This window comes from Xanthomonas cassavae CFBP 4642, from assembly GCF_000454545.1.
GTDB lineage: Bacteria > Pseudomonadota > Gammaproteobacteria > Xanthomonadales > Xanthomonadaceae > Xanthomonas > Xanthomonas cassavae.
In genome coordinates this window covers 4,579,626-4,633,753 of sequence record NZ_CM002139.1, presented here as the reverse complement: position 1 = coordinate 4,633,753, position 54,128 = coordinate 4,579,626, and the positions used below count along the sequence as shown (strand labels likewise).

The following is a 54,128-nucleotide window of genomic DNA, read 5'->3' as shown; positions in this document are numbered from 1 at the left end:
GCTCATCGACATGTAACGCAGTACCTGACGCGTCGGTTTACGCAGGTCACTGACGTGGTCCAACGTTGAGCTTCTTGCTCAACTCTGGCCCCGGAACTTTCATCTCGGTGCCGAGAGTTGGGTGCCGGCAGCGATGCTGTTGTGTGGCACTGACCTCCCGCTGACTTCTGCGCAATGCAGATCTACGGGCACAGCACCTTATGCGGACATCGGGGCACAACAAAAAACCCCGCGATGCGGGGTTCTTGTTTTCCTCAGCAAGCCAAGAGAGATGGCCTGAGATAGTTGCGGGCCTGGCCCTCAGTCGCCCAGTGTCAGAAGCGAAGCGTTGCCGCCTGCGGCCGTCGTATTGACGGTGACAACCTTCTCGGTGGCGAAACGGAGCAGGTAATGCGGGCCGCCGGCTTTCGGGCCGGTGCCTGACAGGCCCTGGCCGCCGAAGGGTTGCACGCCCACGACCGCACCGATCTGATTGCGGTTGACGTAGACATTACCGACCGCAACACGCGTGGTGATGCGATCAATGGTCTCGTCGATGCGCGAGTGCACGCCCAGGGTCAGTCCGTAACCGGTGGCATTGATCTGATCGATGACGGCGTCGAGTTGGTCGGCTTTCCAGCGGATGACATGCAGGACCGGCCCGAAAATTTCGCGCTGCAGCTGCGCAAGCGAGGTCAGCTCGTACGCGCGTGGTGCGAAAAAGCTGCCGTTGGCAGTGGCTGGATCCAGGATGGTGGTGCCGATCAGGCGAGCTTCGCGATCCATCCGTGCCGCATGATCGTCGAGGATCTTGAGCGCATCTGCGTCGATGACGGGACCAAAATCGGTGGACAGCAGTGCAGGATCGCCGATTTTCAGCTCTCCCATCGCGCCGGCCAGCATGGTCATGACCTTGTCGGCGATGTCGTCCTGCACGAACAGCACGCGGGCCGCCGAGCAGCGTTGGCCGGCTGACATGAAGGCGCTGGAGATCGCATCCTTGACGACCGCTTCCGGTAACGAGGACGAGTCGGCGATGAAGGCGTTCTGGCCACCGGTTTCGGCAATCAGCATGCCGATCGCCGCATCGCGCGCGGCGAGGGTGCGGTTGATGATGCGTGCGGTGTCGGTGGAGCCGGTGAAGGCCACACCCGCCACGCGCGGATCGTTGGTCAGTGCGGAACCGACCGTGGCGCCATCGCCGGGCAGGAATTGAACAGCCGCTTCCGGTACGCCAGCCTCGTGCAGCAGTTTGACCGCCGCAAAGCCGATCAGATTGGTCTGCTCGGCTGGCTTGGCGATGACGCTGTTGCCGGCAGCCAATGCGGCGGCGACCTGCCCGAGGAAGATGGCGAGCGGGAAGTTCCAGGGGCTGATGCAGACGAAGACACCGCGGCCATGCAGCTGCAGTTCGTTGGATTCGCCGGTTGGCCCGGGCAGACGCTCGGGTGCACCGAACTGGGCGCGTGCCTGGGCGGCGTAGTAACGCAGGAAGTCGACCGCCTCGCGTACCTCGGCTACGGCGTCGGGCAGGGTCTTGCCGGCCTCCCTGACGCAGATCGCCATGAACTCGGGCATGCGTGCTTCGAGCAGGTCGGCGGCATGCTCCAGGATGGTGGCGCGGCTGGCCGCCGGCGTACGGTTCCAGGCCGGCTGCGCGGCAGCGGCGGTTGCCAGAGAGGTCTGCACGGTGGCCGGATCGGCCGGCTGCCAGTGCCCGACCGTTTCGCGTCGGTCCGCCGGGTTGCGCACCGCCTCGCTCTGCGTGCTGATCACCGCGCCGGGCACCAGTGGACCGGCCTTCCACGGCTTGATGGCGGCATTGAGTTGCTCGGCTAGCTGCCGCAGATCGTTGTCGCTGGCGAGATTGGCGCCCATGGAGTTTTTCCTGTGTTGGTTCTGGCTGCGCAACAGGTCGGTCGGCAGCGGGATCTTGGGATGCGGGATCGAAGCAAACGACGACACCGCTTCGACCGGATCGCGGATCAACTCTTCGATGGCGACGTACTCATCGGTGATGCGATTGACGAAGCTGGAATTGGCACCGTTCTCGAGCAGGCGACGCACAAGATAGGGCAGCAGATCCTCATGCGAGCCGACCGGCGCATACACGCGGCACGGCAAACCCAGGCGATCGGCCGGAATCACTTCGGCGTACAGGTCATCGCCCATGCCGTGCAGCTTCTGGTGCTCATAGACCTTGCCACCGGAGATCGCACGCACGGCAGCGATGGTCTGCGCGTTGTGGGTGGCGAACATCGGATAGAGCGCGTCGTTGTGCGCGAACATGCGACGCGCACAGGCCAGATACGACACGTCGGTATTTTGCTTGCGAGTAAACACCGGGTAGCCGGGGTGACCTTCGATCTGCGCGCGCTTGATTTCCGCGTCCCAGTACGCACCTTTGACCAAGCGAACCGGAATGCGTCGCCCGACACGGCGTGCAAGATCGGCGAGAAAATCGATCGTGTACGGCGTGCGTTTTTGATACGCCTGCACGGCCAGGCCGTAGCCTTCCCAGCCGTCCAGCGAGGGATCGGAAAAGGTGGCTTCGATGATGTCCAGCGACAGTTCCAGACGGTCGGCTTCCTCGGCGTCGACGGTGTAGCCGATGCCATAGGACTTGGCCAGCTGCGCCAGCTCCAGCACGCCTGGAACCAGCTCGGCCATCACCCGCGCACGCTTGGCATGTTCGTAGCGCGGATACAGTGCCGACAGCTTGATCGAGATGCTGGGCGCTGCGAACACGTCGGTACCGACGAAGCTGCCGCTACGGCCGATCGCATGAATCGCATCGCGATACGCCTGCAGATAGCGCTGCGCATCCTTCATGGTGAGCGCGCCTTCGCCGAGCATGTCGAACGAATACCGATAGTCGGCATTGTCGCCTTTGCGCGAACGCGACAGCGCTTCACTGATGGTCCGGCCCATGACGAATTGATGGCCCATGATCTTCATGGCCTGGCGCACGGCCAGGCGAATCACCGGCTCGCCGACGCGGCCGATCAGGCGCTTGAACGCACCAGGCACATCGGCGCGGGTGAGGTCGTTGAGCTGCACCAGCCTGCCGGTGAGCATCAGGCCCCACGTAGAGGCGTTGACCAGCACCGAGTCGCTGCCGCCCATGTGCTTCTTCCAGTCCGCATCGCCCAGCTTGTCGCGGATCAGCTTGTCTGCGGTGTCCTGGTCGGGAATGCGCAGCAGCGCTTCGGCCACGCACATCAGCAACACGCCTTCCTCGCTGCCGAGGTCGTACTGGCGCATGAAGGCTTCGATTGCGCCCTGATCCTGCGCACGGGCGCGCACGCGGGTGACCAGGTCGGCGGCAAGCGCCTGCACCTTGGCCTGATCGGCGGCGGGCAGACGTGCCTGGTCGAGCAATGCGCGGACGTGCTCGGTTTCGTCCTTGAGCCAGGCGGCGGTGATCGCCGCACGCAATGCGCCGGGTGCGGCAGGCAGCTCGGGCGCCAGCAGCGGGCGCGCAACGGAGGGAGAGGCAAGCGGGTCGAGCTGAGCGTTCATGCGAAGGGTGCCTGGGAATCCTTGCTCATTCTAGAGATCCGTACCCCTGCGCACTTGTGTGGAAGCGGCAACTTTTCCGCCGTTTTGTGCACGTGGCCGGCGCAGGCCCAAAACAGACTCGATCCTTGCCGGCCGCAGCCGCGGGCATCGGCACATGCACCGGGAAGTGACTGATTTACGCGTGTTTTTAGCTGCACTGCAGCAATCGAATGATTGCCGGAAACGCTTGCCGCACGCGTCGGCGCGGGTCTACCGTCGGGCTGTTCCCGCAGTCCGCTGCGTGTCGCCAATGATCGAAGTACTGCCATTGATGTCCGAAGGGATCGGGACGCAATTGCGGTTGCGGCCTCCACGGGCATTGTCGGCCAGGCAGTTCGTGCTGTTGTTTGCGGTCCTGGCTGGAACGATGTGGTTGTTTGCGGGCCTGGGGTGGTGGACCGGCAATGCATACGCGCCGGTGTTCGCCCTGTTGCACAGTGGTGTGGTGGCGCTGGCGCTACGGCAGTTGTGGCGAAGTGGCGAGCGCGAAGAAGCGATCCGGGTAGGGGAGACCGTTGTCGAGGTGTTTCCATCCGGACATGCGCCACCAGCGTTTCAGGCACATCCGCATTGGGTGCGGTTATGCATGGAACGCGACGAGAGGGTGGTGCTGGTCAGCAGCGGCAGGCAGATCGAGATCGGAAGTTTTCTCGGGCCGGCCGAACGTGTGGAACTGGCAGATACCCTGAAACGCTTGCTCGCGGCCGCCAATGGCCGTCACCGATGACGTAAGGGTCTAGGCAATGACGCAACGCAGCAGCTTGAAGTGGATGTGCAAGGGGTGGGGACTGGCCTTGGCGACGCTGGCGAGCGCTCCGGCGGCCTTGGCGCAATCGGCCGACCCCAAGGAATGGCAGCTCAACATGGGGCGCGGGGTGACCCAGACCGCGCGCATGGCCTACGAGGCGCATATGGTGGCGCTGTGGGTCTGCGTGGTGATCGGCGCGCTGGTGTTCGGCGCGATGGGCTATGCCATCTTCAAGTTCCGCAAGTCCAAGGGCGCGGTGGCTGCACAGTTCAGCCACAACACGCGGGCCGAAGTGCTGTGGACGGTGATTCCGGTGCTGGTGCTGATTGCCATGGCCTGGCCAGCGACGGCCAAGCTGATTGCGATGTATGACACGCGCGAATCGGAAATGACGGTCAAGGTGACCGGCTACCAGTGGATGTGGAAATACGAATATCTGGGCCAGGGCGTGGAATTCACCAGCCGCCTGGCGCGCGAATCGGACCGCATCCGCCAGAGTGGCGAGCGCCCCACGGCCGCCTCGCAGCCGCATTACCTGCTGGATGTCGATAACCGCCTGGTGCTCCCGGTCAACACCAAGATCCGCTTCGTGATCACTGCCGACGATGTGATCCATGCCTGGTGGGTGCCCGCGCTGGGGTGGAAGCAGGATGCGATCCCCGGCATCGTCAACGAAGCCTGGACCAATATCGAACAGCCGGGCGTGTATCGCGGGCAATGCGCCGAGCTCTGCGGCAAGGACCATGGGTTCATGCCGATCGTGGTCGAAGCGCTGCCCAAGGCCGAATTCCAGCGCTGGCTGGCCTCGCGTCGTGGTGCTGCGCAGGCGGCGCCCGCAGGTGCGGCGCCGGCTCCCGCGGTACCCACTCCTGCAACGCCGGCGCCGGCGGGCGATGCAGCGCCTGAAACCGCACCCGCGACGCCGGCTGCCGCGCCGACCGCCGCTCTTTAACCGCACGCAACCGCACCGCTTCGCAGAGGTCGTTCCGTCATGGCGCATACCGCAGTCGATCACCACGGACACCACCAGCCCGGTTTCGTCGAGCGCTGGTTCTTTTCGACCAATCACAAGGACATCGGCACGCTGTACCTGCTGTTTTCCTTCGTGATGTTCATCATCGGCGCGGCGATGAGCGTGGTGATTCGCGCTGAACTGATGCAGCCCGGGCTGCAGTTCGTCAAGCCGGAATTCTTCAACCAGATGACCACCGTGCATGCGCTGGTGATGATCTTCGGCGGGGTGATGCCGGCCTTCGTCGGCCTGGCCAACTGGATGATTCCGCTGCAGATCGGCGCGCCGGACATGGCGTTACCACGCATGAACAACTGGTCGTTCTGGCTGCTGCCGGTGGCCTTCACCCTGCTGCTGCTGACGCTGTTTCTGCCCGGCGGCGCGCCTGCCGGGGGCTGGACGCTGTATCCGCCGTTGTCGCTGCAGGGCGGCTACAACGTGGCGTTCAGCGTGTTTGCAATCCACGTGGCCGGCGTCAGCTCGATCATGGGCGCGATCAACATCATCGCCACCGTGCTGAACATGCGCGCGCCGGGCATCGACCTGCTCAAGATGCCGATCTTCTGCTGGGCCTGGCTGATCACCGCCTTCCTACTGATCGCGGTGATGCCGGTGTTGGCCGGTGCGGTGACCATGCTGCTGACCGACAAGTTCTTCGGCACCAGCTTCTTCAATGCGGCCGGCGGCGGCGACCCGGTGATGTACCAGCACATCTTCTGGTTCTTCGGGCATCCGGAGGTCTACATCATGATCCTGCCAGCGTTCGGCGTGGTCAGCGAGATCATTCCGACCTTCAGCCGCAAGCCGCTGTTCGGCTATCAGGCGATGGTCTATGCGATCGCCGCGATCGCGTTCCTGAGCTTCATCGTGTGGGCGCACCACATGTTCACCGTGGGCATGCCGCTCGGCGGCGAAATCTACTTCATGTTCGCCACGATGCTGATCTCCATTCCGACCGGAGTGAAGGTGTTCAACTGGGTCAGCACGATGTGGAAGGGCTCGCTGACCTTCGAATCGCCGATGCTGTGGGCGGTGGCGTTCGTGATTCTCTTCAGCATCGGTGGATTTTCGGGCCTGATGCTGGCGATCGTGCCGGCCGACTTCCAGTATCACGACACCTACTTCGTGGTGGCGCATTTCCATTACGTGCTGGTCACCGGCGCGGTGTTCGCGCTGATTGCGGCGGTGTACTACTGGTGGCCGAAATGGACCGGGCGCATGTACAACGAGGCCTGGGCCAAGTTCCACTTCTGGTGGACGATGATCTTCGTCAACCTGCTGTTCTTCCCGCAGCATTTCCTCGGCCTGGCCGGCATGCCGCGGCGCATCCCCGATTACAACGTGGTGTTCGCCGATTGGAACCTGGTCAGCTCGATCGGTGCCTTCGGCATGTTCGCCACCCCGTTCCTGATGGCGGCGATCCTGTTCGCCTCGCTGCGCAGCGGCGCCCGTGCCGATGCGCGTGCGTGGGAAGGTGCCAAGGGGTTGGAGTGGACGGTGCCGTCACCGGCGCCTGCGCATACCTTCACCGTGCCGCCGGTGATCAAGCCTGGAGATCTTGCGCATGAAGACATCGGTCACTGAGTCTGCCTCGGAGCCGGCAGTGACGCGTCTGCTTTCTGCGGCCGAGCGGCAGGCGCAGCAGCGCCGCGCGGTGCGACGCACGGCGATCACGGTCGGCATCATCGCGTTGCTGATCTACGCCGGGTTCATCGCATCCGGAGTCATCGGGCGGTGAATGCACGCGCGCCCGCGCCTGCACCCACGGCTGGCTTGTTCAAGCTGCTTGCCGTGGTACTGGGCGTGTTCGTGCTGACGTTTTCCTTGGTGCCGCTGTATCGCATCGCTTGCGAGAAGGTCTTCGGGATTCGCATGGAGCGCGCGCCCGGCAACGCGCGGGCAGGCGCGGGCGCGCTCGCCGTGCCAGGCAAGCGCACGGTGCGGGTGGAGTTCGATGCCGGGGTCAATTCCAAATTGCCGTGGACCTTCCATCCCGAGCAGATGACGATGGATGTAGTGCCTGGCGAGCTCAATGAAGCGCTGTACTTCGCGCGCAACGACAGCGCGCGCGCAGTGGTCGGCAGCGCGGTCCCGTCGGTCGCGCCGGCGCGCGCATCGGGGTATTTCAACAAGACCGAATGCTTTTGCTTCACCGCGCAGACCTTGCAGGCCGGCGAGACGCGCGACATGCCGCTGCGTTTCATCGTCGATCCGGCGCTGCCGCCGGAAGTCACCACCATCACCTTGTCCTATACGTTCTACCGCAACGACGCGCTGACCTCTGAATTGCAGGGCGGAGGCGCCTCTGGTGCGCCACGCGCCGCACCGTAAATCCATCCACCCTTACCACGACACGGAAGCAACGCCATGGCCGATCACAGTCCCAACGCCGATGCGTATTTCGTCCCGAGCCAAAGCAAGTGGCCGTTCGTCGGCTCGATTGCGATGTTCGTGATGATGATCGGCGTGGCCAGCTGGCTCAACGACGCGGCGTGGGGGCGCTGGACGTTCTTCGCCGGTATGGCGATGTTGCTGGCGACCTTGTTCATGTGGTTTGGCGATGTCATTCGCGAGTCCAACGCCGGCAACTACAACCGCCAGGTGGACGGTTCGTTCCGCATGGGAATGGTGTGGTTTATTTTTTCCGAAGTGATGTTCTTCGGCGCCTTCTTCGGTGCGCTGTTTTATACGCGCGTGCTGACGCTGCCCTGGCTGGGCGGCGAGGGCGATGGCGTGATGACCAACGAATTGCTGTGGAACGGCTATTCGGCCGCCTGGCCGACCAATGGCCCGGGCACGATCGGTGGGCAGTTCCAAACCATTCCGGCCTGGGGCCTGCCGCTGATCAATACCTTGATCCTGCTCAGCTCCGGCGTGACCCTGACCATTGCCCACCACGCGCTGAAGGGCGGGCGCCGCGGCGCGCTGCTGCTGTGGCTGGGGCTGACGGTGCTGCTGGGCTGCGTGTTCTTGTTCCTGCAGGCGGAGGAGTACATCCACGCCTACACCGAGCTCAATCTCACCCTGGGCTCGGGCATCTACGGTTCCACCTTCTTCATGCTCACCGGTTTCCATGGCATGCACGTACTGCTGGGCACGATCATGCTGGCGGTGATGTGGCTACGCGCGGCCAAGGGCCACTTCACCCGCGATAACCACTTCGCCTTCGAAGCGGCCGCGTGGTACTGGCACTTCGTCGACGTGGTGTGGCTGGCGTTGTTCCTGTTCGTGTATGTTCTTTGAGGGCGGGGATTCGGGAGTGGTGATTCGGGATTCGCAAGAGCAGGCGCCTGCGCTTTTGCCAATCCCCCATGCCGAATCCCCAATCCCATCGGCCGCGTCAGCGGCCGATGCCATGCGGCTTGATCCAGCCGGTGTAGATGCCGATGATCACGATCGCGATCAGTGCGACCGATAAGCCGATGCGCCAGGTGAGTGCAGTGACGGTGCGTTTGGTCTGGCCACGGTCGGTGAGCAGGTAGTAGAGACCGGCCCCCAGGTTCCACAGAATCACGATCAGGAAGGCGACAATCAGCAGCGTCTTGAGCGAATCGTTCACAGCAGCCCCGGTGGTCGTCGGCATGGTTGTCGCATTGCACGCCTTTTTGCGCCGCTTGTCATGACGCGCAAGCACACGACGGTGCTGGGCTGGGCGTTGGCGGTGCTGGTGAGCGCGGGGTTTGCGTCGCTGGGGCAGTGGCAGCTGCAACGCATGCATAGCAAGGAGGCGCTGCTGGAACGCGCGGCGCATGTGCGGGAGGAGCCGTTGACCCTGGTGCAGGCACTGGCCAGCCCGCAGGCGCTGAGCTGGGTCAGTGGGCGCGTGCGCTTCCTGCCGCAACAGGTCCTACTGGATAACCAACTGCATGATGGGCGTGCCGGTGTGCGTGTGTATCAACTGGCCGCAGTGGAGGGGGCAGCGGGGACGCTGTTGGTCGATCTTGGCTGGCTGCCGTTGCCGGCGAATCGGCAGCTGCCCAGTATCGCGGCGCTCGACGGCGTGCGGGCGGTGCGGGGCCTGGTCAGTGCACCACCGTCGGCCGGTCTGGCGATCGGCCCTGCACTGGCGCCCACCGTCACTGCGGCCACCTGGCTGGCCACGCGGCTGGACCCGCAGGCCGTGTGCGAGGCCTTGGGCAGGCGCGACATTTCGTCGCAGGTGCTGCGTCTGGATCCGGCGTTGCCGATGGGCTACGTGCGCGATCTGGACGTGCTGCCGAATACGCTGCCGCCCGCGCGGCACTTGGGTTACGCGGTGCAATGGTTCGGGCTGGCGCTTGCGGTGCTGAGCACCGCCACGCTGCTGAGCTGGCGTGCGCGACGACGCAGGCGCGGGCACTGACGCCTGCGGCATGAGAAAATCGCCGCTATGACCACCTCTCCATCGGCCACACCGCACGCGGTCAAACGCGGCCGCAGAATGCTGATTGCCCTGGCGGTGCTGTTCTTCGGCTCGATGTTGCTGGCCGGCGTGCTGCGCTTCTCCGGCTGGCAGCCGGCATCGATGCGCAACAATGGCCAATTGCTCAATCCGCCTGCCGACCTGCGCGCGCTGACGCCCGTGCGCGCGGACTGGCAGCCGTATGCATGGGCACCTGGCGAGCGCGTATGGCGGATCGCATTGGCTCCGCCTGCAGGGTGTGCGCAGCAGTGCGTGGCATTGGCCGCGGAACTGGACAAGGTGTGGCAATTGCTGGGCCATCGCGCCGACAAGGTGGAGGTGCTGTGGATCGGTACGCCGCCGGCCGGGCTGCCGTCGATGCCGGCCTTGCGCGTGCTGCGCGACGACCTGCAGCTGCGCGGCGCGCTGCCGCATGCAGACGATGCGGCCGGCGTGCCGGTGTATGTGATCGACCCCAATGGCTTCGTAATCCTGCGCTATGCCCCGGGCTTCGACCCGGCCGGCCTGCGTTCGGATCTGGCCAAGCTGCTGAAACTGATGTGAGCCCGTTTCGATGAATCTGTTCGCGCCACCGGCACTATTTCGCCACTTCCACCGCATGGCCTGGCTGGCAGCGTTGTTCACTGCGAGCACGATCCTGTTCGGCTCGTTCGTGCGCCTGTCCGATGCCGGCATGAGCTGCCCGGACTGGCCGACCTGCTACGGCCGCGTGACCTGGCCGCAGACCACCGACGAAGCCAACACGCATGTGGCCAGCAAGATCCGGCCGCTGGAGTCGCACAAGGCCTGGCGCGAGCAGGTGCACCGCTTCCTGGCCGGGGCGCTGGGTGTGGAGGTGCTGGTGCTGACGCTGCTGGCCGCGCGCCGCCGTCGCATGGGCATTGCCCAGGTCGTCTCGGCCGCGGTACTGGTGGCGTTGTCGATCCCGCTGTACATGTCCGGGTGGCAGGGGGGGGCGATGGGCGTGGCGCTGGCGGGCGAAGCCATCCTGCTGTTGGCTGCGTTGCGCTGGAGCAATATCGATCTGGCGCGCGCGGCCGTGCTGACGCTGGCGGTGGTGATCTTCCAGGCGCTGCTGGGCATGTGGACGGTGACGCTGCTGCTCAAGCCCATCGTGGTGATGGGCCATCTGCTCGGCGGCATGCTGATGTTCTCGCTGCTGGTGTGGATGGCCTGGCGTGCCACGCACTTGCCGATCACGCTGGCCGACGCCTCGCGGTTGAAATGGTTGCTGCGGCTGGGCGTGGCGGTGCTGGGCCTGCAGATCGCGCTCGGTGGCTGGGTCAGCGCCAACTACGCCGCGCTGGCGTGCGGCGGCGGCAGCTGGTCTGCAGACAACTTCCCGCGTTGCGTCAGCCAGTGGTGGCCGCCGCACGACTTCCGCGAGGGTTTCACGCTGTGGCGCGGTATCGGCGTGGATTACGAAGGTGGCGTGCTCGATGGCGCGGCGCGTATCGCCATCCAGATGGCGCACCGGCTGTGGGCGATTGCGACCGCGCTGTACCTGTGGTGGCTGGCGTGGCGATTGTCGCGCCAGCCGGGCATGCGGGTATGGGCAAGCGCATTGGCGTTGCTGGTGGCCGTGCAGGTAGCGCTGGGCATGCTTAACGTCAAACTGGCGCTGCCGCTGGAAGTCTCGGTGCTGCATAACGGTGGCGCAGTGGCACTGTTGTTCGTGCTGGTCTCCCTGCTGGCGCGGTTGCGCGCGCCGGAGTGAGCATGGCCGTCAGCGCACGCGATTACTGGGATCTGACCAAACCCAAGGTGGTGGCATTGATCGTGTTCACCGCGCTGGTGGGCATGTTCCTGGCCATTCCCGGCATGCCGTCCTGGGTGCAGGTGCGCACCGGCGTGCTGGGCTTTCTGGGCATCTGGCTGGCGGCCTCGGCAGCGGCGGCGATCAATCAATTGCTCGATGCCAAGATCGACGCGCAGATGGCACGCACCTCGTGGCGTCCGCTGGTGGTGGGCAAGGTGCGGCCGTGGCAGGTGCTGGTGTTCGCCGGCGCGCTGATCGTGATCTCCATGACCCTGCTGGTGATGTGGGTGAACGTGATCACCGCAGTGCTGACCTTCGCCTCGCTGATTGGCTACGCGGTGATCTACACCGTCTACCTGAAACGCGCGACCTCGCAGAACATCGTGATCGGCGGTCTGGCCGGCGCCACGCCGCCGATGCTGGGATGGGCCGCGGTAACCGGCTTGCCGACCAGCGCCGATTGGATCAATGCCTCGTTGCTGGTGCTGATCATCTTCATCTGGACGCCGCCGCATTTCTGGGCGCTGGCGATCTTCCGCCGCGCCGATTACGCCAAGGCCGCGATCCCGATGTTGCCGGTGACCCATGGCGTGCCGCATACGCGCAAGCAGATCCTGGTGTACACAGTGCTGCTGGCGCTCGTGACGTTGCTGCCGGTGGTGGTGGGCATGAGCGGGATGTTCTACCTGGGCGGTGCGTTGGTGCTCAACGTGGTGTTCCTCTGGTACGCCTGGCGCATGCTCGATCCGCCGGACGAATTGTTTTCGATGAAGATGTTCGGCTACTCCATCGTCTATCTGATGGCGCTGTTTGCCTTCCTGATGGTCGATCACCTGTTGTTGCCGTGGGTGCGTTAGTGTCCTTTACAGCGGCCGGCAGTGTGCGCTGCAGGCGTGCTGGGCGCCTGCTCCCTTAGCCCAGCCAGGCGACGCAATCGGTCCTGCTGCTACAGAGGGTTTGCGCCTTCTGCCGCAAGCGCGCCAGCACTGCGCTGCCTTGCGCCGGATGCTGTTTGCTCCAGGCCTGCAGCGACGCGCCTACCGGGTTGAAGTGCCTGCGGTTCTTGCGCAGATAGCCATCGGGCTGTTCGGCCAGATCGCCGATCACCTGGCCTGCACGCGCTTCGATACCTGCGGCATCGTCCGGGTTGAGGCGGATCATGGCATCCAGATACGTGGCGCCGCGCTGCACAAGCGTTCCTTCGCTGCCGGGTATGGCGTACGCGTTCTTGAACCAGGACAGCGCGGTCTTGCTGTCGCCGCGTTCTTCGGGCAGGTGGCCCAGGTAAGGCATGCAGCAGGATGGCATCTTGCTGCGGCCCAATTCGGCCAGCAGCAACTGTTCGGCCGCACTGTTGTCACCTACCTCCACCAATAGATCGACCGCGCTCTCGATCGCGGATTGGCGCTCTTCGGGAGTCTTGGCCGTTGCAACGGCCCAGTGCATACGTTGATGCACGGTCTCGATGACGTCGGCCGGCAGCGGCTGCGGTCCTTCTTGCTCGCTGGCTTCGGGCTCCCCCTGAGACAGGTGTGCGAGCGCGATCATTGCAAACGCGGGACGCAGCCGGTCCACGATCGGCAGCGTGGGATCGGCATAGGCCTGCGCCAATGCCCGATTGAACGCCTCGGACAGGCTGGCCCGCTCGCGCGCATCGTCGCTGGCCGAGGCCTCAGGGTGGCTGCACCGGAGACTGGGACATGCAGGTTGGTCCGGACGTCGGCCGGGTCGGCGATTTACCGCCTGCAGCAAGGCACGCGTTGCAGGCGTGGCGACCGGTTGCTGCCTGTCGGCGAGCACCGCCAGCAGGCCGAATTGCCGTTGTAATGCTGGCTGCGGCGCTGTCTTTGCCAAGCTTGCCAGCACGACGGGGGCCTGCTTGGCATCGACCAGTTGATTGTCGTGGAGCCAGCTGTAACCGGCGAGTAGCGCCCAATCGTCCTAGTAGAGCAGCACCGGTTTGCCGGTCTTTTGGGCTTCTTCGAAGACCTTTTTGACGTGACCTTCGTTCCAGTCGATGCCGGCCGCGATGGCTGCAGGCGTGGCGGCCGTACCGGGCGGCGCGCCTGGAGTGGTTCTTTCGCAGGCGCTCAGTGTCGCAAGCAGCAGAAAAAGCACGCACAGCGCAGGAGGCGGCGAACGCAATGAGACAGCCATGGACACGCTCTCTGTGACGAAAGTCGAACGCAGCATCGAACCGGGTCGCGGCGCTCTACTGCACGTCGGAAAGTGCGAGCTGTCGGGATGTTGGTCAACGCGGGCAATGCGAACTGCTGCCATCCCGAGCGGATGTCGGTGGTGATGCCTGTCTCAGGCGGGAACGAGCATGCGCGGATGCACCTGACAGCTGCCTGGCCGCCAGCGGTCGCCAGCAGGCAAACGCGATGCGCGGCTAGCGTATCCCGGACTGAGGAGGTGCATCGGCTGGAGCGTTGCGCGCATAGCGCGCTGCCACGAACGCGCAGACGATCAGCTGCACCTGGTGATACAGCATGATCGGCAGCACGATCGCGCCCAGCCCGCCACCGGCGAACATCACCTTGGCCATCGGTACGCCGGTGGCCAGGCTTTTTTTCGAGCTGCAGAACACGATGGCGATCTCGTCGGCGCGGTTGAAGTGCAGGCGCCGCGCAAGGAAGGTGATGGAGACCATCGCCATCGCCAGCAACAGGGCTGCCACGCCGATCACCGAAAGCAGGGCAGGCAGCGGGGTCTTCTGCCACAGCCCTTCGTTCACCGACGCGCTGAAGGCGGTGTAGACCACCAGCAGGATGGTGGCCTGGTCGGTGTAACGCAGCACCGCGCGATGCCGTTCGACCCAGGCGCCAATCCATGGGCGCAGGAAGTGGCCAGCCAGGAACGGCACCAGCAACTGCAGCAGGATCTTGCCGATCGCGTCGGCCGGATGTGCCATTGCGCCTTGGCTGCCGACCATCGCGCCCATCAGCAGCGGAGTGAAGAACACCCCCAGCAGGCTGGAAAGCGAGGCCGCGCAGACCGCGGCCGGGACATTGCCGCGCGCCATCGAGGTGAACGCGATGGAGGACTGCACGGTGGACGGCAGCGCGCACAGGAACAGCACGCCGATGTACAACTCCGGCGTCAGTGCCACATGCGCCAGCGGCTTGAGCAGCAGCCCGAGCAGCGGAAACATCACGAAGGTGCAGGCCAGGATCACCAGATGCAGCCGCCAGTGCAGCGCGCCGGCCCTGACCGCCTCGCGCGACAGCCGCGCGCCATGCAGGAAGAATAGTGCGGCGATCGCCACGTCCGTCACATCGTCCATGACCGCAGCAGCGGTACCGGATACCGGCAGCAGCGAGGCGAGCGTGACTGTGCACAGCAGCGCAAGGGTGAAGGGATCGATGCGCAACCGCGCCAGCCAGTGTTTGATCATCGTGTGTACTTGAGGGGAAGTGGCCCAGCGGCCTGCCATTGTAGAGGTCAGTTCACTGCCTGTGAGGGTGTGGCGCCCGCCGCGTCATTGCGGTTGGCTTCAGCATGGCGTGCTGTTGCGCCGGTCCGGAACCGGCCAGCCAGCAACGAACGTGGCAGCGCGCGATTCGATCCGTGCGACAGGTCCAAAGTGCGCTGTACCCGACATCTGCGCTCGTGAATCCTTGCTAGATTCTAGTGCGCATGCTGCCGCTGCGCTCGTGTTTGCTCGCGTGTCCACGCAACGCCAGGAAAAGGAGTTATTGCATGCGTTACGACCAATATCAGCAGACGTTCGCGCTATCCACACTTGCCAACTGGGTTGGCGATCGCAAGGGCAGCCAGCCAGCGCTGCAAGCGGACTACCAGACCACGTTGTTGCAGACACTGGCATCGGCCGACAGCCAGGACAGAATCGGCGATTGGCAGCTGGTGTGGGGGCCTCAGGTCTGGCAGGCGCCCAATTCGTCGCTGTCGGGCAATGCGATGTATGTCGCCCATACCGACGCCATGCCTGGCATCGGCGAAGCGTATGTCGTTGCGCTGAGCGCTACCAATCCAGAATCGCTCTACGACTGGTTCACCGAAGACTTCGACGTTTCCTCGGTAGTGGACTTTACGAGCTACTCGCCGCTGCTCGGCACCGCTCCGGTCGCCGCAAAAAAGCCAATCAAGCCCGGGAGCGTGGTCATCTCGATAGGAGCGGCGACTGGCGTGTGGCATCTGCTCAACATGGTGAGTCCACCCTCTGCGCTGGCGCCGAACACGGGATTGCTGGAATTCCTGCAATCGCTGGATGGCAGCAAGGCGACGGTGATCTTCGCCGGGCATAGCCTGGGTGGCGCGCTATCGCCGACCTTGGCGACCTGGTTGAAGACCAATGGCAAGCTGGACAATTTCAACGCGGTGCACTGTTACCCCACGGCCGGCGCTACTCCCGGCAACGGTGCGTTTGCATCGTTGTGCGCGCAGGCATTGCCCCCGCCAGCGGCTGGGGCCGTGCCGTACCAGAGATGGAACGTCGATCTGTGGAACACGCTCGATTGCGTGCCCCATGCCTGGGCCGTGCCGATGCTCAGCCAGATCAAGACGCTTTACCGCAACACGCCGATCAAGGAAATCGACGTATTGGTCGATGTGGCCATCGCCAACGCGGTGGCGTCCACGGTGAGCTACCAGCAGATCAACAATCAGCCGCTAAGCGGCACCCTGACCGGCATCCCCACCACCATCGTGCAATTTCTCGAGCAGATGGCCCATCAGCACACCACCGCCTACCAGGCATTGATCGCCGAATGGCTGACACCGGTGCCGGTGACGCCGCAGACGCAGAGTGTGGATGCGACCCAAGCCCGTGACGACCTGATCGATCGGTTGGTTGCGCATGCCGCCCAGGTGGCGCTGGCCGATGCCGACAAGATCGAGGCCGTCGGCATGTCGGTCGAATCGATGGCCAAGACCTTGTTCAAGGATATATGAGCGTGCGGCGATCTCCGGTCGCTACCGACGGCCGCATACGTCGGTAACGGAAGGGCGGGGCGCTGGGTGATCAGCGCGCTCCGGGACGCAGGCGCAGCAGTTCGCGCAATTCGTACTTATCCGTGTCGTCCAGGCCTTGCGCACGTTGTTTGGCCTGCAATTCTTCCAGGCGTTGCTGCAGCAGTTGCCGATCGAGCTGGGCCATGGCGTCGTGCAACTCGATCGCCCAGCTCTGCTCGTCGCCTGGCAGCACCTGCGCGGCCAGCTTCTGCAGCGCGGCTTGTTCCTCGCGTTCGGTAAAGTGTTCCAACAGCGCGCCGGTACTGATGTCGGGGCGTTGCCGTACCAGCGCAAGCAGTTCCATCAACAACTCGATTCCAGGCAAGCGCAGGCCAGCGAAGTTGTGTTGGCCCTCCAGGCTCATCGCCAGCGAGGGCTGCTGCAGCAGGATCGCGATGGAGGCGCGCACCAGGCTGCGCCGCTGCACCGGTGCGCCGACCCGCGCGGGTACGCGGGCCTGCGGCGTGGCGCCGTGGCCGGGCGAACTGGGCGAGGCCCCCACGCCGGTCATGCGCGCCAGTTCTTGCCGCATCAGATCGCCGAACGCGCCTTCGGGTATCTGCGCCAGCATCGGTTTGGCGCGTTCGGCCAGGCGCGCCTTGCCGTCCAGCGTATGCAGGTTGATCTCGCGCGACATCTCGTCGAAGAAGAACTGCGACAGCGGCGTGGCCTGTTTCAGGCGCGTATCGAAGGCCTGCGCGCCTTCCTTGCGCACGATGGTGTCCGGGTCTTCGCCGTCGGGCAGGAACAGGAAGAACGCCTGGCGGCCGTCCTTCATGCGCGGCAGTACCGACTCGAGCGCGCGCCAGCCGGCCTTGCGGCCGGCGTTGTCGCCATCGAAACAGAACACCACGTCCGGCGCATTGCGGAACAGCAGTTCGGCATGTTCGGGCGTGGTCGCCGTGCCCAGCGTGGCCACCGCCTGGGTGACGCCGAACTGAAACAGCGAGACCACGTCCATGTAGCCCTCCACCACGATCAGCCGTTCGATCTTCTGGTTGGCCTGGCGCACCTGCCACAGGCCGTACAACTCGCGGCCCTTGTGGAACAGCGCGGTTTCCGGCGAATTGAGGTACTTCGGGCCCGGGTCGCGGCCATCAGCCGGCGCGCCCAGAATGCGTCCGCCGAAGGCGATCACCCGGCCGCGGCGGTCGAAGATCGGGAACATCACCCGGTCGCGGAACTTGTCGTAGACATGGCCGCGGTTGTTCTTGGAAAACAGCCCGGCGCGTTCGAGCACGCTCATGCGTCGTGTATCGATGCCCAGGGTGTCCTTCAATGCGCTGTAGCCATCGGGCGCGTAGCCGATCTGGAACCGCGCGCGGTTCTCCGCATCCACGCCGCGTCCGTCCAGGTACTCGGCGGCGCGTGCGTTGCCGTCGAGCTGGCGCTGAAAGAACTTGGTCGCCGCCTCCAGCGCCGAGTACAGCTCGCGGCTGTCGTCCTGTTGTTGCGGGGTGCGCTGCTGGGTGTCGCGCGGGATCTCCATGCCGGCGCGCTTGGCCAGCTCGTCGACCGCATCGAGAAACTCGAGGCGGTCGTAATTCATCAGGAAGCTGATCGCAGTGCCATGCGCGCCGCAGCCGAAGCAGTGATAGAACTGCTTGGTCGGCGAGACCGTGAACGAGGCCGAGCGCTCGTCGTGGAACGGGCAGCGCGCCGAATACTCCTTGCCCTGACGCTTGAGCGGCACGCGGCCGCCCACTATCTCGACGATGTCGGTACGTGCAAGCAGTTCGTCGATGAATGCGTCGGGGATGCGGGCCATCCCGCTAGGATATCCCAGCCGCTGGCGCCAGCCTGAGTCGGCCCGCCGCCAGAAGCATGTCGGCCATGTGCAGCACACCTTCGCCGGGTCAGCTGCGCGCAGGTGTGTCCGGCAGCGTGGGGGCGCCTGCCGCCACGGGCGTGGCGATGGCCTCGGGCGGGTGATCCGGGTCCACGCCGGCCTCGCGCAGCTTGCGGTGCGAGCGCACGCGCTCGTCGATGACCGCAGTCAGTAAGGCTCCGACGAAGAACACCACCGAGGCGTAGTACATCCACACCAGCAGGATCACCAGGGTGCCCATCGAGCCGTAGGCGCTGCCCGGCGCGGCCTTGGCGATGTAGACGCCGATGGCATAGCGGCCCAGCGCAAACAGCAGCGCGGTAATGACGCCGCCGACGAAGGCCTGCCGCCAGTTGACGGTGCGATCGGGCAGATAGCGGTACAGAAACGCGAACGCCACCGAATACAGCGCCAGCGTGGTCACATAGCCCACCGCCGGCAGTACCGACGGCAGCCGCGCGAACACCACCTGCAGGGCGGTGGTGGCGATCATCGACACGATCAGCAGAAAGCCCAGCGCCAGGATCACCCCAAAGGAAAATACGCGCTTCTTCAGCCACGCCATGATGCCGTCCAGGCGCTGCTTGTCGGTGCGGAAGATCAGGTTCAGCGCATTTTGCAACTGCGCAAACACCGCAGTGGCACCGATGAACAGCAACAGCGTGCTCCATAGCCCGGCCAGCGAGCCGATGCCGGGCTGGTCGGTGGCATTGCGGATCACCGTGTCGGCCACCTCGGCAGCGCTACCGCCGGCCAGTTGCGCGACCTGCTGCACCAGCGCTTCCTGTGCAGGTGGATACAGCGAGGCAGTCAGCCACAGCAGCAAGACCAGCAACGGCGCCAGCGACAGCAGCGCATAGAACGACAGCGATGCGGCCTGCGTCATCACGTCGATTTCGAGAAACCGATTGAACAGCGCCATCGGCAGGCTGCGCTGCAGGCGGCCCAGATGCTTTTGCAGGTATTCGGTGGAAAGCGTCGTCACCGGCGAAAATCCTTGGCGCATACCGTCGCGGGGCGCAGGTGGCATGGAGCCAGACCGGTATGCGGAGTGCCTGGCCCGCGCCTGCGCTGGCATCACCGTTCTAACAGGGCCGGATCGAAGGTGCGGTGAAAAGTGGCGGCTGCGTTCGCGCGCGAGTCGAGACGTCGAGCGCAACGCGTGATGGGCGTGGCCGATGTGGTGCTGCTGCGCAGACAGTCCCAGCACTGCGATCGGTCGCGTGCTGCAAGCGGGCTGGCAGTGGCTGCGCTTGGCTAGGGAAATGCGCACGTCCTCTCGAATGCGCAGAGGCGGCGAGCCTGACAGGACGGCATGGCGTTGCAGCCCTGTGAGCGCGGGTACCGGAACGTTCGGCTCTACGGTACGTCGCTTGAAGAGTGCCGGATTTAAGGCGAAGCAGGCGCCCGAAGGCACATCAGCACGGCAGTGATCCGGGCGTGCTGCTGCCGCCATTGCCGGTTCACCGGATATCGTTCTGACGCATTCCGGTTTCGACCCGACGCCAGCGCCAGCCTGGTGCTGCCCGGTCAGCGTGTCGGCCATGTCAGCCGGCATCGCTGCCACTGTCACTTCCAACGCAACACGCCTGCCCCGGCTGCTTGCGCCGGGCAGGCGTGAACGCGAGCTGGTGTCAGCCCGCCAAGTGCTTCTTCACCAGCGTGGACACCAGGCCCATGTCGGCCTGGCCGGCGAGCTTGGGCTTGAGTGCGCCCATCAGCTTGCCGATGTCGGCGGGGCTGCTTGCTCCGGTCTCGGCAATGGTGGCCTGGATGGCGGCCACGATCTCGGCTTGGCCCATCTTGGCCGGCAGGTAACGCTCGATCACCACGATCTCCTCGCGCTCGATCTGCGCCAGGTCTTCGCGTGCGGCGCCTTCGTACTGGGTGACCGAGTCCTTGCGCTGCTTGACCATCTTGTCGAGCACGGCGATGACGGCGGCATCGTCCATCTCGATGCGCTCGTCCACTTCCTTCTGCTTGATCGCGGCGTTGATCAGCCGGATCACGCCCAGGCTGTGCTTGTCGCCGGACTTCATCGCGGCCTTCATGTCATCGGTAAGCTGCTGCTTGAGGGGCATGGGGTAACTCCTGGGTTGCAGGTGAACGGATGCGACACGCCTCGGTGGGCGAGGGCGGCGGCAGGGATTGAGGCAACACCGGATCCGGCGACGGTGTGGCGTGGCATGGATCGCCCTGCCGGGATGGCCGCAAACCAATACAAAAAGCCGGCGACGCTCGCGCGTGCCGGCTCTTGGGTTCGATCCGGTCCGGTCGCGCCTACAGCGCAGACCCGGCGGCAAGGAACCGCGTTCGATCAGTACAAGCGCTGACGCTTGGTGACGTCGCGCGAGGAACGACGCAGCTGACGCTTCACGGCAGCGGCAGCCTTGCGCTTACGCTCCTGGGTCGGCTTTTCATAGAACTCGCGCTTGCGGGTCTCGGCCAGCACGCCGGCCTTTTCGCAGGTGCGCTTGAAACGGCGGAGCGCAAATTCGAAGGGCTCGTTCTCGCGGACTTTAACGCTGGGCATGTGTTCTCCAGAAAGTGGGATTTCCGTCCGGGAGCCCCGGGCGGGTGCGAGCGGACTCGCGTGACGGAATTTCCGGGTTGCCCCGGCGAGCCGCGCATTATAACGACTTGCAAGCGGCCCGCAAGCCCCTGGCAAAAATTGCCGGGAACGGCCAGGCAGAGCGTGCGCCGGCGCGCGTTTCGGCCGGCAGGCACGGCAGGGCAGCATCTGCGGGCGGGCCGATCTGCGCAACGCAAAAGCTGCGAAAATGGCCGCACACGTTTATCTGCCGAGTTGCCGTGAAAGTCCTTGGGATCGAATCATCATGCGATGAGACCGGTGTGGCGGTTTACGACACCGCCCTGACCGGCGTGCCGGCGTTGCGCGCCCATGCGGTGTACAGCCAGATCGCGCTGCATGCCGAATACGGCGGGGTGGTGCCGGAGCTGGCCAGTCGCGACCACGTGCGCAAGCTGCTGCCGTTGATCCGCCAGACCCTGGGCGAGGCGGGGCTGCGCATCGACGAACTGGACGGGGTGGCCTACACCGCCGGGCCCGGCCTGGTCGGCGCCCTGCTGGTCGGCGCCGGTGTGGCGCGCTCGCTCGCCTGGGCGCTGGAGGTGCCGGCGATCGGGGTGCATCACATGGAAGGGCATCTGTTGGCACCGCTGATGGAAGACGACCCGCCGCAGCCGCCCTTCGTGGCGCTGCTGGTCTCCGGCGGGCATACCCAATTGGTGTCGGTCAAGGCGCTGGGCAGCTACGAAGTGCTGGGCGAGACCCTGGACGATGCGGCCGGCGAGGCGTTCGACAAGACTGCCAAGATGATGGGCCTGCCATATCCGGGCGGCCCGCAACTGGCGGCGCTGGCCGAAACCGGCACCCCGGGGCGCTACAAGTTCGCCCGGCCGATGACCGACCGGCCGGGCCTGGATTTCAGCTTCAGCGGGCTCAAGACCCAGGTGCTGCTGGCCTGGCGCGGCAGCGACCAGTCCGACACCACCCGCGCGGACATCGCGCGCGGCTTCGAGGATGCCGTGGTGGAAACGCTGGCGATCAAATGCTTGCGCGCGCTGGACGCGGCCGGCTGCAACACGCTGGTGGTGGCCGGCGGTGTGGGCGCCAACAAGCGCCTGCGCGCGCAGCTGCAGGAGGCCGCGCAGCGCCGTGGCGGCCGGGTCTGTTTCCCGCGCCCGGCGCTGTGCACCGACAACGGCGCGATGATCGCCTTCGCCGGCGCGCTGCGGCTGCAGGCCGGCGAGCACGCCGATGCCGCGGTGCATGTGACGCCGCGCTGGGATATGGCGAGCCTGCCGCCACTGGCAGCGGCGCGGGATTTGGGAGTGGAGATTCGGGATTCGTAGAAGCCGGTTCCGCATTGCCATTACGCTCTGACCAATCCCCAATCCCCAATCCCCAATCCCCAATCTCGGCTCCCCATGGATAAAGTGTTTATCGAAGGCCTGGAAATCGATGCGCTGATTGGCATCTACGACTGGGAGCGGCGGATTCGCCAGACGCTGCGGTTCGATCTGGAGATGGGCTTCGACAACCGCATTCCGGCGGCCAGCGACGACATTGCCGATACGCTGAACTACAAGGCGGTAAGCAAGCGGTTGATCGACTTCGTGCAGGGCTCGGATTGCGGGCTGGTCGAGACCCTGGCCGAGCGTTGCGCGGCGATCGTGCTGGACGAATTCGGCGTGCAGTGGCTGCGGCTGAAGCTCAGCAAGCCCGGTGCGGTACGTGGCGCGCAGGCGGTGGGCGTCATCATCGAACGGGAGCGGGCGGCCTGAGTGTCGCGAGCCGCCCGCCTTGCCGACTTCTCGCTGCATGCGGGGAACCCGCAGTATCCAGGGTCGCAGGGAACCAAGCGCCGCGCCGCCGCCGCGCTGGAGCGCAACATGCCATGCAACCGGTCTCTACAACTCCCGAATCTCCAATCCCGGCCTCAAAGACTTGCCCCCCCGCGGCCGCAGCAGGCTAGAATTGCCGGCCATGTAAACGTTTTCTCAAGGATCTCATGGCTGCTGATCGCATCGAAACCCTGATTGCCCGGATGACCGTCGAAGAGAAGGTCGGCCAGTTGGGTGTGTTCGCCGACATGGTGCGGCCGTTCGCGCCGGACGTGAATCCCGAGGCCAATGTGCTCAATGCCGATGAGGTGTTGCAGCAAGTGCGCGCCGGCCGGGTCGGCTCGCTGTTCAATGGCGTGGGCGCCGCGCTGGGCATGCAGATCCAGAAAGTGGCGGTGGAAGAGAGTCGTCTGGGCATCCCGGTGATCCTGGCCGCGGACGTGATCCACGGCATGCGCACGGTGTTCCCGATTCCGCTGGGCGAGGCGGCCAGCTTCGAGCCTGAACTGGCCGAGCGCACCGCGCGCGCCACCGCGATCGAGGCCACCGCGGCCGGATTGCACTGGACCTACGCACCGGCCGTGGATATCGCCCGCGACCAGCGCTGGGGCCGTGGCGCCGAGGGCGCTGGCGAAGACGTGGTGCTGGGCATGGCATTCGCCGCTGCGCGCGTGCGCGGCTTCCAGGGCGGCGACCTGACTGCCGACGATTGCCTGCTGGCCACGCCCAAGCACTTCGCCGCTTATGGCGCGGTGGCTGCCGGCATGGAATACAACACTGTGGACATCGCGCCGCAGACCCTGCGCGACGTGCATCTGCCGCCGTTCAAGGCCGCCTTCGATGCCGGTGCGCTGACGGTGATGTCCTCGTTCAACGACATCAACGGTGTGCCGGCCAGCGCCAACCATGAGTTGCTCACCGAGATCCTGCGCGGCGAGTGGCAGTTTCCGGGCGTGGTGATTTCCGACTACACCGCCGACATGGAGCTGATTGCGCACGGCTACGCCGCCGATGAGCGCGATGCGACCAAGAAGGCGTTCCTGGCCGGGCTGGACCTGAGCATGCAGAGCGGCTTCTATGCCGCGCATCTGCCGTCGCTGGTGGAAAGCGGCGAAGTGCCGATGGCCGCGCTGGATGCCAGCGTGCGCCGCATCCTGCAGCTGAAGGACGCGATCGGTCTGTTCAACAACCCGTACCGTTCGCTGGACCCGGCGCGTGAAGCCGATACCGCGCATCTGCCTGCGCACGATGCCTTGTCGCGCGATGCGGCGCGGCGTTCGATCGTGTTGCTGAAGAACGACGACGCCGTGCTGCCGCTGAAGAAAAGCGGGCAGCGCATCGCCTTGATCGGGCCGTTCGTGCAGGACCGCGAGAACATCGAAGGTTGCTGGACGCTGTTCGGCGACAAGGCGCGCTACGTGACCCTGGAGCAGGGCGTGCGCGCCGTGGTCGGCACCGACTATCTGAGCGTCGTGCAGGGTTGCGGCCTGGAAGAGGCATTGCCGGGTGGGATTTCCGCGGCCATTGATGCCGCGCAAGCCGCCGATGTGGTGGTGCTGGCGCTGGGCGAGCCGCAGCGGTTCAGTGGCGAGGCGCAGTCGCGCACCGAGATCACCTTGCCGCCGGGGCAACAGGCGCTGGCCGAAGCGGTGGCCGCGACCGGCACGCCGGTGGTGGTGCTGTTGCGCAACGGGCGCGCGCTGGCATTGAGCGGTGCGGTACGCGATGCCCAGGCGATTGCGGTGACCTGGTATCTGGGCACCCAGACCGGGACCGGTGTGGCCGATGTGCTGTTCGGCGACTACAACCCATCCGGGCGTCTGCCGATCAGCTTCCCGCAGGTCACCGGGCAGCAGCCGTATTTCTACAATCATCTGCGCACCGGTCGTCCCGAATTGCCGACCTTGTCCGAGTACAAGGCGCGCTGGCGCGAAATGCCCAACGAGCCGTTGTATCCGTTCGGCCATGGGCTGAGCTACACCACCTTTGCGTATGCGCAGCCGCAGTTGAGCACCGCGCAGCTGGGCTGGGACGACACCCTCAGCATCACCACGCGCGTGACCAATACTGGCCGCGTGGCCGGCGAAGAAGTGGTGCAGCTGTACGTGCACGACCGTGTGGCCAGCCGGGTGCGCCCGGTGCGCGAACTCAAGGCATTCCGCAAGGTGTTGCTGCAGCCGGGTGAGAGCACGGAGGTAGTGTTCACCCTGACGCGCGACGCGCTGTCCTTCACCAATCGCAAGGGCGTCTTCAGCGCCGAGCCAGGCGTTTTCGACGTGTGGGTCTGCGCATCGGCCAAGAGTGGCGAGGCGGTGGCATTCGAGTTGCTCGACGCCTGTGGGTAGCCCGACGCGATGACCTGTCATCGCGCCGCCAGCGGTGGGCTGTGAATGACGTCGTGTGCGCGTAAGCATCCAGGCCGGTGGCTCGACTGTTTTCAAGAGCAGACGTCTTTCGGCTGCTGAAGCCAACCACGACGCGCGTCTGGCGCATTCAAGTTTCCACACACGCTGTGCCTACATCAGTGGAGTAAACGCTGGTATCGGTCTGTTTACGCGGCGTGGCGCAGAGACCTCTGTGACGCCACCCAGCGGAGTTCTCAACTGTCGGCATTGAAACGATGAGCTATCGTCGTGGCCAATAGCCGGTGGTGACTACGCAGCAGACGTATCGCGCAGCCAAACCGCGCGCTACCTGCGCCCACGGGCGCAGGTAGCGCCTGGAACGGTTTACGGCATTGCGCTCACGCGTCGTTTTCGACCGCGGCCTTGCTCTTGGGCGTCAGCTTGAGCAGGCGCCCGGTGCTGCCGCTGGCATCGTCTTCAAGCAACCACAGCGCGCCATCGGGGCCTTGCTCCACTTCGCGGATGCGCGCGCCCATATCGTAGCGAGCGACTTCGCGCGGCTGATCGCCGAGCGAGACCTGCACCAGTGCCATCGACGACAGCCCGCCGATCAAGCCATTGCCGCGCCACGCCGGGAATTGCTTGCCGCTGTAGATCACAAAGCCGGCGGGCGAAATCACGGGCGTCCAGCTGATCTTGGGGGCAGCGAATTCCGGCCGGGTGTAGTGGTCGGGAATCGGTCGGCCATCGTAGTGATCGCCGTTGGACACGATCGGATAGCCATAATTGGCGCCGCGCTGGATCAGGTTGAGCTCATCGCCACCGGCCGGGCCCATTTCGTGTTCCCACAGCCGGCCCCTGCCGTCGAAGGCAATGCCCAGGATGTTGCGGTGGCCCAGCGACCACACCTGTGCAGCCACGCCGCCCTGCGCAACGAACGGATTGTCGGCCGGCACGCTGCCGTCGTCGTTGAGACGGATCAACTTGCCGAGGTTGGCCTTCATGTCCTGCGCGGGATCGAACTTCTGCCGTTCGCTGGAGGTGATCCACAGCTTGCCACTGGGGTCGAACGCAAGCCGATGGCCGAAGTGGCCGTTGCCGGACACTTTGGGCTCCTGCCGCCATATCACCTTGAGGTCGGACAAGGTGCCGCCGCCGGTGGCGTCCAACGTGAGCTTGGCACGGGCGACCGCTGCCCCGCGCGTGTCGCCCTGGCCGGGTTCGGCATAGCTCACATAGACCAGGCCATTTTTGGCAAATCGCGGATGCGCCAGCACATCACCAAAACCGCCCTGGCCGCCGTAGGCGACTGTCGGCACGCCGGACACCGCGCTCTTGCGCTTGGTCTTGGGATCCAGCCGCATCAGGGCGCCCCGCTTTTCGCTGACCAATAGCGTGCCATCGGGCAAGAAGGTCATCGCCCAGGGTTCGTCGAAATCGGCGACGGTAGCGGCCTGGAACGGCCACTGCGCCTTGGGAATGGCTGCTGCCGGGGCAGCAGTGGACGTGGGTGCGGGTGCGGCGGCAGGAGCGGCCAGAACGGCGCCGGTGGTGAACAGGGTAGCCGAGCAGGCCAGAGCGAGCAGACGTCGGGCAGACATGAGGTCCTCCAGGGGTGGGTCACGGTCACACTGCAGCCCTCCCGCAACGTGTCCCGCGTCGGGTTTTCAAGTACCTTACACGACGCTGCCGAGGCCGCCCTTGTCCGCAGATCACTCTCCGCAGGGCGGACGCGTCTCACACCGCTGTTTCATCATGAAATATCACCATGAAAAGGAGTTTCCATGGCAACGCAAAAAACCTCGTCCGCATTTATCGCCGCATCCTGGGCTGCTTTGCTGCTCGGCGGATCGGCGTATCTGATCGGCCTGTGGAATGCGCAGATGCTGCTCAACGAAAAGGGTTACTACTTCACCTTGCTGTTGTTTGGCCTGTTCGCATCGGTGTCGTTGCAGAAGAGCGTGCGTGACCGCGTCGACGGCATTCCGGTCACCGGCCTGTATTACGCCATCTGCTGGTTTCGCTGATCATTGCGCTGGTCCTGCTGACCATCGGCTTGTTCAACGCCACCTTGGTGCTGAGCGAAAAAGGCTTTTACGCGATGGCTTACGCGCTGAGTCTGTTCGGTGCAGTTGCGGTGCAGAAAAACACGCGCGACTCAATGGACGTATCGGCCGCCTCGCGAACGACCTATGCGGTGCCGCCGGCGCTGGACTGACCACCCGTATGCGCTGCACTAACGACAGCGCCACCTCATCGGTGGCGTTGTCGTATCAGCGCTTGGGAGGATGGTCGCCACCGACGAAATCGGCTGCATTTTCCCAGGCACGCTTGACCGCGTGGCGCGCCTTGCTCCAGCTCAACGACGATGTGCCGCGCTTGGCTTCCCAATCGCGATGCAACTCGGCCTCTACCTGGTCATAGGCGCGTGCATTGTCGCGGATACGCGCCTCGTGGCCGGCCAGATAGGCACCTTCGTAATCCTCGTAGCGATCGCCTTCGGTGTAATACGGTTCTTCGGTAAAGCGCTCGCGCCAGTACGTGGACACTTTCTGACTGCGGTCTTCGTCCGGTGCGCGGCCCGGAATCTGGTACGGCACGTTCATGCGCGGCTCCCTCATTCGAATGTACGAACCAACTTAGGTGCCCCGGTGTTAACGGCATGGCATGCCAGGTGAGGATGTGATCAACGCCGGTGTGCGTCCGCGCACGAATAGTGCAGCGTTGTAATGCCGACGGACTCACACCGCAGAGGACGCGGCCTGGTAGGGCAACGGCTTGGCGCCGGCAGCCAGCAGCGCCGGTTCGGCCGATTGCAGGGCCTGTTCGTCGGCATCGATCACCACCAGCACACGACCGGCTTGGATTTCGTCTTCGAACTGTCTACGCACCGGGTCGGCAACGGTGGCGCCAACCAATGCCGAGGACCAGCTGCCAACCAGCGCACCGGCCAGTGCCATCACGCCGACACCGGCCAGGGTCAGGCCAATCGGCGGAACCGCCACGGCAACCAGCCTTGCTACCAGCCCCGCCGCTCCACCCGTTGCCGCGCCGCGCGCTGCGGCGGGAACGAAATCGGTCTTGGCGTCCTTGCGTTCGTCGGGGATGTCGTGGAGTTCGATATCCGAGCGCGCGATCAGCGACAACGCCTCGTTGTCGATACCGGCACTGCGTGCGGACTGCAGCACACGCTGCGCGCTCTCGAGATCGGGTGTGCTGTAAACGCGGCGCAGTTTCATCGCAAGCTCCCATGCAGGTGATGACCGCAGCCTTGGGCGTGTGCGGTTAGGCGTGCGTGAGCGCTGTGCGAGCGTGTCGCGAAACTTATGCCGGCTTGCGTGGGAACAGATAGAACACGCAGCCCACCAGCAGGGCCACACCGGCAGCAGCCAGATTCTGCCAGCTGGCGCTGGCGAGCAGGCCCAGCGACAACAACACGGCGGCAACCGGGATCAGCGGGCCGCCAGGCAGGCGCAAGGTGTCGGTGCGTTGCCGGTAGCGACGCGCCAGCACGATGACGGCCGCCGCAGTGCCGATATAGGCAAACAGGCGCGTGACCATCGACAGCAACGCCAGCTGGGTAAACGATCCCGACAACGCCAGCGCCAGCGACAACACGCCCTGGGTGAGCACGGCCGCAGCGGGAGTATGGAAGCGTGGATGCACGCGCGCCAGGAATGCAGGGCCATAGCCGTCCCTGGCCAGTGCGAACAGGAAGCGCGGCCCCAGCATCACCGTGTTGCTGGCGGTGCCCAGAATGGAAATGGTGGCGCCCACGGTCAGGATCAGCGCCAGTGCTTCGCCCCCGAAACCGCTGGCGGCATCGGCCAATGGTGTGGGCGATGCCGCCAGGTTGGGCAGCGTGCCCTGGGCCACCACCTGCACCGCGGCATAGATCAAGGTCACGGTGACGATCATGGTGATCAGCGCGAATGGCACATCGCGACGCGGGTTGCGGTATTCGCCGGCGGCGGCGGGAATATTTTCGAAACCTGCGTAGGCGAACAGCAGTAGCAAGGCGGCCTCCCCGAGATTGCCGAGGTCGCGCAGGTCCGGCGACGTGCCGGCAAAGGCCCACGACCAATCCACGTAGAACAGGCCGATCGACACGAATAGCAGCAACGGCACCAGCTTGCCGATCACCAGGGCGATGCCGGTGCGCGCGGCCGACTTCACGCCGATCACGTTGATGGCGGTGAGCACACCCAACGAGCCGACCACCACCAGCATGCGTGCCCAGGCGTCGGTGGACGCCGTTGGCCAGAAGCGTGCAACCGCGTCGGCCAGGCCGTTGCTCAGCGCAGCGGCCGAGCTGATGCGGGTGAGCCAGATCATCCAGCCGATCTGGAATCCGACGAACGGGCCGAACGCTTCGCGCGTGTACAGATAGCTGCCGCCCGGCGTATCGAAATAGCTGGCCGCCTGCGCGTAGCACAACACCAGCAAGGCCACGGCCAGGCCGGCCAGCATCACTGCCCACAGGCTCATCGGGCCGAGCAGGGCGGCAGTGACGGCGGGCAACAGATAGATGCCGCTGCCGATCACATCGTTGATCGACAGCCCGACGATCTGCCAGCGGCTGACGACGCGGACCAGGCCGGTGGCATCGGCTGCGGGGGCGGGCGCGCTCATGGCGCGGCCTCGTCCAGGGCTGGCAGCTGCCATTGCGATTGCAGGCGCGCGTACTCGGCGCGCGGCAACAGCACGAACAACGGATGGTCGGCCGGTTTCAACCAGGCGAGCAGGCGTTGCATGTCGGCAGGATCCATTGCCGTGCAGCCGGCCGTGACCTGGCCCGGGCTGCGCCACAGATGCGCGAAGATGCAGCTGCCGCGCCCGGCGACGCCCTCGGGGTTATGTGCGATGACAAAGCCTTCGCGGTAACGTCCATCGCCCTGGGTGCGCAGGTCCAGCCGCATCGGCTCGGTGGAGCCGGCCACCGCCGCTTGGCCAACCTGGGCCGCATCGACGATGCGGTTGTACAGCGGCGAGGCGGGAACATCCATGCAGTAATGGGTGGCGGTCATCGCCTGGTAGGGCATGGCGCTGTCGATGCGCGTGGCGTAGCCGAAGGCCGGGCCGATGGCGAACACCCCGGCCGGGCTCCGGCCGTCGCCCCAGGCACTGCCATGGCGGCCGAGTGCGACCGCAAATCCTGCTGCGGCCGGCCGCCACCGGCCATCCACACGGATGAAGGTCTGCAACCGGGCTTGCGTGCTGTTCCAGTCCGGGGTGGTCACCACGATCAAGGCGCGTGCTTGCTCCAGGGCATCGATTGGACCAGCAGCGATGGCGAGGCGGCTGCAGCCTGCCAGCGCCAACAGCACGACGGATCGAAACGATGTGGCAAGGCGCATGCGGGCTCCGGGGAACGGGTCGAGCGGGATGAGTCTAGGGTCCATACACGATGGAAACGGTGCGCAACGTCTCCACTGCGTGACGGACGCCGTCCTGTCGCTACTGTACCCAGCAATGCGGTCGCGTGGTGCCTGTGCACGCCATGCGTGTGCGCCTGCTGTTAGCCGCTGCTATCGGGCAACAGCTCCAACCCGCGGATACGACGGATGCCCAGCCCGGGCGCGTCGTCGACATGGATCTGCGCCTGGTCGAACTGCACGCCCCCTTCGGTGGGATCGAACTGCCCCAGTGACGGCGCATCCAGATCGGCCAGGGTGATGCTGTCGGCCTTGGCTACCGCCAGATGCACGGCGGCAGCCACGCTGACGCTGGATTCGATCATGCAGCCGATCATGCATGGCACGCCGTACAGCGCGGCGATATCGGCGATGCGGATCGCGTTGGACAGCCCGCCGGTCTTCATCAACTTGATGTTGACGATGTCGGCTGCGCGGCGCTGGAGCAGGTCGATCACCTGCGGCGGGGAGAACACGCTTTCATCGGCCATCACCGGGGTGTCGATGTGCGCGGTGACAAAGGCCAGGCCGTCGATATCGGCGGCCTTGACCGGCTGTTCGAGCAGCTCCAGCACGAGGCCGGCATCTTCCAGCCTGCGCATGCTGCGTACCGCCTGTTTCGGTGTCCAGCCCTGGTTGGCGTCCAGGCGCAGCGTTGCGCGCCCATCGACTGCCGCATGGATGGCCATGACGCGTTCCACATCCGACGCGCTGTCCTTGCCGACCTTGATCTTCAAGGCGGCATAGCCGCGCGCCAGTGCCGACTGCGCGTGCGCCACCATGACCTCGATGCTGTCGGCACTGAGGGTGATGTCGGTGGTGATGCGCGGCGTACCGCCGCCGAGCACCCGGTAGAGCGGCGCGCCGAAGGACTGGGCCCACAGATCGTACAGCGCAATCTCCACGGCGGCTTTGGCGTTGGTGTTGCGCTCCAGCGCATGCTGGACCAGCCCGCAGAGGCGATTGAGGTCGGCCACCTCCTGGCCGATCAGGCGTGGGCCGATGCAGTGCGTGATTGCGGCGATGATGCTGCCGTGCGTATCGCCGGTGATCGGTGCGGTGGCCGGCGCCGCGCCATAACCGAGATGGCCGCTGTCGGTTTGCAGCACCACCACCACATCCTCGATCGCCTGCACGGTGCGCAGCGCAGTCTTGAACGGGGTGTTCAGTGGCACGCGCAGCATGCCGAGACGGAAGCCGCTGATCTTCATGGGGAACCGATCGGTGCGACGCGCTGGATGCGCGTGATGTGGTCGATGAAGGGGCTGCCATCGGTGGCCAGCAAGGGCAGCAATGGTGTGACCGAGACACCGTTCAGCGCTGCGCGCTGCACGCGGCCATCGCTGTCGCGGTAGCTGGCACCGGCCACATCGTGGATCACCCACGGGCTGCCGTGCGCATGCCCGATCACCAGCATCACGTGACCAGGGATATAGATCAGGTCGCCAATGCGCAGCCGTGCCAGCTGCTGCAGACGCTGCGCTCGCGGTGCGCGCGCGTCGAACGCCACGGTGCGCAGCACCGGGCTGCGCGCCTGATCGCCGGTGTTACGCGGCAGCGCAATGCCGAGGCTGCGGTAGACATCCAGCACGAAGCCGCTGCAATCGCGCGCATCGTAATCGTTGCCCCAGCCATAGCGTTCGCCCAGGAACTTGAAGGCCTGCCGGAGCAGTGCCGCAGGGGTGGCCGGCAACGCACCAAGGCGGACATCGGCGCCACGCGGCACCAGCGCCGGTACCAGTTGCAGGCGGCCATCGTCGCCGCGTATCGGAAGCTGCACCACATGCGCCGCGATCGGCAATTGCCCGTTGACCGGCTGCTGCGGCGCCCAGTCGCTGCGCAACGGCAGGCTGCTGCCCATGTCCAGCGGCAACGCCGAAACGGCGGGGAGCTCCGGCGTGTACGCGGTCTGCACGCGGGCGCCGGTGACCACCAGGTGCGCGCGTGCCTGTGCGTAGTCCAGCACCTGGCCGCGGCTGCCCTCGGCAATGCGGTCGGCCGCAATCCAGGCGGCGTAGTTGGACGCAAGCACGAACCGCCATGCGCCATCGGCACTGGTATGCAGCACGGCCACCGGCGTGCCGGGGTAGAGCGCCGATTCCTGGAAGCGGTCGATATCGTGATCGTCCGGATCGGTGAACACGCGTTGCGTGGTGGGAAAGGTGCGTAATGCCGCGCGCCGGACCACCAGCGCAAAGCGCGGGGCAACCTGCGGAGACAGTGCATCCAGCGCCAATGCCTGCTGCAGCTCGGCCAGACGGCTCGCCGCAATGGGGCGCCCCTGCGCGTCGTACAGCACACGCGTGGGCGTCGCAGACAACGCCTGGATCCGTGCGCGCACCGTATCGCCCGACATGGCCGCGGGCAGCTGCGCCAGATCCTGCATCGAAGCATCCTCACGCAGCAGCTGCGCGTTGAAGGCGGCGATCTGCGCCGCGTCCAGCAGCGGCCGCTGTGCCTGCGGACTGCGCTGTATCCAGTACTCCGGCGTCAGCTGCGCCGCGTCAACGGCGAAGGGTGCGCCCTGGGTGGCTGGCTCGCTGGCAGCCGAAGGCGCCGCGCCGCAGGGCAGGGCGAGTGCGATCCACAGCAATGTCAGTAGGCGGGCCGGCGATGGCATTGAAAGCTCTGAAGAAGGAATGACGGCTGCGGGCAGCTGCGACCGAAACACACGGCAGATGCCTGTGCGATGCAGCACCGGCCAACACAGCCGTCGTTTCGACCAGGACCGGCAGTGTACGCGGGGCGCAGCGCGTGCGCAGGGCGCCAGCGGCCGCATGCAGGCGGCAGCGGGTCGTTGGCCAAGCCGCTGCGTCTGGTACATCGACGTGGAGCGATCCATCGATGCGCCGCTGGAGTTGTGCGCACGCGTCGCTGTGCCAATGCCGCGCGTCGCCGGGCCCACCGCGCCGGCGCCAACTCGGCGGATAATGGCCCGGCCATGGCAGTGCCGCTGAAACAGAGGCAGCGCCTGGGTACCCACTGAAGGAGAGATCCGTGTCGCCAAGCTTCCATCCGTCGTCATCCGCCTGGCTGCCTGCGGCGGTGTGTGTGCTCGCGTTGTCGCTGGGTGCCTGCGCGCACGCGCCGCAACGCAATCCGCTGGCGCAGTGGATTCCCTCGCCCAACTACGACACGCGGCGGCCGATCCTGATCGTGCTGCACTTCACCGACCAGCACTCGGTACAGCAGAGCCTGAGCACGCTGCGCGGGCGCAACGCCGGCGGGCGGGTCAGTGCGCACTACCTGATCGGCGAGAATGGGCAGCGGTATCAGCTGGTTGCCGACGAGCGGCGTGCCTGGCACGGCGGCGCCGGCCGCTGGGGCACTATCACCGACATCAATTCGGCCTCGATCGGCATCGAACTGGACAACGACGGTAGCGAGCCGTTCGCGCCCGCGCAGATCGACAGCCTGCTGGTCCTGCTGGAGGACCTGTGTACGCGCCTGCGCATCCCGCGCACCCAGATCGTCGGTCACGAAGATGTCGCCCCGACCCGCAAGAACGACCCCGGCCCGCTGTTCCCATGGAAACGGCTGGCCGATGCCGGCTTCGGCCGCTGGCCCGCCGCAGGTGCCCCTCCCGCGCCGCCAGGCTTCGACCCCTGGCAGGCACTGGCGCTGCTGGGCTACAGCGTCGACGACCCTGCGGCCACGCTGCAGGCCTTTCATCATCACTATCGCGGCACTAGCGCCACCAGCGTGGACGCAGAAGATCTGCGCATCCTGTCTGCGTTGACAAGGCAACCCGCATCGCTGCGTCCGTCGCCGGCCGCAGATGCTGCCGTGGATTCGCCGATGCTGCTGGTCTGTAGTCGGCAGTGCCAGGCAGCGTGTGGCCGGGCCTAGCGAAGGGGCGCTCTGATGTGCAACGTGACAGGCTTGGCCCAGGCGAAGGACAGGCAATCAATGCACCCATGCAAATGACGATCGCGCGCGACCGCACGCGAGGAATCGCCTGGTGCGCGGGAGCGCTGATCGTCGTGCTGGCTTGCGGCGTGATGGCGGGAAACCTTCAGCAGTCCCCGGCCAGGACCGCGGCACAGGCTGGCCTGGTCGATGTGCGGCAGCTTGCGCCGAACATCGCAGTGGACATGCGTTACGCCGGGACCCACAACTTCACCGGGCGCGTGGTGCCGGGGTATCTGGCGCCAACCTGTTACCTGCTGCGTCCTGCCGCGCAGGCCCTGGCGCGGGTGGCGCAGGCGCTTGAGGCCGATGGTTATCGCTTGCAGGTGTTCGACTGTTACCGGCCGGTACGGGCAGTGCATGCGTTCGTGACCTGGGCGGCTGACCTGCAGGATCGATCGACCAAGGCGCAGTACTACCCGCGCGTGGACAAGCGCGCGCTGCTGGGCGACTACATCGCCGAAACCTCCGGACATAGCCGCGGGGCGACGCTCGACCTGGGCCTGCTCGATTGCCGCAGTGGCGCATGCCAGCCGGTGGAGATGGGGACCGCTTTCGATTACTTCGATGCGCGTGCGCATACCGACGCACCCGATATCACCGCCACCCAGCGCCTGCATCGCCAACACCTGGTACGCGCCATGGCGGCGGAGGGGTTTGCCAACTATCCGATGGAGTGGTGGCATTTCACCTATCGCCCCGAGCCGACGCCGGACACGGCTTACGATGTGCCGGTCGATTGAGTACGCCAGGCAGGATGGCGGTCGCCGAGCGGGCGCCGCCAAGGCTCGCGTCCGTCAATCGTCCGTACACTGCATCGGCGCACGCTCGTGATGTCCAGCCGCCCGCTGCCCGCCACTGTTCGCCCGCTGCTCGAGGAAATGTCATGTCCGACCCGGAACGCTTTATGGATGTCGCCTGCCCGTACTGCGGGGAGTGGATCACGCTGACCCTGGACCTGAGCGGCGGCGACCAGCAATACATCGAAGACTGCCAGGTCTGCTGCAAGCCGATCTCGGTCGCCGTGCAATGGGATGAAGACGGCGACGCGCAGGTGACCGCACGCGGGCAGGACGACTGAGTTTTTTCACCTGCATGTGCATGCGTAGCGGCAACATCCTGCATGCCGAGACCGCGGCGTGGTGGCGAGCGGCCCGCTCGCGCGTTCGGTCAGCGATCCGGATTGGCCAAGGCCTGGCTGCCCTGAGCCGCTAGACTGGCACGCCTGCTGCCTGGATCGTCACGATGAATCTGCCCCTGCACTTCGGCCTGCTCGGTTCGCTGGAGGCCGGCTTGATCGCACTGGTGCTCGGCATCCTGATCTTCGCAGGGGTCGAACATCTCGGACGGCGCCTGCAGTTCACCCACGGCCACACCTTGGGCATCGCCTGCCTGTTGGCTGTAGCGCTGGGTGCCGGATACGACATCTGGCATCTGGTCTACACCAGCATCGTCCGGCTGGAGTCGCCGCTGTACGCCCGTCTGGCGCTGTCCAAGATCCACGATCCCAACGAATTGGGTTCGCGCGTGGTCCTGGAAGTGGCCGGAGCGCTGGCCGGGGTGGTGTTGGGTTGGAAACTGTTCAGTTCCGGACGCTGGGACGACGACGCACCCGCTGCCTGAGAAGGCGCCGAAAAAAGCGGCACGGTTCGCATAAATGTCCGTAGTGAATGCTCTGCTTCGGTTTGACTCACCAGGGCCTAACAGCTGACTAGACCCATCCCGATGCGCCGTGGTTAAAACGATGTTTCGCGGGAAATTACGGTGGGTTGGGCATTCATTTGCGGTGGGTAGGGTGGTGCCATGTGCGGCGACACCGCGCATTTCCAAGCACAAGGAGACCACCCAATGAACAATCGCAACCGCACTTCGCTGCTCGCCGCCACCGCCGCTCTGGCCGCTGCCCTGGCGCTGCCGGCCATGGCGCAGAGCACCTCCCAGGATGCTGCAGCGCAGACCGGCACCTCGGCCAACAGCGCGCAGGCAAGCGGACCCAGTTCCGGCGGCGGCCAGACCTGGGCCAGCGTGGATACCGACAGCGACGGCGCGATCAGCAAGCAGGAAGCGCAGGTCAATGCGGGATTGGCGCAGATCTTCGACCAGGCCGACGGCAACACCGACGGGAAGCTGACCCCCGACGAATACAAGGCCTTCGTGGCCAAGCAGCAGGGCGGTGGTAGCGCAACCGGGTCGCAGGGCAACTAAGCCCAGGCGTTGATCGGTAGTCCCATCGTTGGCTCGATGACGGTGGTGCAAGTTAGTTAGATGCCACGTGTGGCGCTAAAGCGCACGATTTATCGCGTAGATCAGGATGGATGCACGGGAGCGATCTGCCAGGGTCGCTCCCGTTTTCTTTACGCCTACCGCGCTACGGTTGGGCAATCCCACTCCGGCCGGTGTCCATGTCGCTACGCATTCCCGTGTTCGCCGGTTTGTGGATTCCGTTGATCGCATTCGCTGCGCCGCCGGAGTTGCCGCGGGCCACGCAGCCGTCCGCACCAGCGGCGCCGCCCGGCGCCGTCAACCCGGCGATGTCGCCCTTGCCGGTTGAGCCGCCGCCTGCGGCGACCACGCCGCTGTTGCCCGCCGAACCGGCTGGCCCCTCGGGTGCCAAGGGCGGAGCCGAGGCTGCGGTTGCGCCGACGGCGGGCACCCTGGCACCGCGCAGCTTTCGCACGCTGGACACCGACGCCGACAGCTCGCTGACCCCAGCCGAGGCCAATGTGGATCCGATCCTGCGCGAGAACTTCGCCAGTTTCGATGCCAACGGAGATGGCTGGCTGTCGCGCGACGAATTCGCCAGTTATCAGCCCGGGCCAGGCGACGCGGCAGGCGACTGAGTGTGGTGCGCTGCTGATGACCTCTCTTGCACAGCGCGACGGCCAGGCGATCCAACTGGTCGGCTTCGACGGCGACGATACCCTCTGGAAAAGCGAGGACTACTACCGCCGGGCCGAAGGGGATTTCGAAGCGATTCTGGCCCGCTATCTCGACCTGGGCGATAGCCGCATGCAGCAGCACCTGCTGGCGGTGGAGCGGCGCAATCTCAAGGTGTTCGGCTATGGCGCCAAGGGCATGACGCTGTCGATGATCGAGACGGCCATCGAACTGACCGACACGCGCATCGACGCGCGCGATATCCAGCGCATCGTCGAGATCGGCCGCGTCACCTTGCAGCACCCCGTCGAGGTGATTGCAGGCGTGCGTGAGGCGGTCGGCGCCATCGCTGCCGACTACGAAGTGGTGCTGATCACCAAGGGCGACCTGTTCCATCAGGAGCAGAAGATCGAACAGTCCGGCCTGTCCGACCTGTTTGCGCGCGTCCAAGTGGTGTCCGAGAAGGATCCCAAGACCTATGCGCGGGTACTCGCTGAATTTAACCTGCCGGCGCAGCGGTTCGTCATGATCGGCAACTCGCTGCGCTCGGATGTGGAGCCGGTGTTGGCGATCGGTGGCTGGGGCATCTACACGCCATATGCGGTGACCTGGGCGCATGAGCAGGAACACGGCGTGGCCGCCGACGAGCCGCGCATGCGCGAGGTGCCCGATGCCGCAAGTTGGCCGGCCGCCGTGCAGGCCCTGGATGCACTGGCCCGGCAGCACGCGCCAAGCTAGATCCCGCGGCCGGCGGGTGCCGGTCGACGGGCGCAGCCGATGGTGGCGACCGAGATGGCGCTACGGACGACGTGATACCTGCCATTATCGACGAGACCTGACACCGGCGCAGGCATGCGGCATCATCGGCCGCATGCCTGTTCCGTGTCCCCCCCGATTGCGATTGCTCCCCGTGCTGATGGCCTTGCTGGTTCCGGTGCTGACGGCTGCCCAGAACGCGCCGGCATCCGCCGCTGCGGCCGGCACGCAGGAAAGCGCGCCGGCGGCGATGCCCGGTACCGGCGATGCGTGGGTGGACCAGCACCTGGCCGACATGGGCAGCTACGCGCAGCGCTATCCGGACAGCTTCATCGACGAGGTGGCGCGCTATACCAGCACCCCGCGCGGCTACGTGCGTGCGCTACTACAGGTGCATGGCTGGCACGCCGGCGATATCTATTTCGCCTGTTTCTGGGCGCAGACCGTGCAGCTGTCGTGCCGCGAGAGCGTGCGCGCCTACAGCCGCGATCACCATGACGGTTGGGAGGGCGTGGTCACGCGGCTGTCGGTGACGCCGGACACTGCGCACATGCGCGCGCTGCGGCACGCCATCGTCGCCAGCTACGACCGCTGGGAACGCCCGATCACCCTGGACGCGCTGCTGCGCCGCCAACTCGGCGACCACGCGCAGCGGCTGGAAGCCGCGCGCGATGCCAGCGAGGCGGCCGAGGCGGCGGTGCAGGCGGGGCTGTAGCAGCGCAGGGTGCGCAGCGTGCGCGCGCCGGCTGTATGCGCGCCAACACGTCGTGGCAATGCTGCCGTGCAGCTGGTCGCCGCAGGGCGCGGTCGGCGAGAATGCAGGTCACGCCGGCATCAGCCGGCTCCTGCCAAGACCCGTCCATGCGCGATACCGTGTTTGTCTCTCCCGATCACATCCGCAGCCTGTTCGCGCAGGCGATGTCGGACATGTACCGCGCCGAGGTGCCGTTGTACGGCGACCTGATGGCGCTGGTGGCGCAGGTCAATGCGCAGACGCTGCAGGCCGATCCGGCGCTGGCGCAGCGGCTGCAGCGCAACGACGAGCGCGCACGGCTGGATCTGGAGCGGCATGGCGCGATCCGGGTCGGCACCGCGGAAGAACTGGCGACCTTGCGGCGGTTGTTTGCGGTGATGGGCATGCATCCGGTGGGCTATTACGACCTGTCGGTGGCTGGCGTGCCGGTGCACTCCACGGCGTTCCGGCCGATCGACGAGGCCGCGCTGTCGGCCAATCCGTTCCGTGTGTTCACCTCGCTGCTGCGGCTGGAGCTGATCGAAGATGCCGCCCTGCGCCAACAGGCCGCGCAGATCCTGCAGCAGCGGCAGATCTTCACCGCTGGTGCGCTGCAGTTGATCGAGCAGTGCGAACGCGCAGGCGGGCTGGATGCGACCCAGGTGCAGCAGTTCGTGGCCGAAGCGCTGGAAACCTTCCGCTGGCACGGCGATGCGACGGTGTCGTTGCCGACCTACCGCGCGTTGAGCGATGCGCACAAGCTGATCGCCGATGTAGTCAGTTTCCACGGCCCGCACATCAACCACCTGACCCCGCGCACGCTGGATATCGATGCGGCGCAGGCGCAGATGCAGCAGGCCGGCATCGATGCCAAGGCGGTGATCGAAGGGCCGCCGCGGCGGCGGGTGCCGATCCTGCTGCGCCAGACCAGTTTCAAGGCGCTGGAGGAACCCGTGCGGTTCGTCGGCGATGGCGGGCAGCCGGAGCACGGCACGCATACCGCGCGCTTTGGCGAGATCGAACAGCGCGGGCTTGCGCTGACGCCCAAGGGCCGCGCGCTGTACGACGCATTGCTGGCGCAGGCACGCGATGCCGACGGTGCCGGCAGCACAGGTGCCGATTACGCCACGCGCCTGCAGACTGCCTTCGTGGCCTTCCCCGATGAGGAGGCATTGCTGCGTCAGGAAGGCCTGGGCTATTTCCGCTATGCGCTCACCGAGGCCGGCCGCACCGATCCGGCGCAGGTGGCTGCCATGCCGGCCGAAACCGCCATCGCACTCGGCCTGGTCAGCGCCGACCCAATCGTCTACGAAGATTTCCTGCCGGTCAGCGCGGCCGGCATCTTCCAGTCCAATCTGGGCGGCGCCGAGCAGCGCGCTTATGCCGCACACGCGAGCCAGCGCAGTTTCGAGCAGGCGCTGGGTGCGCAGGTACACGACGAATTCGCGCTGTATGCGCAACTGGAGCGCGACTCCCTGCAGGGCTTGTTGACGTAACGCGCGGCACGCCGCCACAACCAAGCCGCCCGACGCGTCAGCCGGGCGCCGCTGCTGTGGAAGACCTCCCACAGGTGGCCGTCCGGGTCGGTAAAGTCGCGCTGGTACATGAAGCCGTAGTCCTTCGCGTCGCCGCTTACCTGGCCACCGGCCGCATGCGCCTTGTTCACCAGCGCATCCACCTCGTCGCGGCTGCCAACCGCCAGGGCGGTGATGATTTCGGCGGCATTGGCCGTCTCGCAGATGGCCTTGTGGGTGGAGCTCTGGAAGAACGGTTTGACCAGCAACATCGCGAAGATGTTCTCGCCCAGGATCAGGCAGGTGGCGTTCTCGTTGGTGTAGACGGGATCGAATGCGAACCCCATGGCGGTGAAGAAGCCGACCGAGCGCGGCAGCGACTCGACTGGCAGGTTGACGAAGATTTGCGTGACCATGCGGCGATCTCCTGTGGCGTGGCGATCAGGGGCTGCGGTAACGGCCGTTGACCAGCCACTGGACGCCGAAGCGGTCGGTACACACGCCGAAACGCTCCGCCCAGAAGGTCTCGGCGATTGGCATCTGGACCTGACCGCCATCGGCCAATGCCGCGTACACGCGTTCGGCCTCGAGGTTGTCGTCGAAATTGAGTGCCACCGATATCGCGTTCGTGCGCTGCAGCTGTTTCCCCGGTGCCAGGTCCGAGCCCATCAACAGCGGGCCGTTCGTTCCCGCCAGGGTCACGTGCATGACCAGGTCCGCTGCAGAAGCGTCGGTCGCGCCTTCAGCGTCGGGTTCCGGCGGTATCTGCGCGTAGGTCATCAGCCTCTGCTCGCCGCCCAGCACGTGCTGGTAGTGCGCAAACGCCGCGCGGCAGGTGCCTTCGAAATTGAGGTAGGGCGTGATGTGCATCGGGCGGTCCTCGGCAGGCAAGTGGGCGACATGGCGCGGAATCCTGCGTGCGGGCCCATCCAGCCAAGGCGAGGCCGGTGTCGTCGGCCATCGGGTCCGGTTGCAGGTGGAGATCGATGCGGTCATCGCCCTGGCAGGCACGCACCGCAGCCAGCGCAGCCTATCTCTCAGCGCGGCGGCATGCAGTAGTCGCGATCGCTTGAACGCCGACGGCGCATCGGCCGTGCCGGGCGCTGGGGTGATAGCGACGCGTGGGCGCAATGCCGCTGCGCATGTGCTCGCTTGATTGCCGAAGCGTCGTCGCACCAAGCCACGCGCGCAACGCAGACGGGTGCGTCTGCGCTGCCGTTACCGGTGTGCAACGAAGACCGCAACGCCGGGCCCGGCGGTCGGTCGTTGCGTACCTTCAGTGCGCTGGTGCTGCCGGACGACGCGCTGCAGCGCGTTCGGCCCGCTGTGTGCGCTTGCGGGCGCGACGCGCCTTCCAGCGTTCGCTCAGGCACGAGAAGATCACATATAGCGCCGGGGTGCTGAGCAGGGTCAGGCTCTGCGAGAACACCAGGCCGCCGATCATTGCGATGCCGAGCGGGCGACGCAGTTCCGAGCCTTCGCCCAGGCCCACCGCCAGCGGCACCGCTGCCAGGATCGCCACCATCGTGGTCATCATGATCGGGCGGAAGCGCACGATCGAGGCCTCGCGTGCGGCCGCCCGCGCATCCATGCCGTGCACGCGCTGCGCCACCAGCGCAAAGTCGATCATCATGATGGCGTTCTTCTTGACGATGCCGATCAGCAGCACCAGCGCAATCATCGAGATCACCGACAGCTCGGTATTGGTGATGAACAACGCCAGCAGCGCGCCGACACCGGCGGCCGGCAGCGTGGACAGGATGGTCACCGGGTGGATCAGGCTCTCGTAGAGCATGCCCAGCACGATGTAGACGGTGAGCACCGCCGCCAGCAACAGGATGCCCATCGAGTTGGGGCTGAGCTGCACGTTGAAGCTGTCGTCGGCGCTGAGGCGGATGCCGTCGGGCATCCGCAAGCCATCCACGGTGGACTTGATGATCAGGTCCGCTTCGCCGGTGCTCACGCCCGGTGCCAGGTTGTAGCTCAGATCCATCGTGGTGTACTGGTTTTCATGGATGATCTGCGGCGGCGCCAGGCCCGGCACCTGGGTGGCGACGGCGGTGATCGGCACCATCAGGCCGGCACGGTTGGGTACGAAGATCTGATCCAGCGCCTTGGGCGTGGCAGTCTGCGACGGCAGTGCGTTGACCACCACGCTGTACTGATTGAGATCGGAGTAGATGGTGGAGATGGAGCGCTGGCCGAACGCGCCATACAGCGCGCCATCGATGGCGCCGACCGAGATGCCCAGGCGCGCGGCCTTGGCGCGGTCGATCACGATGTTCTGGCGCAAGCCGGCGGTATCCACGTCGGTGCCGACATCGCGCAGGCGCGGATTCTTCTTCAGCGCCGCTTGCAGCTTGGGCAGCCATTCCTGCAACTGCGCCAGGTCGTTGCCCTGCAGCGACACGCGGTACTGCGCACCCTGGCTGGTGCCGCCGCCGCCGTCGCTGGGCAGGTCCTGGATCGCGCGCAGGCGCAGGTCCAGATCCGGGTAGCGGTCGGCCTTGGCGCTCAGGCGCGCGACCACTTGCGCGGTGGTATCGCGGCGGCCCTCACTGCGTTTTTTCAGTTCGATATTGAACGAGGCGCTCGACCCCTGCCGGCCGGAGCCAAGACGTGCGCCCACGGTCTTCACCGCCGGGTCGGCCATCAGCATGTCGGTGATGCGGCGCTGGCGGCTGACCATGTCGGCAAACGACACCGTGGCGCTGGAATTGGCGCGGCCCCAGATCAGGCCGGTGTCCTGCGCGGGGAACGAGCCCTTCTTGACCGCGCCGCCCAGGAAGATGGTGGCGGCGATCAGCAGCAACGGCGTCAATGACAGCAGCAGCGCGTGCCGCAGCGAGAAATCCAGCGCCACCGTGTACACCGCGAGCATGCGCTCGTGCATGCGGTCCAGCCAGGCGCCGAAACGGCTAGGTTTTTCCGGCTCGGTGTGCGCGGACAGAAAGCGGCTGCACAGCGCCGGCGTCAGGGTCAGCGACACCAGCATCGACACCACGATCGCCGCCACCAGGGTCACGGTGAACTCGCGGAAGAACGCGCCCATCATGCCGCTGGCAAACAGCATCGGGATGAACACCGCCACCAGCGAGGCAGTGATCGAGACGATGGTGAAGCCGATCTCGCGCGCACCGGTCAGTGCCGCCTCCAGGCGCGGTATGCCTTCGTCCAGGTGCCGCATGACGTTTTCGATCACCACGATCGCATCGTCGACCACGAACCCGATCGCAATGACCAACGCCAGCAGGCTGAGGTTGTTCAAGGTGAAGCCCAGCACATACATCACCAGCGCCGAGCCGGCCAGCGACAGCGGCACGGTGACGGCGGCAATGAGCGTGGGCGCCAGCCGGCGCAAAAACAGCGCCATGGTCAGCACCACCATCGCCAGGCTGATCATCAGCGTGGCCTGCACCTCGTGCAGCGAGGCGCGGATGGTGGGCGTGCGGTCGAAGTAGGGCGTGAGCGTGGTGCCGGGCTGCAGATAGGCGCGCAGCTCGGGGATCTGCGCCTTCACCTGGTCCACGGTTTCCACGATGTTGGCGCCGGCGCGGGTGAAGGCATACATCACCACTGCCGGTTTGCCGTCGAACCATGCGGCTTGATACGCATCCTGCTGGCCGTCGTATACGGTAGCCACATCGCCCAGCCGCACGATGCGTCCGTTGGATTGGGTGGAGATCGCCAGTTGCGCGAAATCGGCGGCCTTGGCCACCGAGTCGTTGGCGATGATGGCCATGGTGGTGTTGCCGTCGGACACGAAACCGGTCGGCGAGGTGACGTTGGCCGCGCCCACTGCATTGCGTAGATCGTCCGGGGTCAGCCCCAGCGCGTTGAGCGCGCGCAGGTCCACGTCCACGCGCACTGCCGGCGTGGAGGCACCGGCGATGTCCACCGAGCTGATGCCGGTGATCTGGCGCAGGCGTTGTGCAAGCAGCGAGTCGGCGACGTTGTAGAGCTCATCGGCCGATTGCGTGTTCGAGGTGAGCGCGATCGCGATCACCGGGTCGTCGTTCGGATTGGCCTTCTGGTACATCGGCGTGCCGAGCCCGGAGGGCAGATCCGATTGCGAGGCGTTGATGGCGGTCTGCACATCCTGCGCGGCCGAATCGATGTTGCGATTGCTCTGAAACACCATGAACACCATGCTGCTGCTCTCCGAACTGGAGGAGCGCATGTGGTCGATCCCGGGCAATTGGCCCAGGTGCCGTTCCAGCGGTGCGGTGACGGTGGAGGCCATGGTGCTGGCATCGGCACCGGACTGCGTGGCGTGCACGAAGATCACCGGGATCTGGATGTTCGGCAACGCCGCCACGCCCAGCCGCAGGTAGCACATCACTCCGATCACGAACAAACCGATCGCCAGCAGCGATGTGCCGATCGGGCGCTTGATGAAGGGCGCGGAGATGTTCATGGCTGTGGTGCCGGGAATCGGGAATCGGGAATCGGGAATCGGTAAAGGCAACAGCCAGCGCGGCCTCCACGCGTGCGTGTGCGCAGGCGATGCCGTGGGCAGGCAGAGCGATCAGCGAAGACGTCAGCAGTCGTCATGCCGATCGCTCCGAGGTGGATCCCGGGGTTGCGCCGTCATGGCGCGCTGCGCGGCGCGCGCGCCAGGCGCGTAGCCGTTCGCCGGCGCGTTCCATGTACAGATAGATCACCGGTGTGGTGTACAGCGTCACCAGCTGCGACAGCAGCAGGCCGCCGACGATCGCGATGCCGAGCGGGCGGCGCAGCTCCGAGCCGATGCCGGTACCCAACGCCAGCGGCAATGCGCCCAGCATGGCGGCGGCGGTGGTCATCATGATCGGACGGAAGCGCAGCAAACAGGCGCGCCGGATCGCATCGTGCGCGTTGGCGCCTTCGCGACGGGCGTCGATGGCGAAGTCGATCATCATGATGGCGTTCTTCTTGACGATGCCGATCAGCAGCACGATGCCGACGATGCCGTCCACCGACAGGCTCAGCCCGCACATCATCAGCGCCAGCAATGCGCCAACGCCGGCCGGCGGCAGCGTGGAGATGATGGTCAGCGGATGGATGTAGCTCTCGTACAGCACGCCCAGCACGATGTAGATCACCACGATCGATGCCAGCAGCAGCCACACGATGTCGGTCTGGCTGCCCGTGAATTCGGCGGCCTTGCCGACGAACTGTGCATGCACCTGGGTCGGGATCTTGAGCGCTTCGCGGGCTTTCTCGATCGCCGCCACCGCCTGCGACAGCGAATGCCCCGGCGCCAGGTTGAACGAGATGGTGACTGCCGGCAGCTGCTGCTGGTGGCTCACCACCAACGGCGTGTTGGTGACCTTGGCTTCGGCCAGCGCGGCCAGCGGAATGATGCTGCCGGCACCGACCACGATGCCGGTGTTCTGCGCGCCCACGCCGGTGGCGGTGGACGAGTTGGACGAGGTCACCTGGCCGAAGCTGGTGGCATTGGTGCCGGTCAGCGCGCCGCTGCCGTTGCTGGCTACCGCCAGCTGGTTCATCAGTGCCGTACTGCTGCGGAATTCCGGCGCCACTTCCAGCACCACGCGATACTGGTTGAGCTCGGTGAAGATGGTGGAGATCTGGCGCTGGCCGAACGCGTCATACAGCGTGTCGTCGATGGTCTGCATCGGCACGCCCAGCATGCTGGCCTTGTCGCGGTCGATGCTCAGCTCCAGCGCACGGCCCTGGTTGGCCAGGTTGTTGTCCACGTCCGCTAGCTCGGGCAGCTTGCGCATCGCCTCGGTCATGCGCGCGGCCCAGGTGGCCAGTTCGTTGCTGTCCACGTCCGAGATCGAATATTGGTATTCGGTCGCGGCCACGCGCGTGTCCAGGGTGACGTCCTGCACCGGCTTGAGGAACAGCGCCACGCCCGGAATGCCGGCCACCGCTTTCTGCAGGCGCGGCAGCACCTCGTCCAGCCCATCGCGGTCGCCGCGCGTCTTCAGCACGATCGACAGCTGGCCCTGGTTGATGGTGGGGTTCATGGTGCCGGCGCCGATAAAGGCCGCCACGCCGGTCACCGCCGGATCTTTCTGCAATGCGGCAGCCACCGCCTGGGTGCGTTGCTCCATCTGCGGGAACGCCACGTTCTGGTCGGCCTGCACCACGCCGGTGATCAGGCCGGTGTCCTGCTCGGGCAGCAGGCCCTTGGGGATCGCCATGTACAGCACCACGGTCAGCGCCACCGCGCCGATCGCCACCGCCAGGGTCAGCGGCTGGTGCGCCAGCACCCAGTCCAGGCTGCGCTCGTAGGCGCCCACGGTGCGCGTCCACAGGTTGGTCTTGCCGGCGGCGGCGGCGCGTTCGTGCGCGTCTTCGCCTTCGGGCAGGGCGTCGGGCTTGAGCAGGTAGGCGCACATCATCGGCGTCAGCGTCAGCGACACCAGCATCGAGATCACTACCGCTATCGACAGCACCCAGGCGAACTCATGGAACAACCGCCCGGTCACGCCCGGCATCAGCAGCAGCGGCAGGAACACCGCCACCAGCGACACGGTCAGCGAAAACACGGTGAAGCCGATCTGCTTGGCGCCGATTTCGGCCGCTTCCGGACCGCTCTTGCCCTGTTCGATGTAGCGCACGATGTTCTCGATCATCACGATCGCATCGTCGACCACGAACCCGGTTGCCACCACCAGCGCCATCAGCGACAGGTTGTCCAGCGACATGCCGGCGAACGCCATCACCCCGAAGGTGCCGGCCAGCGACAACGGCACCGCCACAGAAGGAATGATGGTGGCCCACAGCCGGCGCAGGAACACGAAGATCACCGCCACCACCAGCGCAATCGTCAGCACCAGGGTGAACTTCACTTCGTGCACCGAGGCGCGAATGGTTTCGGTGCGGTCGGAGAACACCTCCAGGTGCACGTCGGCCGGCAACACCGACTGCAGCTGCGGCAGGATGCTGCGGATCTGCTCCACCGTCTGCACGATGTTGGCGCCGGGCTGGCGGCGGATCTCCAGCAGCACCGCCGGCTTGCCGTCGGCCCAGGCGGCCAGCTGGTCGTTTTCCACCCCATCGACCACCTTGGCCACATCCGCCAGCCGCACCGGGCGGCCGTTGCTGTAGCTGATGATGGTCTCGCGGTACTGCGCCGCGTCGGTGAGCTGGTCGTTGGTGCCGATGCTGTAGGACTGGGTCTTGCCGTTGAGCGAGCCCTTGGGCGCGCTGACATTGGTCTGGGTCAGGGCGCTGCGCAGCGACTCCATGGTCAGGCCCATGTTCGACAGCTGCGCCGGGTTGACCTGGATACGCACCGCAGGGCGCACATTGCCGGCGATCGACACCAGGCCCACCCCCGGCACCTGCGACAGGCGCTGGGCCAGGATCGCATCGGCGTAGCGGTTGACCTCGCGCAGCGGCAGCGAGTCGGAGGTGAGCTTGAGGGTGAGGATCGCCGCGTCGGCCGGATTGACCCGGTTGTAGACCGGCTGATACGGCAGCGACGAGGGCAGGGTGGCCTGGCGGATGGCCGCCTGCACGTCCTGCGAGGCGATGTCGATGTCGCGGTCCATCGAGAACTGCAGGATGATCGTGGACAGGCCTGCCGACGAATCGGAGGTCATCATCTGCAACCCGGAGATCTGCCCGAACTGGCGCTCCAGCGGCGTGGTCACCAGCGAGGCCATGGTGGTCGCGTTGGCGCCGGGATACTGGGTGGTCACGACCAGGCTGGGCGCGTCGATTTCCGGCAGCGCCGAGACCGGCAACTGCCGGTAGCCTAGGATGCCCAGCAGCAGGACGCCCGCCATCAACAGCGAGGTGGCAATGGGGCGGCGGATGAAGATGGTCGAAAAGCCCACGGGGGGAATCCTTGCTGAAGACGTCAATCGGTGCCGGCGCGCAGGGCGCCGACGCGCACTGGCAATGGGGTGTCCCGTCACCAGTGGTCAGGCATTAGCGCGGGCCGCCGCCGCGACGGCCGCCGCCGCCGCCCTGCGGCTTGTCTTGCGCCGCCTTGAGTTCGGCTTCGGTTGGCTCGGGCGGGGTCTCGCCCGGCTTGAGTGCGCTGACCTTGCTGCCCGGCTTGAGCCGGAACTGGCCTTCGGTGACCACGCGTTCGCCCGGCTTGAGACCCTTGGTCACCTGCACATGGCTGTCGTCCACTTCCACGCCCTGCAGCACGGTGCGCATCTGCGCGGTGTTGTCGTTGCCGACCACGTAGACGTAATCGCCGTCCGGGCCGCGCTGTACGGCCTGGGTCGGCACCACGGTGCCGCCGGCGATGGTGCGCAGCTGCAGGCGCACATTGACGAACTGGCCCGGCCACAAGGCGTTGTCGGTATTTTCAAAGATCGCACGTGCGCCGAAGGTGCCGCTGTCGGCGGCGATGCGGTTGTCGATCACCTCCAGCTTGCCGTCGCCGCTGATCACGTGCGCATCGCCGCGATCCAGTGCGGCCACGCCCAGCGGCGCTGCCGCCTGGCCGCTGCGCACCGCCTGCAGCTCGCGCTCGGGCAGGTTGAAGGACACGTAGATCGGGCGGATCTGGGTCAGGGTGACGATGGTGGAGGTGGTGCTGACGATATTGCCCACGTCCACACCGCGGATGCCGGCAATGCCGTTGATCGGCGCGGTCACCCGGGTGAACTGCAGTTGCACCTGCGCCGAGCGCATCTGCGCATCGTTGGCGGCCACCGCGGCCTCGTACTGCGCCACCTGGTTGCGCTGGGTGTCCAGATCGGTGCGCGAGACGTACTGCTTGTAGGCCGGGTCGTTGGAGCGCTGGTAGTTCACCCGCGAGGTCGCCAGCAGCGCCTGGTTCTGGCGCTTGGCGGCCAGCGCCTGGTCGTAGCTGGCCTGCAGCGTGCGCGGGTCGATCTGCGCCAGCAGCTCGCCCTTCTTCACCTCCTGGCCTTCCTTGAAATTCAGGCTCATCAGCTGGCCGCCGACCTGCGGGCTGACCGTCACCGTGTTGAGCGCGGTCACCGTGCCCAGCGCGCTGGCATACACCGGCACATCCTGGGTGGTGGCGGCCACGACCGTGACCGGGACCGGGCCGTTGTTTTCGGTGCCGTTGCCGTCAGGCGCGCCGGCCCGCTTGCCCTGACTGCCCCCACCCATCATCCGCATCGCGACAAACACCACGACGAGCACCGCTACGACCAGCAGTGTGATCTTCCAAAAACGCGACATGCGACAACTCCTGAGGACGGGCCGGGCGCTGGGGGCGACCGTGGGGCGGCTTTGCGAAGCATATCGTTGCGACCAGGCAATTGAGCGTTACTGAAGTAACGGCTCCCCGGGCGAAACGACTGCACCGTTCACGGATGCGTGCAGCGGTAACGCCTCAACGCGGACACGGTTGACCGCCTGGCTGAATCGGGCCCCAATGCAGCCCACCGAGCGTGCACCTGCACTACATTAGGCAACCATCTTTAGAGGATTGCCGATGCGCCCCTCCCGCCTGCTGACCAGCGCCTTGCTGCTCGCCCTGCCCACGCTCGCCGCCGCGCAGACCGCGCAACGGCCCGACGTTCAGGCCGCCGCCGCCCCGCTGCAGGCCAAGGTGGTGCAATGGCGCCGCGACTTCCATCAGCACCCGGAGCTGTCCAACCGCGAGGAGCGCACCGCCGCCGCCGTGGCCGCGCAGCTGCGCAAACTCGGCCTCAAACCGCGCACCGGCATCGCCCATCACGGCGTGGTGGCCATCATCAAGGGCGGCAAGCCCGGTCCGAAGATCGCCCTGCGCGCCGATATGGACGCGCTGCCGGTGACCGAACAGACCGGCCTGCCGTTCGCCTCCAAGGCCACCGCCGAGTACCGCGGCGAGCAGGTCGGGGTAATGCATGCCTGCGGCCACGACGCCCACACCGCCATCCTGCTCGGCGTGGCCGAAGCGCTGGTGGGCATGCGCGAACAGCTGCCGGGCGAGGTGATGCTGATCTTCCAGCCCTCCGAAGAGGGCGCGCCGGGCAACGAAGAGGGCGGCGCCTCGCTGATGCTGAAAGAGGGCCTGTTCGCCGACTTCACCCCGCAGGCGGTGTTCGGCCTGCACGTGTTCTCCAGCGTGCAGGCAGGCAAGATCGCGGTGCGCAGCGGCCCGCTGATGGCCGCCTCGGACCGTTTCGCGATCAAGATGATCGGCCGCCAGACCCACGGCTCGGCGCCATGGAACGGCATCGACCCGATCGTGGCCAGCGCCGACATGATCGGCGCCGCGCAAACGGTGATCAGCCGCCGCGCCAACCTGTCCAAGCAGCCGGCGGTGCTCAGCTTCGGTGCGATCAAGGGCGGCATCCGCTACAACATCATCCCCGACGATGTGGAAATGGTCGGCACCATCCGCACCTTCGACGAAGGCATGCGCCAGCAGATCTTTGCCGACCTGAAGAACGTGGCCGAGCACACCGCTGCCGCGCATGGTGCCAAGGTGGACGCGAAGGTGCCCGATCAGGACGGCAACCCGGCCACGGTCAACGACCCGGCCCTGACGGCCAAGATGCTGCCCAGCCTGCAGGCGGTGGTGGGCGCGGACAACGTCTACGAGCCGCCGTTGCAGATGGGCGCGGAAGACTTCTCGTTCTACGCCCAGCAGGTGCCGTCGATGTTCTTCTTCGTTGGCTCCACTGCCAAGGGCATCGACCCGGCCACTGCGCCCAGCAACCACTCGCCGCAGTTCCTGCTGGACGAGTCCTCGCTGGATGTGGGCTTGCGTGTGTTGTTGCAGGTATCGCTGGATTATCTGCAGCAGGGGTGAGTTGGGAAGCGTGGATCGGTTACTTGGCGAACTGCCTTGACCTTGAACTCATTCGTATAGCACCTGCTACTGAGGGCCACCTGTTAGCCATTCCTGATTAGCCCCATCCCTCAGCCGCTAGTTGCAGGATCTGCGACGCAGCGATTGGACAATGACCGCACTTGAAGGCAACGAGGTGGGAGATGGGCATCAGCATCGTGCAGTTTCAGCCGGGCCTGTCGCTGACCGAGTTCATGGATCGCTACGGAACCGAAGCCAAGTGCTACCGGGCGTTGTATCGGTGGCGCTGGCCGAAGGGATTTCGCTGCCCGCAATGCGACGGCCGCGCGCGCTCGCGCGTTCGACGCGATGATCAGGTGTACTACCAGTGCCGGGCGTGCCGGCATCAAACCACCTTGCGTGCTGGCACGCTGTTGCAATCCAGCAAGCTGTCCTTGCGCCTGTGGATGCAGGCGATGACCGAGCGCGAAGAACCGCGAAAACTCAAGGGGTTTGTGCAGATCGACGACGCGTATCTGGCGGTGAACGCAGCGGCGGCAAGCGCGGACGGGGCTCGGAGAACAAGCAGCCGTTCGTGATCGCGGTGCAAGTGGACCACACCCACGAGCATCCGGTCTTTGCGGTGATCGAGCCGGTGAAGGCCTTTGACAACGCCTCGCTGAAGGACTGGATCGCGCGCCGTCTGGAGCCGGAGTGTGAGGTCTATAGCGACGGCCTGGCGTGCTTTCGCCGTCTGGAGGAGGCCGGGCATGCCCACACCACCCTCGATACCGGCGGCGGTCGTGCTGCAACCGACGTCCAGGGAGCACGTTGGTTGAATGCGGTGCTGGGCAATGTCAAACGCGCCATCAGCGGGACATACCATGCGGTGGGCCAGGCCAAGTATGCAAGGCGCTACCTGGCCGAAGCGGGCTATCGCTTCAACCGCCGATCCGACCTGAAACAGATGCTGCCGCGGCTGGCGACGGCGCTGTGCGCTGCACACCTTGCCCAGAGTGCGTTTTGCGAATGGCAAGCAACTTTCATGGCTGAGGGATGGGGCTAATCAGGTAAGTTAATGAATCAAATCTCATCTGCCGGTCGGCATACGTCAGCCCCAGCAGCACCCGCCTCTGATACTGCATTCTCGGACCGTTCGGTCGCGCTTGATCTGTTCTTCGTCCATCACTGCACTCATCGGTGTCTCCTATGAAAGTTAACACCTGATCAGAGTTTCAGTGGGTCATTACATAACTGCCGATACCGGCTCAAGATTTCTCTACGCCTATCCACAGGCAATTTGGGGATTGGCCCATTGGCATCTGAAATTTTCCGGATTAGCATAGCGGCACGCAATATATTCAACCCCGTATTACAAGATGGCTCGAGATAAAAAATTGAAAATAGCTATTGGCATCACCCTTGGAATTTCATTCCTAATTAATTTTCTTCCAGCACAAGCCGCGGTTATTGACGAAGCAACATTTAAATACTACGGAGGTGACCTGGAAAATGTTGGAGAAAGCTTAAAAACTAGCAACGATGAGTTGCGCTCTTTTAGCTATGAAAAGCCATGGCTCGTGGTTGGCGATATTTCCGGATGCACCGCGACGTGGCTTGGAAATTCAGGCGACTGGAGCTATATCCTCACAGCCGCTCATTGCGTTCCCTACAAGGCTGAAGAAACTGCAGTCAACAGGACTTTTAAAGATCTAAATGGAAATATTATAGCCTCAGGCTCGGGTATCGCATACGTACCGCCTCAAAGAATTTCCGTTCCGTCAGGAATGGGCGGGGCGTCTACGGATGTCGCGGTGATAAAGTTACCCGTAGTCGGGCAGATACTAGACGCTAATGAAAGACCGGTCGAACGTCCGATCTTGAATGATTATCTCGACGAAGTGGGTCGCGACGTAATCTTCGTTGGATACGGTTCCTGGGGTGTTGGAACGAAGTCTAACGGTGGATATTGGCCGGAAAAAGGAGCAAGACGGCTCTATTCGCGAAGCCGTATTAACCAGGTATTCGAGAATGAATATGGAATCGGTGCCAAATACGACCCACAGGGACCGTCGGCATACTGGGCAAGAGTGGCTGCGGGCGATAGCGGATCTGCCTGGTGGCAAATTCGCAATGGCAAGCCAGTCATCATCGCAACAACCAATGGCGGTACCTCCACTCTATCCACTGGCGCGCGAATTTCCAAGTATGTCGATTGGATCAAGTCGATTTATCCCGAGGCACGTTTTTTATCGGAAGAACCGCCTCTTGGATGCATTGTCAATGTAGAGACAAGTGAAAAGTTCTGCATGCACCCTGGCGAGGCTCACGCTTATTCGCTACCGGCATGGATCTACAATAAAAAAGTATATGTGGATGCCGCTCCGGGCACCGCAGTGGTACTCTCTGATTGGGACAATCTTTCCTATGCCAGGATAGCACGTTTTGTCGGCACCGTAGAAAATAGTGATCTTCGCAATGTCAAGGCAGACAATGGAAGTTATTTAGACTTCTCTAAACCGAGATCGATGAAGGTTGTTAGCGATACTACGCTGCTTGGGTGTATCGTCAGCTTGACAAGTAGTGAAAAGTACTGTCTGCCTGCTGGCAAAAGGTCGCACTATTCCTTGCCGGATTGGATTTATCACCGCCAAGTATATGTTGATAGCTCTTCCGGGGTCCTAGTGCAACTATCGGATTGGGACAATCTTTCGTATAATAGAATTGCGAGTTTTTCAGGAGTCACCCAGAACTGGGAATTAAAGAGCGTCAAAGCATTTGATAGCAACTATTTGGATTTCTCACAACCTCGCTCCATGCGAGTAATCCAAGATTTGGAAAATTCTTCCAAATAGAAACCTGATTAGCCCCCTCCTCAGCCGGTAGTTGCAGGATCTGCGACGCTGGGGTTGGACAATGGCCCTAGCTGAAGCGAAGGAGGCGGGAGATGGGCATCAACATCGTGCAGTTTCAGCCGGGATTGTCGCTGAGCGAGTTTGTGGATCGCTATTGACAACGCCTCGCTGGAGGACTGGATCGCGCGGCGTCTGGAGCCGGAATGCGAGGTCTACAGCGATGGGCTGGCGTGTTTCCGCCGTCTTGAGGATGCCGGACATGCTCACACCACACTGGACACCGGCGGTGGTCGTGCCGCAACCGAAGTCCAGGGAGTACGTTGGTTGAATGTGGTGCTGGGCAATGTCAAACGCGCCATCAGCGGGACCTACCATGCGGTGGGCCAGGCCAAGTATGCAAGGCGCTACCTGGCCGAAGC

42 protein-coding genes and 6 pseudogenes (1 of these 48 only partly in view) are annotated in these 54,128 nt (G+C 65.2%); 28 read left to right on the top strand and 20 right to left on the bottom strand.

Features of this window, described 5'->3' with window-relative positions:
• Positions 1-300: 300 nt before the first annotated feature.
• Positions 301-3,501: a bifunctional proline dehydrogenase/L-glutamate gamma-semialdehyde dehydrogenase PutA gene (putA, locus tag XCSCFBP4642_RS0120600; RefSeq protein ID WP_029221434.1), complete on the bottom strand. Its 3,201-nt coding sequence runs from the start codon at positions 3,499-3,501 to the stop codon at positions 301-303.
• Between the two features lie 289 nt (positions 3,502-3,790).
• On the opposite strand from putA, the gene XCSCFBP4642_RS0120595 reads away from it, so the two are divergent.
• From XCSCFBP4642_RS0120595 to XCSCFBP4642_RS0120570, 6 genes are read left to right on the top strand one after another with little or no spacing between them, the layout of a single operon-like run.
• Positions 3,791-4,267 (top strand): DUF2244 domain-containing protein, encoded by a 477-nt coding sequence (locus XCSCFBP4642_RS0120595; RefSeq protein WP_029221433.1) that lies wholly within the window; start codon positions 3,791-3,793, stop codon positions 4,265-4,267.
• Between the two features lie 16 nt (positions 4,268-4,283).
• A complete protein-coding gene (gene coxB, locus XCSCFBP4642_RS0120590; RefSeq protein ID WP_029221432.1) occupies positions 4,284-5,240 on the top strand; it encodes a cytochrome c oxidase subunit II in 957 nt (318 codons plus the stop codon).
• A gap of 39 nt (positions 5,241-5,279) precedes the next feature.
• A complete protein-coding gene (ctaD, locus tag XCSCFBP4642_RS0120585; RefSeq protein WP_029221431.1) occupies positions 5,280-6,884 on the top strand; it encodes a cytochrome c oxidase subunit I in 1,605 nt (534 codons plus the stop codon).
• Positions 6,885-6,903: 19 nt separating this feature from the next.
• Complete coding sequence (locus XCSCFBP4642_RS30415; protein WP_008577456.1) at positions 6,904-7,038, top strand: hypothetical protein; 135 nt, start codon at positions 6,904-6,906, stop codon at positions 7,036-7,038.
• On the top strand, positions 7,035-7,631 hold the full coding sequence (locus XCSCFBP4642_RS0120575; RefSeq protein WP_029221430.1) for a cytochrome c oxidase assembly protein: 597 nt from the start codon (positions 7,035-7,037) through the stop codon (positions 7,629-7,631). The genes XCSCFBP4642_RS30415 and XCSCFBP4642_RS0120575 overlap by 4 nt, the downstream gene beginning before the upstream one ends.
• A 36-nt stretch (positions 7,632-7,667) precedes the next feature.
• Complete coding sequence (locus tag XCSCFBP4642_RS0120570; protein ID WP_029221429.1) at positions 7,668-8,543, top strand: cytochrome c oxidase subunit 3; 876 nt, start codon at positions 7,668-7,670, stop codon at positions 8,541-8,543.
• A 97-nt stretch (positions 8,544-8,640) separates the two neighbouring features.
• On the opposite strand, the gene XCSCFBP4642_RS0120565 is transcribed toward XCSCFBP4642_RS0120570, so the two are convergent.
• Positions 8,641-8,859 carry a twin transmembrane helix small protein gene (locus XCSCFBP4642_RS0120565; RefSeq protein ID WP_029221428.1) on the bottom strand — a complete coding sequence of 73 codons (219 nt, stop codon included), beginning with the start codon at positions 8,857-8,859 and terminating at the stop codon, positions 8,641-8,643.
• A 60-nt stretch (positions 8,860-8,919) separates the two neighbouring features.
• Here XCSCFBP4642_RS0120565 and XCSCFBP4642_RS0120560 point away from each other — a divergent pair, with 60 nt between their 5' ends.
• From XCSCFBP4642_RS0120560 to cyoE, 4 genes are read left to right on the top strand one after another with little or no spacing between them, the layout of a single operon-like run.
• Positions 8,920-9,642: an SURF1 family protein gene (locus tag XCSCFBP4642_RS0120560; RefSeq protein WP_029221427.1), complete on the top strand. Its 723-nt coding sequence runs from the start codon at positions 8,920-8,922 to the stop codon at positions 9,640-9,642.
• A gap of 27 nt (positions 9,643-9,669) precedes the next feature.
• A complete protein-coding gene (locus tag XCSCFBP4642_RS0120555) occupies positions 9,670-10,245 on the top strand; it encodes a hypothetical protein (RefSeq protein WP_029221426.1) in 576 nt (191 codons plus the stop codon).
• A 10-nt stretch (positions 10,246-10,255) separates the two neighbouring features.
• Complete coding sequence (locus XCSCFBP4642_RS0120550) at positions 10,256-11,419, top strand: COX15/CtaA family protein (RefSeq protein WP_029221425.1); 1,164 nt, start codon at positions 10,256-10,258, stop codon at positions 11,417-11,419.
• Between the two features lie 2 nt (positions 11,420-11,421).
• Entirely contained in the window at positions 11,422-12,318 is an 897-nt protein-coding gene (gene cyoE, locus XCSCFBP4642_RS0120545; RefSeq protein ID WP_029221424.1) for a heme o synthase, read from the top strand.
• 55 nt (positions 12,319-12,373) lie between these two features.
• Here the strand turns inward: cyoE and XCSCFBP4642_RS25490 are convergent.
• Positions 12,374-13,618: pseudogene (locus tag XCSCFBP4642_RS25490) on the bottom strand (thioredoxin family protein).
• Between the two features lie 235 nt (positions 13,619-13,853).
• The gene (locus tag XCSCFBP4642_RS0120535; protein ID WP_029221423.1) at positions 13,854-14,897 is read right to left on the bottom strand and encodes a bile acid:sodium symporter family protein; all 1,044 of its coding nucleotides are present in this window, start codon (positions 14,895-14,897) and stop codon (positions 13,854-13,856) included.
• A gap of 266 nt (positions 14,898-15,163) precedes the next feature.
• Between XCSCFBP4642_RS0120535 and XCSCFBP4642_RS0120530 the strand changes: the two genes are divergently transcribed.
• Positions 15,164-16,375 carry a lipase family protein gene (locus tag XCSCFBP4642_RS0120530; RefSeq protein WP_029221422.1) on the top strand — a complete coding sequence of 404 codons (1,212 nt, stop codon included), beginning with the start codon at positions 15,164-15,166 and terminating at the stop codon, positions 16,373-16,375.
• A 70-nt stretch (positions 16,376-16,445) separates the two neighbouring features.
• Here XCSCFBP4642_RS0120530 and dnaG read toward each other — a convergent pair whose 3' ends face one another.
• From dnaG to rpsU, 4 genes are all read right to left on the bottom strand, one after another.
• Positions 16,446-18,203 carry a DNA primase gene (gene dnaG, locus XCSCFBP4642_RS0120525; protein ID WP_029221421.1) on the bottom strand — a complete coding sequence of 586 codons (1,758 nt, stop codon included), beginning with the start codon at positions 18,201-18,203 and terminating at the stop codon, positions 16,446-16,448.
• Between the two features lie 88 nt (positions 18,204-18,291).
• Positions 18,292-19,248 carry a YihY/virulence factor BrkB family protein gene (locus XCSCFBP4642_RS0120520; protein ID WP_029221420.1) on the bottom strand — a complete coding sequence of 319 codons (957 nt, stop codon included), beginning with the start codon at positions 19,246-19,248 and terminating at the stop codon, positions 18,292-18,294.
• Between the two features lie 649 nt (positions 19,249-19,897).
• A complete protein-coding gene (locus tag XCSCFBP4642_RS0120515) occupies positions 19,898-20,344 on the bottom strand; it encodes a GatB/YqeY domain-containing protein (RefSeq protein ID WP_029221419.1) in 447 nt (148 codons plus the stop codon).
• Positions 20,345-20,580: 236 nt separating this feature from the next.
• Positions 20,581-20,796, bottom strand: coding sequence for a 30S ribosomal protein S21 (gene rpsU, locus XCSCFBP4642_RS0120510; protein WP_002808376.1), 216 nt, complete (start codon positions 20,794-20,796; stop codon positions 20,581-20,583).
• Between the two features lie 278 nt (positions 20,797-21,074).
• Between rpsU and tsaD the strand changes: the two genes are divergently transcribed.
• From tsaD to XCSCFBP4642_RS0120495, 3 genes are all read left to right on the top strand, one after another.
• Positions 21,075-22,139, top strand: a complete 1,065-nt coding sequence (tsaD, locus tag XCSCFBP4642_RS0120505) for a tRNA (adenosine(37)-N6)-threonylcarbamoyltransferase complex transferase subunit TsaD (RefSeq protein WP_029221418.1) — start codon at positions 21,075-21,077, stop codon at positions 22,137-22,139.
• Positions 22,140-22,214: 75 nt separating this feature from the next.
• Positions 22,215-22,571, top strand: a complete 357-nt coding sequence (folB, locus tag XCSCFBP4642_RS0120500; protein ID WP_029221417.1) for a dihydroneopterin aldolase — start codon at positions 22,215-22,217, stop codon at positions 22,569-22,571.
• A 227-nt stretch (positions 22,572-22,798) separates the two neighbouring features.
• Entirely contained in the window at positions 22,799-24,976 is a 2,178-nt protein-coding gene (locus tag XCSCFBP4642_RS0120495; RefSeq protein WP_029221416.1) for a glycoside hydrolase family 3 N-terminal domain-containing protein, read from the top strand.
• 398 nt (positions 24,977-25,374) lie between these two features.
• On the opposite strand, the gene XCSCFBP4642_RS0120490 is transcribed toward XCSCFBP4642_RS0120495, so the two are convergent.
• Complete coding sequence (locus XCSCFBP4642_RS0120490; RefSeq protein ID WP_029221415.1) at positions 25,375-26,577, bottom strand: PQQ-dependent sugar dehydrogenase; 1,203 nt, start codon at positions 26,575-26,577, stop codon at positions 25,375-25,377.
• Positions 26,578-26,760: 183 nt separating this feature from the next.
• On the opposite strand from XCSCFBP4642_RS0120490, the pseudogene yiaA reads away from it, so the two are divergent.
• A pseudogene (yiaA, locus tag XCSCFBP4642_RS25485) lies at positions 26,761-27,194 on the top strand (inner membrane protein YiaA).
• Positions 27,195-27,249: 55 nt separating this feature from the next.
• Here the strand turns inward: yiaA and XCSCFBP4642_RS0120480 are convergent.
• The 6 genes from XCSCFBP4642_RS0120480 to XCSCFBP4642_RS0120455 form a co-directional block, all read right to left on the bottom strand.
• The gene (locus XCSCFBP4642_RS0120480; protein ID WP_029221414.1) at positions 27,250-27,582 is read right to left on the bottom strand and encodes a hypothetical protein; all 333 of its coding nucleotides are present in this window, start codon (positions 27,580-27,582) and stop codon (positions 27,250-27,252) included.
• Positions 27,583-27,717: 135 nt separating this feature from the next.
• Positions 27,718-28,215 (bottom strand): hypothetical protein, encoded by a 498-nt coding sequence (locus XCSCFBP4642_RS0120475; RefSeq protein WP_029221413.1) that lies wholly within the window; start codon positions 28,213-28,215, stop codon positions 27,718-27,720.
• An 85-nt stretch (positions 28,216-28,300) separates the two neighbouring features.
• Positions 28,301-29,608: an APC family permease gene (locus XCSCFBP4642_RS0120470; protein ID WP_029221412.1), complete on the bottom strand. Its 1,308-nt coding sequence runs from the start codon at positions 29,606-29,608 to the stop codon at positions 28,301-28,303.
• The gene (locus tag XCSCFBP4642_RS0120465) at positions 29,605-30,333 is read right to left on the bottom strand and encodes a L,D-transpeptidase family protein (protein ID WP_029221411.1); all 729 of its coding nucleotides are present in this window, start codon (positions 30,331-30,333) and stop codon (positions 29,605-29,607) included. Before XCSCFBP4642_RS0120465 ends, XCSCFBP4642_RS0120470 begins: the two co-directional genes overlap by 4 nt.
• A gap of 161 nt (positions 30,334-30,494) precedes the next feature.
• On the bottom strand, positions 30,495-31,601 hold the full coding sequence (locus tag XCSCFBP4642_RS0120460) for a dipeptide epimerase (protein ID WP_029221410.1): 1,107 nt from the start codon (positions 31,599-31,601) through the stop codon (positions 30,495-30,497).
• Positions 31,598-33,010, bottom strand: a complete 1,413-nt coding sequence (locus XCSCFBP4642_RS0120455) for a C40 family peptidase (RefSeq protein ID WP_029221409.1) — start codon at positions 33,008-33,010, stop codon at positions 31,598-31,600. The genes XCSCFBP4642_RS0120460 and XCSCFBP4642_RS0120455 overlap by 4 nt, the downstream gene beginning before the upstream one ends.
• 377 nt (positions 33,011-33,387) lie before the next feature.
• Between XCSCFBP4642_RS0120455 and XCSCFBP4642_RS25480 the strand changes: the two genes are divergently transcribed.
• The 9 genes and pseudogenes from XCSCFBP4642_RS25480 to hglS all read left to right on the top strand — a co-directional run bounded on the left by XCSCFBP4642_RS25480 (position 33,388) and on the right by hglS (position 40,161).
• Positions 33,388-34,239: an N-acetylmuramoyl-L-alanine amidase gene (locus XCSCFBP4642_RS25480; RefSeq protein ID WP_084624610.1), complete on the top strand. Its 852-nt coding sequence runs from the start codon at positions 33,388-33,390 to the stop codon at positions 34,237-34,239.
• 152 nt (positions 34,240-34,391) lie between these two features.
• A complete protein-coding gene (locus tag XCSCFBP4642_RS25475; RefSeq protein ID WP_033899466.1) occupies positions 34,392-35,042 on the top strand; it encodes a M15 family metallopeptidase in 651 nt (216 codons plus the stop codon).
• Between the two features lie 143 nt (positions 35,043-35,185).
• Positions 35,186-35,380 carry a CPXCG motif-containing cysteine-rich protein gene (locus XCSCFBP4642_RS0120445; RefSeq protein ID WP_029221408.1) on the top strand — a complete coding sequence of 65 codons (195 nt, stop codon included), beginning with the start codon at positions 35,186-35,188 and terminating at the stop codon, positions 35,378-35,380.
• Between the two features lie 164 nt (positions 35,381-35,544).
• Complete coding sequence (locus XCSCFBP4642_RS0120440) at positions 35,545-35,922, top strand: hypothetical protein (protein ID WP_029221407.1); 378 nt, start codon at positions 35,545-35,547, stop codon at positions 35,920-35,922.
• Between the two features lie 225 nt (positions 35,923-36,147).
• Positions 36,148-36,504: an EF-hand domain-containing protein gene (locus tag XCSCFBP4642_RS0120435; protein WP_029221406.1), complete on the top strand. Its 357-nt coding sequence runs from the start codon at positions 36,148-36,150 to the stop codon at positions 36,502-36,504.
• 197 nt (positions 36,505-36,701) lie between these two features.
• Positions 36,702-37,139, top strand: coding sequence for an EF-hand domain-containing protein (locus XCSCFBP4642_RS0120430; protein WP_029221405.1), 438 nt, complete (start codon positions 36,702-36,704; stop codon positions 37,137-37,139).
• A gap of 16 nt (positions 37,140-37,155) precedes the next feature.
• The gene (locus XCSCFBP4642_RS0120425) at positions 37,156-37,914 is read left to right on the top strand and encodes an HAD family hydrolase (RefSeq protein WP_029221404.1); all 759 of its coding nucleotides are present in this window, start codon (positions 37,156-37,158) and stop codon (positions 37,912-37,914) included.
• A 114-nt stretch (positions 37,915-38,028) separates the two neighbouring features.
• A pseudogene (locus XCSCFBP4642_RS0120420) lies at positions 38,029-38,647 on the top strand (hypothetical protein).
• A 146-nt stretch (positions 38,648-38,793) separates the two neighbouring features.
• Entirely contained in the window at positions 38,794-40,161 is a 1,368-nt protein-coding gene (gene hglS, locus XCSCFBP4642_RS0120415; RefSeq protein WP_029221402.1) for a 2-oxoadipate dioxygenase/decarboxylase HglS, read from the top strand.
• Positions 40,162-40,205: 44 nt separating this feature from the next.
• On the opposite strand, the pseudogene XCSCFBP4642_RS27725 reads toward hglS, so the two are convergent.
• The 5 genes and pseudogenes from XCSCFBP4642_RS27725 to XCSCFBP4642_RS0120390 form a co-directional block, all read right to left on the bottom strand.
• Positions 40,206-40,526: pseudogene (locus XCSCFBP4642_RS27725) on the bottom strand (VOC family protein); the annotation flags it as partial.
• A gap of 94 nt (positions 40,527-40,620) precedes the next feature.
• Positions 40,621-41,175 carry a VOC family protein gene (locus XCSCFBP4642_RS27720; protein ID WP_228325703.1) on the bottom strand — a complete coding sequence of 185 codons (555 nt, stop codon included), beginning with the start codon at positions 41,173-41,175 and terminating at the stop codon, positions 40,621-40,623.
• A 280-nt stretch (positions 41,176-41,455) separates the two neighbouring features.
• On the bottom strand, positions 41,456-44,596 hold the full coding sequence (locus tag XCSCFBP4642_RS0120400; RefSeq protein WP_029221399.1) for an efflux RND transporter permease subunit: 3,141 nt from the start codon (positions 44,594-44,596) through the stop codon (positions 41,456-41,458).
• Between the two features lie 133 nt (positions 44,597-44,729).
• On the bottom strand, positions 44,730-47,978 hold the full coding sequence (locus tag XCSCFBP4642_RS0120395) for an efflux RND transporter permease subunit (protein WP_029221398.1): 3,249 nt from the start codon (positions 47,976-47,978) through the stop codon (positions 44,730-44,732).
• Positions 47,979-48,072: 94 nt separating this feature from the next.
• Positions 48,073-49,311: an efflux RND transporter periplasmic adaptor subunit gene (locus XCSCFBP4642_RS0120390; protein WP_029221397.1), complete on the bottom strand. Its 1,239-nt coding sequence runs from the start codon at positions 49,309-49,311 to the stop codon at positions 48,073-48,075.
• A 256-nt stretch (positions 49,312-49,567) separates the two neighbouring features.
• Between XCSCFBP4642_RS0120390 and XCSCFBP4642_RS0120385 the strand changes: the two genes are divergently transcribed.
• The 4 genes and pseudogenes from XCSCFBP4642_RS0120385 to XCSCFBP4642_RS0120375 form a co-directional block, all read left to right on the top strand.
• On the top strand, positions 49,568-50,875 hold the full coding sequence (locus XCSCFBP4642_RS0120385; RefSeq protein WP_029221396.1) for a M20 family metallopeptidase: 1,308 nt from the start codon (positions 49,568-49,570) through the stop codon (positions 50,873-50,875).
• 182 nt (positions 50,876-51,057) lie between these two features.
• A pseudogene (locus XCSCFBP4642_RS25460) lies at positions 51,058-51,907 on the top strand (IS1595 family transposase).
• A 326-nt stretch (positions 51,908-52,233) separates the two neighbouring features.
• The gene (locus tag XCSCFBP4642_RS27715; RefSeq protein WP_152527314.1) at positions 52,234-53,709 is read left to right on the top strand and encodes a trypsin-like serine protease; all 1,476 of its coding nucleotides are present in this window, start codon (positions 52,234-52,236) and stop codon (positions 53,707-53,709) included.
• 150 nt (positions 53,710-53,859) lie between these two features.
• A pseudogene (locus XCSCFBP4642_RS0120375) lies at positions 53,860-54,128 on the top strand (transposase) (its annotated part continues 232 nt past the right edge of the window); the annotation flags it as partial.

Bases quoted from the DNA above. Each gene is read 5' to 3' on its own strand.
- putA (WP_029221434.1), bottom strand. From the start codon at position 3,501: ATGAACGCTCAGCTCGACCCGCTTGCCTCTCCCTCCGTTGCGCGCCCG.
- XCSCFBP4642_RS0120595 (WP_029221433.1), top strand. From the start codon at position 3,791: ATGATCGAAGTACTGCCATTGATGTCCGAAGGGATCGGGACGCAATTG.
- coxB (WP_029221432.1), top strand. From the start codon at position 4,284: ATGACGCAACGCAGCAGCTTGAAGTGGATGTGCAAGGGGTGGGGACTG.
- ctaD (WP_029221431.1), top strand. From the start codon at position 5,280: ATGGCGCATACCGCAGTCGATCACCACGGACACCACCAGCCCGGTTTC.
- XCSCFBP4642_RS0120570 (WP_029221429.1), top strand. From the start codon at position 7,668: ATGGCCGATCACAGTCCCAACGCCGATGCGTATTTCGTCCCGAGCCAA.
- XCSCFBP4642_RS0120560 (WP_029221427.1), top strand. From the start codon at position 8,920: ATGACGCGCAAGCACACGACGGTGCTGGGCTGGGCGTTGGCGGTGCTG.
- XCSCFBP4642_RS0120555 (WP_029221426.1), top strand. From the start codon at position 9,670: ATGACCACCTCTCCATCGGCCACACCGCACGCGGTCAAACGCGGCCGC.
- XCSCFBP4642_RS0120550 (WP_029221425.1), top strand. From the start codon at position 10,256: ATGAATCTGTTCGCGCCACCGGCACTATTTCGCCACTTCCACCGCATG.
- cyoE (WP_029221424.1), top strand. From the start codon at position 11,422: ATGGCCGTCAGCGCACGCGATTACTGGGATCTGACCAAACCCAAGGTG.
- XCSCFBP4642_RS0120535 (WP_029221423.1), bottom strand. From the start codon at position 14,897: ATGGCAGGCCGCTGGGCCACTTCCCCTCAAGTACACACGATGATCAAA.
- XCSCFBP4642_RS0120530 (WP_029221422.1), top strand. From the start codon at position 15,164: ATGCGTTACGACCAATATCAGCAGACGTTCGCGCTATCCACACTTGCC.
- dnaG (WP_029221421.1), bottom strand. From the start codon at position 18,203: ATGGCCCGCATCCCCGACGCATTCATCGACGAACTGCTTGCACGTACC.
- XCSCFBP4642_RS0120515 (WP_029221419.1), bottom strand. From the start codon at position 20,344: ATGCCCCTCAAGCAGCAGCTTACCGATGACATGAAGGCCGCGATGAAG.
- rpsU (WP_002808376.1), bottom strand. From the start codon at position 20,796: ATGCCCAGCGTTAAAGTCCGCGAGAACGAGCCCTTCGAATTTGCGCTC.
- folB (WP_029221417.1), top strand. From the start codon at position 22,215: ATGGATAAAGTGTTTATCGAAGGCCTGGAAATCGATGCGCTGATTGGC.
- XCSCFBP4642_RS0120495 (WP_029221416.1), top strand. From the start codon at position 22,799: ATGGCTGCTGATCGCATCGAAACCCTGATTGCCCGGATGACCGTCGAA.
- XCSCFBP4642_RS0120490 (WP_029221415.1), bottom strand. From the start codon at position 26,577: ATGTCTGCCCGACGTCTGCTCGCTCTGGCCTGCTCGGCTACCCTGTTC.
- XCSCFBP4642_RS0120480 (WP_029221414.1), bottom strand. From the start codon at position 27,582: ATGAACGTGCCGTACCAGATTCCGGGCCGCGCACCGGACGAAGACCGC.
- XCSCFBP4642_RS0120475 (WP_029221413.1), bottom strand. From the start codon at position 28,215: ATGAAACTGCGCCGCGTTTACAGCACACCCGATCTCGAGAGCGCGCAG.
- XCSCFBP4642_RS0120470 (WP_029221412.1), bottom strand. From the start codon at position 29,608: ATGAGCGCGCCCGCCCCCGCAGCCGATGCCACCGGCCTGGTCCGCGTC.
- XCSCFBP4642_RS0120465 (WP_029221411.1), bottom strand. From the start codon at position 30,333: ATGCGCCTTGCCACATCGTTTCGATCCGTCGTGCTGTTGGCGCTGGCA.
- XCSCFBP4642_RS0120460 (WP_029221410.1), bottom strand. From the start codon at position 31,601: ATGAAGATCAGCGGCTTCCGTCTCGGCATGCTGCGCGTGCCACTGAAC.
- XCSCFBP4642_RS0120455 (WP_029221409.1), bottom strand. From the start codon at position 33,010: ATGCCATCGCCGGCCCGCCTACTGACATTGCTGTGGATCGCACTCGCC.
- XCSCFBP4642_RS25475 (WP_033899466.1), top strand. From the start codon at position 34,392: ATGGCGGGAAACCTTCAGCAGTCCCCGGCCAGGACCGCGGCACAGGCT.
- XCSCFBP4642_RS0120445 (WP_029221408.1), top strand. From the start codon at position 35,186: ATGTCCGACCCGGAACGCTTTATGGATGTCGCCTGCCCGTACTGCGGG.
- XCSCFBP4642_RS0120440 (WP_029221407.1), top strand. From the start codon at position 35,545: ATGAATCTGCCCCTGCACTTCGGCCTGCTCGGTTCGCTGGAGGCCGGC.
- XCSCFBP4642_RS0120435 (WP_029221406.1), top strand. From the start codon at position 36,148: ATGAACAATCGCAACCGCACTTCGCTGCTCGCCGCCACCGCCGCTCTG.
- XCSCFBP4642_RS0120430 (WP_029221405.1), top strand. From the start codon at position 36,702: ATGTCGCTACGCATTCCCGTGTTCGCCGGTTTGTGGATTCCGTTGATC.
- XCSCFBP4642_RS0120425 (WP_029221404.1), top strand. From the start codon at position 37,156: ATGACCTCTCTTGCACAGCGCGACGGCCAGGCGATCCAACTGGTCGGC.
- hglS (WP_029221402.1), top strand. From the start codon at position 38,794: ATGCGCGATACCGTGTTTGTCTCTCCCGATCACATCCGCAGCCTGTTC.
- XCSCFBP4642_RS27720 (WP_228325703.1), bottom strand. From the start codon at position 41,175: ATGACCGCATCGATCTCCACCTGCAACCGGACCCGATGGCCGACGACA.
- XCSCFBP4642_RS0120400 (WP_029221399.1), bottom strand. From the start codon at position 44,596: ATGAACATCTCCGCGCCCTTCATCAAGCGCCCGATCGGCACATCGCTG.
- XCSCFBP4642_RS0120390 (WP_029221397.1), bottom strand. From the start codon at position 49,311: ATGTCGCGTTTTTGGAAGATCACACTGCTGGTCGTAGCGGTGCTCGTC.
- XCSCFBP4642_RS0120385 (WP_029221396.1), top strand. From the start codon at position 49,568: ATGCGCCCCTCCCGCCTGCTGACCAGCGCCTTGCTGCTCGCCCTGCCC.
- XCSCFBP4642_RS27715 (WP_152527314.1), top strand. From the start codon at position 52,234: ATGGCTCGAGATAAAAAATTGAAAATAGCTATTGGCATCACCCTTGGA.